We start from the raw sequence: 55,501 nt of genomic DNA, 5'->3' as shown, positions 1-55,501 counted from the left end.
CTTCAAAGACAGGCGGTCGAGAAAATTGGACATGGGATCAGCCTTTCAGTTCGGGGGCACTTGCGTCCGATGCCCCGTCATCCGTCGACAGGCTTAACCATTCCTTTCAACACCACCTCAGGTAACTCTTTGAACTTGCATATTTTATTGCAGAAACGGGGGTAAACACCCCTGAACCATGTTCGCAATCACACGATTTCACTGCCCCTGCAGGAAGATCCGCAATCAGGCAGGTTTGGGAGGTTTTAGATTATGAGCAAATGATGCGGCGGTGACGTGAACACCGCCGCATCGGGATGCTGCCGGTCTTTCGACCGCCAAGCCATGCGGGCCTTACTCGGAGGGATACAGCCGAAGGAAACCACGCATATGGCCGAATTCGTGGAGCGGCCACAGGGTCATTCAAGGCGATCCGCGGCTGCCTCGCCATGACATTGCGATCAACCACCAGCGCCCGCGACAAGTGCAGATCCTGTCGGTGAACGCCCGCCTGGGCACGATGAATGCCGGATTGCTCCAACATTCGCAGGGGGCAGACGCACGGTACGGGAATACGCTTAAGCCTTCAGAGACCGGTCAAGCCGACCCATCAGGGACGTAAGCGAAGCGAACTATCTTGAGAGAGAAAAATGGCGCACCGGGGAAGATTCGAACTCCCGACCCCCAGATTCGTAGTCTGGTGCTCTATCCAGCTGAGCTACCGGTGCAGGCCGTAGGCTTCGAGGTCTCAGCCCCGAAGAGGCGCGGAACCTAACCGCGCCTTTTGAACAAAGCAAGTGCCTGAATGCGGCAATTGCACGCCCTTGTGCAGCGCGCCGGATTTACGTGTCATCTGCCTGGCTGCGAGCCGCATGGACACCCCGCGCCACCGCACGTGCCAGCGTGTCGGCGGCTGCATTGCCCAGCTCGGCCAGCGTCCGCTCCGGCGCATCACCCAGCGGCGCTTTCGCGGTCGAGAGCGCAAAGACGACATCGCCATCGAACGGAGTGTGGATCGGGCGGATGGCCCGGGCCAGACCGTCCTGGGCCATGATGGCGAGCCGCTGGGCCTGGGCCGGCGTCAGCGTCGCATTGGTGGCGATCAGCGCGATCGTGGTATTCTCGCGAGCGCCCGGATTGATTTTGGCTGCGCCCCAATCATCCGGTTCCATGCTCCAGTCCTGCGGCGGACGGGCTCCGCCGAACTCGCCATCAATCTCCATCGGCCAGGACCAGTAGACATCATCCGCGCCGGGCAGGGTCACCGAGCCGAAAGAGTTCACGCAAACCAGCGCCGCCACGCCCAGACCATTGTTCAGGAAGAGCGAGGCCGTACCGGTCCCGCCCGGATGTGCACCGGCCCGCGCGCCATAGCCAGCGCCAGCCTTGCCGAGCGCCACGGCCTGGCTGGCCATGTCCAGCGCGTCGCGTCCCAATTGGCGATAGGGCGGCGTGTCGCCCCATTGCTTGTCACCGCCATTGGCCAGGTCATAGAGGATGGCGGACGGCACGACAGGTGATGGCGGCACGCCGGGCAGGTCCATCAGGGCGAAGCCCTGGCCGCGTGCGCCCAGCGCTGCGGCGACACCATCGGCGGCAGCAAGGCCGTAGGAGGAACCGCCCGACAGGACGACCGCATCCACGGCATCGACCAGCGTGTGGGAGGCCAGCGCATCGGTCTCCCGCGTGCCCGGCCCGCCACCGCGGACGTCAACGGCACACACAGCCCGCTCTTGCGGCAGGATGACTGTCACGCCGGTTTTCACGCGCATATCTGCTGCCTGACCGATCAACAGGCCCTCAATATCGGTCAAACTGTTGCTTTTCCCTGGCGAAGCCATGCGCGCCCCCTTACCTCTGGCCAATGTCACCTTTATCGTGACCGGAGTTTTTCGAGGGGCAAGTAACATGCTGCGTAATCTGCTGACGACCACTTTCCTGGCAGCCGGCTTCACGATGGCGGCCTGCTCGGCCCCGGTGAGCGAGGACGCGCCAGCCTCGCCTGAAGCGGCGGCAGCAATTGGCCCTGCCATGGTCTCGGCCGCGAACCCGCTGGCTGTGGAGGCCGGCCTGGACGCTCTGCGCAATGGCGGGGATGCGGTGGACGCGGCCATTGCCGTACAGGCCGTTCTCGGCCTTGTGGAGCCGCAAAGCTCCGGCCTCGGGGGCGGCGCCTTCATGCTCTATTATGATGCGCAGAGCGGAGATGTGACCGTCTATGACGGACGCGAAATGGCCCCGGCCAGTGCCAGCCCGGATCTCTTCATCGACGAAGATGGCAGTGTTCTGGGCTTTTTCGACGCGGTCTTCTCCGGCCATTCGGTCGGGGCACCCGGTGCTGTCGCCATGCTGGCCATGGCGCATGAAGACCATGGCGAACTGCCCTGGGCGGACGGTTTCACCGCGGCCACGGGTCTGGCGGAAAACGGGTTTGAGGTCTCGCCCCGCCTCGCAGCCCTGATTGCCGGCGTCGCACCGCGCACGCCACTGGATGAGTGGGAAGCGACACGCGAGTATTTCTTCACCGAGGACGGTGCGCCCCTGCCCGCCGGTCACCTCCTGCAAAACCCGGATTATGCCGCCACGACGCGGGCACTCGCAGCCGATCCGCGCGCGCTCTATGAGGGCCCGATCGCCGAAGCCATTGTGGCGGCTGTCCAGGCCGAACCGCGTCCGGGCGGGCTGACCCTTGAGGATCTGGCCAATTACCAACCGGTGCGCCGCGAAGCCCTGTGCCGCGACTATCGCGAATGGAGTGTGTGTGGCGCCCCGCCGCCGGCCTCGGGCGGTATTTCGGTCAATGAGATCCTCGGCCTGCTGGAACCCTATGACATGGCGGCCACCGGCCCGGACACGGTCGAGGGCTGGCGCCGCTTCATCGAGGCAAGCCGCCTGGCCTATGCCGACCGCGATGCCTATGTCGGCGATGCCGACCAGGTTTTCGTACCGACCGAGGGCCTGCTGGATGCGGGCTATATCGAATCCCGCTCGGCCCTGATCGACCGCGACACGGCGATCCCGACCGCCACACCCGGCACACCGCCGGGTATGGCCCAGCCTGGCCTGGATGCCACGCCGGACTCGCCCGGCACGAGCCATTTCGTGATTGTTGACAGTGATGGAGATGTCGTCTCCATGACGACGACGGTGGAGAGCGTGTTCGGCAGTCATCGCATGGCCGGCGGCTTCCTGCTCAACAACCAGCTGACGGACTTCTCGCGCACGCCGCTCGACGCGGAGGGTCATCTCGTCCCCAATGCTCCGGGAGCGTCCAAACGGCCGCGCTCCTCCATGTCACCCACCATTGTGTTCGACAGAGAGGGCGAATTCGAACTGGCCACCGGCTCGCCGGGCGGGTCCTCCATCATCGGCTATACGGCCAAGACACTGGTCGGCATGCTGGACTGGGGCCTGACCCCGCAAGAGGCCATCGAACTGCCCAATGTGGTGGCGCGCGGCGATGTGGTCCGGATCGAGAACGGGATGGATGCCGAAATCTTGGCCGAACTTACGGCCATGGGTTTCACCATCGACGCTAATCGGGGCGAGATTTCCGGCCTGCACATTGTGCGGCGCCTGGAAGATGGCAGCCTGATTGGCGGCGCGGATCCGCGCCGTGAGGGGATTGTCGGAGAACCCTAGGACAGGAATTGCCTATTCGGCAGCGTCCAGACGACCAATGGCCAGGAAACGCTCGCGGCGCTGCTGACGCAGTTCTGCGGGCGATTTTCCGTCCAGCGCAATCAGATGCTGTTCGATGGCATTGCCGACGGCGTGCATGGTCTCGGCCGGATGGCGGTGTGCGCCACCGATCGGTTCCGGGATCGTCTGGTCGACGATCTTCAGCGCCATCAGATCGGGTGCCGTAACCTTCATGGCCACAGCAGCATCGCGAGCCCGTGCCGAGTCCTTCCACAGGATGGAGGCACAGCCTTCCGGCGAGATCACCGAATAGATCGAGTGTTCCAGCATCATCACGACATTGCCGGACGCCAGCGCCACGGCACCACCGGAACCACCTTCACCTGTGATCGTGGAGATCAGCGGCGTGCCAAGCGTCAGGCAGCGTTCGGTGGAACGGGCAATGGCTTCGGACTGACCGCGCTCTTCCGCGCCCAGGCCCGGATAGGCGCCGGCGGTGTCGACGAAGGTCAGGACCGGCAGGTTGAACTTCTCGGCCATGTCCATCAGGCGGATCGCCTTGCGATAGCCTTCCGGGCGCGCCATGCCGAAATTGTGCTTGATGCGGCTTTCCGTGTCGTGACCCTTCTCATGGCCGATCACGACCACGGAACGGCCGCGGAAACGGCCCAGACCACCGACAATGGCGGCGTCTTCGGAGAATCGGCGGTCGCCGCAGAGCTCTTCGAAATCCTCGATCAGCGCCTTGCGGTAATCGCGGAAATGCGGACGTTCCGGATGCCGGGCCACCTGCGTCTTGCGCCAGGGATCCAGCTTGGAATAGAGCGCAGCGAGTTGCTCATTCGCCTTGTGACGAAGGCGCGCCGTCTCTTCCGCCGTATCCGGCGAGTCATCGCCGGATGTGCCCGCCAAGTTCTCGAGCTCTTCGATCTTGGCTTCCAATTCGGCCAGCGGCCGCTCGAAATCGAGATAGGTACGTGTGGGGTCGGACATGCCCTGCCAACGCCTGTGAACACAAAAGAGGCGGGCAAACTAGCCAGCCTGCGCCGGGGTCACAAGCCTGGAAAACTGTCCTTACGCATACGTCAACCCTGGCTACCGGTATCATTGGGCCGCGCCAGAGGGTGCGCAGTCTGTACCAGGGTGCGCAGTCTTTCCTCCAGCACATGGGTGTAGATCTGGGTTGTCGACACGTCGGCATGCCCCAGCAGGATTTGGACGCTGCGCAAATCCGCCCCTCGCGACAGGAGGTGGGTGGCGAAGGCGTGACGCAGGACGTGCGGCGATATCCGTGACGGATCCAGGCCGGCAGCAAGGGCCAGCTCGCCCAGCAATTGGGCAAAGCGTTCGCGGGTGAGATGTCCGGACCGTGCATGGCGGGACGGGAAAAGAAAACGCTCCGCCTTGCGGGCCCGGTCCGGATCGGCGGGCAGATGAGCCGCGCGAACGCTGCGATAGGCCTCCACGGCCTCCAGCGCAGAGGGTGTCAGCGGCACCAGGCGTTCGCGCCCGCCCTTGCCGGTGACGTGGATGCAGCGCTCGGCCCGCGCGAAGGCACTCAGGGGCAGGGAGACCAGTTCGGTCACGCGCAATCCGCCCGCATAGAGGATTTCCATCAACGCCCGCATCCGCACGCCGGCTTCGCCTTCCATCGCACCGGCGGCGTCGAACAGGGCGTCCACATCCGCTTCGCTGAGGATTTTCGGCAGGCTGCGACCGCGCTTGGGCGCACTCAGAGGCGATGCCGGATTGTCGGCGCGCCGTCCTTCGGACAGGAGGAATTTGTAAAAACGCTTGATGGCCGACAGGCGCCGGGCGGCTGTAGAGGCGGCCAGCCCGTCGCGGGCGAACCCAGAGAGCACACCCTCCAGATCGGCCGTCGTTGCCTTGGCCAGATCACGACCCTCGGCAGCGAGGCGCGATGCGACGTCTTCCAGGTCCCGGCGATAGGCGTCCAGCGTATTGACCGCCGCACCCCGTTCAGCCGCCATCATGTCGAGAAACAGAGCAATCTCCCGCTGCGCGGTCACATCGCCCCCAGAATGATCTGTTCCAGCAGCAGCACCCGGGCATGGCGGCGCAGCCCGACGGCATCCAGCGCGCCCAGCGTCCTGGCCAGAACATCCGGATTGTCGGCAGCTCCGTCCTGGTTGAGCAGGGAAACGGCCAGCATCGCGGCCTCGCCCCGTGCGCCCGCCCGCACGGCGGCATCCAGCGCCGCCAGTCCGGCGGGAGCCGGCATCGGGTCCGCGGCCAGCAAGGCTTCACGCAATCCCGCAGGGCTGGGAGCCCCAAGCCGTTCCAGGGCTGCCGCCTGGGCCAGTACGCTGGCGCCCCGGCCTTCCAGCCAGGCAGCCTGAACCGCTTCATAGCTTCCGCCCTGCATCTCGTCCTCGGCAACGGCCAGGGCCAGGTCCAGCGCGACCATGCGCGCCGGGCTGGGCGGAACCCAATCCTCTTCCGGCAGGGCCGACATGATGTCCGGCTCACCGGCCGGCTTGTCCTCATCACTCAGCCCCTGAGGCACCAGGACCGGCTGTTCCGGGCGCGGCGGACCATCCAGCAACGCATTACGCCAGGTCCAGGCCGATCGCAGATCACCAACAAGAAGGGCTGCCATGGCGATTTCATAGCCATGCTCCAGCGTGGCAGCGGTAACCGGAATGGTCTGGATTTCCCGGCCGTGATGCCGCGCGACATGCACAAAGCGCGCGCCACCGCCAGCATCGGCCAGCAACAAGCCCAGGGCTTGCCCGGCCAGTTCGCGGTCCCGGCCCTGCGCGAGCACGGCTTCCAGTGTGTGGTGGCGGTCCCGTCCGGACTGGTCCAGCGCGGTTTCAAAAGCGAGCTGCGGATCGGTGGCCGGCGGCTGGCTCCGCCCTTCGGCCTCATGCGCCACCTCTTTCAACCAGGACGGCGCCGTGTCAGCCATACCCACACCGGCCTCAAGCCGGTGGTCCATCGCCCATTGCAGCGCTGTCTCGGCGGCCGGTGTATTGGCCGGAAGCGGCGTGTCCAGGGTGAGCGCGAACAGGCGCGCATCAAACCCGTCATCCGCCGACTGGCTGCGTGCCAGTTCTGCGGTCAGCTCCGCGGCTGCCGACTGGCCCTGCAGCGACAGGCAGAACGCCCGCACCCGCAGCCAATAGGCGGTGTCACGTCCTTCGATCAGGGCGTCAGCTGTGCGGCAGGCACTTTCCAACTCGCCGGTCGCAAACCCCAGATCAGCATGCCAGCGCGCCAGGACGGGTTGCCGGTTCACACCGGGCGTGCGCTCCAGAAGATCGAAAGCATCGCCCGCACCGGCAGCCGCCAGGAGGCGCTCGACGCGCAGGCGGGCCAATTCGGTATCACCGCGTCCGCCGGCCGGCGGTTGTCCGCCGGAAATGAGAAGGGTCCGGGCGACAGAGGCCAGGGTCTCGCTGCGATACTCTCCGTCTTCAGGATCAGGAAGACGCGACAGGACAGCGACCGCCTGGTCGCGCCCGGTGGCCGACCAGAGACGATTGTCCAGGGCTGCGCGTGGCAATGAGACTTCCAGCGGATCCAGCGCATCCAGACGCTCGACCTCGATCCCCTCCTGCGCAAAGGCGGCACTCCCCCAGAGCGCCAGCGCAAGGCTAGCGCGGGAAATCGTCTTCCAACTCGACACTGACACTCTCCCGGCTTGGCTCGAGACCGTTGGCGATCACGACCAGGCTCCCGAATCCGACCGCAGCAAGCCCGATAATGACGGCCAGACCGAACAGGAAACCTCGCATCAATCCCACTCCATGATCGCTGGCCCGGCGCGTTGACGACTGCACCGGGCGAATATGATGAGCCTAACCGTGATTGCGGCGATTTCCAGACCGTTTATACCGCTAGGCATGACGCAAGTGATCACACCAGACCGCAGCATCGTGCTGATCGGCCTGATGGGCGTGGGGAAGACGACGGTGGGACGGCGCCTGGCCAAGGCACTGAACCTGGATTTCCGGGACGCTGATGAAGAGGTCGAACGGGCGGCCGGACGGACCGTGGCCGAAATCTTCAAGGATTTCGGAGAGGCCGCCTTTCGCGATGGCGAGCGCAAGGTGATCGCGCGCCTGCTGGACGAAAAACCCATGGTGCTGGCCCTGGGCGGCGGGGCCTTCGTCGACCCGGACACCCGGGCCCGCGTCCTCGACAAGGCAGTGTCCGTTTGGCTGAAGGCCGATGTCGATACGCTGATGAAACGCGTCACCCGCAAGGATACGCGTCCCCTGCTGCACGATCCCGACCCGCGCGGCGTGCTGGAACGCTTGCTCGAAAGCCGTACGCCCGCGTATGCAGAGGCCAATATCCATGTCGACGCCTCGGCCGGCTCGCACCAGACGACGCTCGACACCATTCTTCAGGCCCTTATGGCCCGGGAGGCCGAAGCGTGAGTGACATCCTGACCGTCCCCGTCGGACTGGGCGATCGCAGCTATGACGTGCTCGTCGGTGCCGGCGCGCTGGATTCAGCGCTCAACCGCCTGCCGGCTCTTTTCCCGCGCCGCCGTGCCATCATTGTCACCGACAAGCATGTTGCCGATCACCATCTCGGCACGGTTTCGGAAAAGCTGGCCGGCGCCGGCCTGGTGCCGCACCCGGTCATTGTCGAGCCCGGCGAGACCGCAAAAAGCTGGGATGGCCTGCGCCATGTCGTGGATGCTCTGCTTGATCTCAATATTGAGCGGTCGGAGTGCGTTATCGCTCTCGGCGGTGGCGTGGTGGGCGACCTCACCGGGTTTGCCGCCTCGATTACCAAGCGCGGTGTCGGCTTCATCCAGATCCCGACCACCCTGCTTGCCCAGGTCGACAGTTCAGTCGGCGGCAAAACCGGGATCAATACGGATCACGGCAAGAATTTCGCCGGAACCTTCCACCAGCCAAAACTGGTGATTGCCGACATGGACCTGCTGACCACCCTGCCGCGCCGCGAGCAGCTCGCCGGCTACGCCGAGATCGTCAAGGCCGCCCTGATCGGTGATGCCCCCCTGTTCGATGCGTTGGAAGCGGACGGCGCCGATGTCATGGAAGGTGAGGCGTTGAGCCGAGCCGTGGCCGCCGCAGTGGCGTTCAAGGCGCGCATTGTCGCCGAGGATGAGCGCGAGGCCGGTGTCCGGGCCCTGCTCAATCTGGGCCATACATTCGGCCATGCCTTCGAGGCGGAAGCGCCCAAGAATGCCATCCGGCACGGCGAGGCCGTTGCCGCCGGCCTGGGCCTGGCATTTGCCTATTCCGCCCATCGCGGCATCTGCCCGAAAGCGGATGCGGATCGCGTGGCGAAACACCTGGAAACCGTCGGCCTGCCCCATGGCGCGACCAGCCTGGCCTGGACGGATTGGGACGCATCCCGCTTGATCGCACGCATGCGCGATGACAAGAAGAACCAGGATGGACGGATCACCCTGATCCTGGCACGCGGGATCGGTGACGCCTACATCGACCGAGACACTGACGAAACCGACCTGACACGTTTTCTGGAGACCCAGCTCTGATGAGCCTCGACTGGACCCTGATTGGCCCGGCCCTCACCATTATCGGCCTTTTGTGCCTGTCCGCTTTCTTTTCCGGATCGGAAACCTCGCTGACAGCGACCTCCCGCGCCCGCATGCTGCAGCTGGAGCGCGACAAGGTGCCCGCCGCCGGCATCGTCAACCGCCTGATCTCGGACGGAGAAAGCCTGCTCGGCTCGATCCTGCTGGGTAATAACCTCGTCAACATCGCCGCCTCGATGATTGCCGGCCAGCTCTTCGAGCGCCTGCTTGGCGGCAATTCCGTGCTCTGGGCCACGCTGATCATGACCTTCACCGTCCTGATCTTCGCCGAAGTCCTGCCCAAGACCTATGCCCTGTCCAATCCGGACCGGTTCGCGCTGACCGTGGCGCGTCCGATCATGCTGGCCGTCAAACTCTTCGCGCCGGTGGTGCGGGCGGTTCAGTTTGTCGTGTCCGGAACATTGCGCGTGTTCGGTGCCCGAGTGGACGGCCCGGTCCTCTCAGCCCATGACGAGCTGCGCGGCGCCATCGCCCTGCACCATGAGGAAGGCGGGGTGGTGAAAGATGACCGCGACATGCTCGGCGGCGTGCTCGACCTGCGCGACCTCACGGTCGACGACATCATGGTCCACCGCAAATCCATCATCATGATCGATGCCGACAAACCGCCGGCCGAGATCGTGACCGAGGCCCTGCACAGCCCGCACACGCGCCTGCCGCTCTACAAGGATGATGCAGAGAATATTGTCGGCATTCTGCATGTCCGCGACATGGCGCGAGCGCTGCACGAGGCCGATGGTGACGCCTCCCAGGTGGATATCGACGCGCTGCGCCGCGAGCCCTGGTTCGTACCAGAAACCACGGAAGTGCTGGATCAGCTCAATGCCTTCCGCGAGAAGCGCGAACACTTCGCGCTGGTGGTCGACGAGTATGGCGCGCTGATGGGGCTGGTGACGCTGGAAGACATTCTGGAAGAGATCGTCGGCGCCATCGAAGACGAGCACGACATCACGGTGGAAGGCATCCAGCCGGAAGACAATGAGCAATGGCTGGTGGATGGCGGTGTGCCGATCCGCGACCTCAACCGGGCCCTGGACTGGGAACTCCCGGACGAGGAAGCCGTGACGATTGCCGGCCTGGTGATCCACGAAGCCCAGACCATTCCGGAACGGGGTCAGGTCTTCCAGTTCCACGGTGCCCGTTTCGAAGTCGTCGAGCGCCGCCGCAACCAGATCACCAAACTGCGCGTTTCGGTCAGCCCGGATGATGTTGAAGTCGTGAGCTAGTCCGCGTCCGCGGTCCTCAGACTGTCGACATAGGCGTCACACGTCCCAAGGGGCGTATCGCCGTCGATCGCTTCAAAATCGGCCCGGGCCTCAACCACCAGATCACCGAACGCATCGGCGAATACACTGGCCAGTTCCGTCGCATCGGCCAGATCACTGAACGCGTCGGGTCCGTCCAGCAGGGTCGTGATACCCCCGCCCGAGGCGAGATGGTTCTGCGAGGCCCATTGGATGGCGGCGATCTGCTCGCCTTCCGGTGTCAGGATTTCGCCCTCGGCCCCCAGCGCACCGATTCCGATCGGGACGCGCGGGTTGAGCGGACCGGGTACAGCCACGCCGATCGCCCGAGACAGACCGGTTGTCGCGACATTGCTCCGGCGCAGGCCGGTAATGTTCGCCTCAAGACGCGCCACAGCGTCGGCGCCTTCAGGCGCAGGCAGGATGGAAAAGCCCGCCCGCGCGAAGCGCTGGCAGATTTCCCGGGACACGACAGCGCGCAGATAATCCAGTCGGGCTTCACTCAGGGCGGCGTCGAACTCGGCTCCGTTGGATAGCTCGACCATCGGGACATGGAGCGTATCGATTGCCGCAAGGGCTTCGCCGTCCGCGAATTCCAGCACCGGCACCAGCCGACGCTCGCCACTGACCAGACGGTCTGTACTGGTCAGCTCGCTGGGCGTTTCGAACCGGGTTGAACATCCGGCCAACAGGACCAGTCCGCAAATCAGAAAAAGGCGCACGCCAAACTCCCTCAAGACATCTCTCGCGCCCGAAAGGCCGGCTGGCGAGATTACACAGTCCTGAGCTTATTCGCCTGGCGCCTTGGCCCGGATCACCAGGGCGTGGATCGGCCCCGTCAATTCTTCAGCAAGCGCGTCATTGACGAGGCGATGGCGCGCCACCCGGTTGAGACCGGCAAAACGGCTGGAAACAATCTCCACCGTGAAATGGCTTTCGCCGCCCGGTCGCGCGCCCGCGTGACCGGCGTGGAGATGACTGTCATCGGTCACGGCGAGCGCTTGCGGAGACAGGCTGTCGCGCAGCTTGGCTTCGATACGATCCTGCATACTTGTCATTTTTCAGCTTTCCACATCGGTTTCATTGCCGCTTTACGGACGCATGCCCATAATTGGGGTCATGTCGGAAGCATTCCAATACAAACCGCGGTTCAAGGACATCCGCATCAAGCCGCCGAAGGACGAACCTTCGCCGGAGGAACGCGTATGCGAATGGCCCGGCTGCCGCAAGCATGGCGACAGTCGCGCGCCAAAATCCAACGACCGGCTGAATGATTTCTACTGGTTCTGCCAGTCCCATGCCTCCGAATACAACAAGTCCTGGAATTTCTTCGAGGGGATGAGCGAAACCTCGGCCCAAGCCTTCCGGGAAAGTGCCGCCTATGGACACCGGCCGACCTGGAACTGGCGCAATACACATTCCGCCAGCGCCAAGGCCGCCAAGGCTGCGCGCGATTTCGCCGACGGGTTTGCCGATCCGTTCGGCCTGTTTGGCGACCGGCGGGATCCCCACAAGGAAGCCCCGCGTGAAAAATCCATGGGCCGTCTCCAGTCCAAGGCGCTGGAAACCATGGGTCTGGAAGCCGATGCGGACAGCGGCAAGGTCCGCCGCCGCTATGCCGAATTGGTCAAGCAATTCCACCCGGACGCCAATGGCGGCGACCGGTCCAGCGAGGAACAGCTGGGACGCGTCATCGCCGCCTACCAGATCCTCAAAAATGCCGGCATGGCCTGAGGCCTGCCTCCCCCATGCGGCACACTGTCCCGACAGATTGACTTGAAGCCCGGCTGGGCGTGCGATACGTCCGATGACGTGATTAACGCGGCTGCAGCAAACGACGGCCGCCCAGTGACCTGATACCAGGCAAAGGCCGGACGATGAGCGACAACTTCCCCCTGCAAGCCCCCGACAAGATCGCGGATACCCAGGCCCTGTTCGGGTTTGATGCCGGGTTCGAAGTGAAAATGTTCTCCCAGCCGGACGAGCACACGCCGGCGATTGATCCGACCTATGTTTTCGATCCGGCCACCACGCGCGCCATCCTTGCGGGCTTCGCCTTCAATCGCCGGGTGATGATCCAGGGCTATCACGGCACGGGTAAGTCGACCCATGTCGAGCAGGTCGCCGCCCGCCTCAACTGGCCGATGGTCCGGGTCAATCTGGACAGCCATGTTTCGCGGATCGACATGGTCGGCAAGGACGCCATCGTCGTGAAGGATGGCAAGCAGATCACCGAATTCCAGGAAGGCATCCTGCCCTGGGCGCTGCAGCGCCCGGTCGCACTCCTGTTTGATGAATATGATGCCGGCCGTCCGGACGTGATGTTCGTGATCCAGCGCGTGCTGGAAGCCTCCGGCTCCCTGACCCTGCTGGACCAGACCAAGGTGATCCGTCCGCATCCCTATTTCCGCCTCTTCTCGACGACCAACACGATCGGTCTCGGCGATACGACGGGCCTTTATCACGGCACCCAGCAGATCAACCAGGGCCAGATGGACCGCTGGTCGATCGTGTCCACGCTGAACTATCTGCCGCGCGAGACCGAGAATGCCATCGTCATGGCCAAGATGGGCCCGCTCGCCCAGACCGAAGAGGGCCAGGCGATGATCAAGGACATGGTCAAGGTCGCCGACCTGACCCGTGAGGCCTTCATCAATGGCGACATCTCCACCGTGATGAGCCCGCGGACCGTGCTGACCTGGGCCGAGAACTACGAGATCTTCAAGGATCTCGGCGCGGCCTTCCGCATGACCTTCCTGAACAAGTGCGACGAGCTGGAACGTCCAACCATCGCGGAAATGTACCAGCGCGTGTTCGGCGAGGACCTGCCGGAAGCGCCGGTGAAAGCGGCCAGCGACGCGGCCTGACGCCGAGACACCGGAGCCGGGCCGCTCGGCGCTTGCTCCCTTCAGTTAATTCAACTATCGGTGAAGTATGGAATCCGATCTGGCCGTCCGCCGCCTCGCCGCCCTGGCCCAGTCCAACCGGCTCGAAGTCTTCCGGCTTCTGGTGAAGGCCGGGCCCGATGGCATTCCCGCCGGCGAGATTTCCCGCACCCTCTCCATCGCGCCCAACACGCTCTCAGCCCAGCTGAACCTGCTGTCGTCGGCCGGCCTGGTGAAGAACCGCCGCGAAGGCCGTTCGCTCATCTACAGCGCCGAGTTTGAATCCATGGCGGACCTCCTGGTCTATCTGATGGAGGATTGCTGCCAGGGCCATCAGGATGTTTGCCAGCCGATCATCGCCGCCGTGTCGCGGGGCGATTGCTGCGAACCCACGACCTGAAATTTTCGCGCCGACCGCTTGACGGCCAACGCGTCCTTCATTATTTCAACGATTATTGAAATAATGAAAAGAAAGACCGAACGCCATGAAACGCCTGCACGTCCACATCTCGGTCGACGCCCTGGAGAAGGCCGTCGATTTCTACTCTGCCCTGTTCTCGGCTGAACCCAGCGTTCTCAAGGATGATTACGCGAAATGGATGCTGGACGACCCCCGCGTCAATTTCGCCATCAGCACGCGGACCCAGGCCTCCGGCATTGAACATCTGGGCATCCAGGTCGATGACGAGGCCGAACTGGCGGACGTCTATGCCCGGCTGGACAAGGCCGGTGGCGAGATTTTCGAGGAAGGCGAAACCACGTGCTGCTATGCCCGGTCCGAGAAAAGCTGGATCGCTGATCCGGCCGGCGTGCAGTGGGAAGTCTTCCGCACATTCGGCGACAGCACGGTCTATGGTCAGGACCTGGCCGCACCAAGCAATGCCGTGGCTGAGCGCCCGCAACACACCTGCTGTGGTGGATAGGATCTGATCGCATGTCCGTTTTCGAGCGTTACCTGTCTGTCTGGGTCGGGCTGTGCATTCTGGTCGGGATCGGACTTGGCCAGGTCCTGCCCGGCGTCTTCCAGCTGCTGGCTGGACTGGAATACGCCAATGTGAACTTCGCCGTCGCCATCCTGATCTGGGCAATGGTCTGGCCGATGATGATCTCGGTCGATTTCGCCAGCCTGAAACGCGTGGGCGACCGGCCCAAAGGCCTCATCATCACCCTCTCCGTGAACTGGCTGGTGAAACCCTTCTCCATGGCCCTGCTGGGCGTGCTCTTTTTCAAGCATGTCTTTTCCGGCCTGATCCCGCCCGCCGATGCCGAGGGCTATATCGCCGGACTGATCCTGCTGGGTGCCGCGCCCTGTACGGCGATGGTCTTCGTCTGGTCCCAGCTCACAAAGGGTGATGCCACCTACACGCTCGCCCAGGTCTCGGTGAATGATGCCATCATGGTGTTCGCCTTCGCGCCGATCGTGGCACTGCTCCTGGGTGTCACCGAAATTGCCATCCCCTGGTCCACCCTGATCCTCTCCGTCCTGCTCTATGTCGCGATCCCGCTGATTGCCGGCATTATCACCCGGCGCATACTGATGGGGGACAAGCAGGACGAGACCGCGATCGCCCGGTTCACCGACCGGCTGAAACCCTTCTCCATCCTGGGCCTGCTGGGCACGGTGGTTCTGCTGTTCGGCTTCCAGGGACAGGTCATCCTGGACCGGCCGCTGATCATTGCCCTGATCGCGGTTCCGATCCTTATCCAGTCCTACGGGATTTTCGCCATCGCCTATGGCGCAGCCTGGGCCTGGCGCGTGCCGCACAAAGTGGCCGCACCGTGCGCCCTGATCGGCACGTCAAACTTCTTCGAACTGGCCGTCGCCGTTGCAATCAGCCTGTTCGGTCTGAATTCCGGTGCCGCCCTGGCCACGGTGGTCGGCGTGCTGGTGGAAGTCCCGGTCATGCTGTCCCTGGTGGCACTCGCCAACCGGACCAGACCGCACTTCCCGGCGGACTAGCCTATTCCGCTTCCGGCTCGGCTGCGAGGATCACCAGATCCTCGCCATGCCGGGTCACGGTGATGGTCAGGGACGCGCCCGGCTGGAACAGGGTGATGTCCACATCCTCGGCAATGGCAAAGGGCATGACCATGCCCGTCATGCCCAGCTCCGGCATGGGACCATGGCGCAGGAAGGCGGTCCGCGCATCCGTATCCACCGTGCGGACATCGCCGAACGTGGTGGACTGGGCCATCTCCATTTCGCTCCCGGCGGGCATGCCGTGATGGCCATGATGCATGTCCTGGACAGACGCGACCAGCGTCAGGGCGAGCAGGATATCGATCATGTCGGAACTCCGTGTCAGGCTTGCGGGTCGATCCCGTCACGCGACAATTCCGCTGCGGTCGCCGCGCGGGCTTCGCCTTCCGGATTGTCGTACCAGCCGGGATCTTCCGTCCCGGTCAGACGGTCTCGCACTTTGAGAATGGTGAACATGCCGCCCATCGTGATGTAGTCACGCGGTCCGCGTGCACCCACCATGGGCAGGGAATTTTCAGGGATCGGCATATGGCCCATTTCCAGATGGGCCCCCATTTCGCCCATCCCGTCCTGGCCCATCGTCATATAGGTCGGCAGCAGGGCACCGACGGCCCGGTCGATCCGGCGGGCATTCACACCGGTCATGTTGGGCAGGTCATGGCCCATCTGGTTCATGACATGGTGGGTCATGTGGCAATGCATGGCCCAATCACCCGGATTGTCGGCGACGAATTCCACCGTCCGGGTAGATCCGGTCGGCACGAGAACGGTCGTATCGGGATGCTGCGCACTCTCCGGGATCAATCCGCCATCGGTCTCGGTGATCCTAAAGGCATAGCCATGCAGATGGATCGGGTGGTGGTCCATGGCGGACAGATTGCCGAAGCGGATCCGCACGCGCTCTCCCCGCTGAGCCACCAGCGGTGATGTGCCCGGATAACAGCGCGCATTCATGGTCAGGATGTTGAAATCGGCCATCGCATTGGGGTCCGGCCGCGACGCGCCGGGCTGCAGCGACCATTCCGACAGCATGATCGCATAATCCCGGTCCGGACGCGGGCCGGCCGGGCGGCGCGGATGCACCACGATCATGCCCATCAGGCCCAGCGCCATCTGGGTCATCTCGTCATGATGGGAGTGGTACATGAAGGTTCCGTGCTGCCGGAAAGTCCACTCATAGACGAAGGTTTCACCCGGATGGATCGAGCGCTGGGACAGACCGCCCACGCCATCCATGCCGGAGGGCAGGATCACGCCATGCCAGTGCACGGTCGTGGGCGCCGGCAGACGATTGGTGACATAGACGCGCACCCGGTCGCCTTCGACCGCTTCGATGGTCGGACCATGCGTGCGGCCATTATAGCCCCAAGTCCGGGCCTGCAGGCCCGGTGCAAATTCATGCTCCACCTCTTCGGAGACGAGGTGGAAGACTTTCACCCCGTCCACAACACGCCAGGGCAGGGTCGCCCCGTCAGGTGTCACAACCGGGGTGTAGTCGACATTCGGACGGCCCGGGGCCAATCCGTCATGCTGGCTGACACTGGTGGAGTGCGCCGGCGTCCGCGCCTGGGCGGCACCGGTCAGCGCGCCCGCACCGGCCAGTCCCAGCCCGCCCGCCAGAAGTGCATCGCGTCGGGAAACTGTCATCAGTGACCGCCCTCCTCGCCGGGCGCCATGGATGGCGCGGCCATTCCCATCTCCATAACGGCCGGTGATCCACCAGCCCGGATTTGTTCAAGACGGATCCCGGCCCGGCTGGCCTGCGCCAGCGCATTCACCAGGTCCTGCCCGGCCTGGGTGCGCATTTCAAACGCCGCCATCAATTCGAAAACACCGATCTGCATCGCATTATAATGACGCAGACTCTCACTCAGCATGGCTTCGGTATTCGGCAGGACGCGTGACTGCAAGGTTTCCAGCTCCGTCAGCGCACCATCGCGGGCCAGTTCGGCCTGGCGAATACTGGTCTGGATATCGATAACCATCTGGGCATGCCGGTCAGCGGCCTGCTGGGCGCGGATACGGGCCGCCGCGCGGCGCGCACCACCCCAATCGAACAGGGGAAGCGCGGTTTCCACACTCGCCCCCTCAATCCAGTCACCGTCTTCACGCTCAGCCACATAGCCCAGCTCGGCATGTTCCAGCAGGCTGGCCGCATCTTCCAACCCGGCCTCACGCGCGGCGGCATCGACTTCGGCCCGCATAGCGGCCAAGGGCAGGCTCAATTCCCGGGCCTGCGCCAGGTCCGGTGCGGAAACACGGGTGTCCGGTTCCGGCAAGCGATCCGGCAATTCCAGCTCTGTTTCGGGCGGCAGCCCCATCACACCCAGAAGGCTGAGCCGGGCCTGCTCGGCCTCGAGCTGCGCCGTCCGTGCGGCCATGGCGGCCCGTTCCGCGAAAATGGTTTCACGCACCAGATCGAGACGCGCGGAATTGCCCGCCTCGTGGATTTCCTCGGCAACCAGCCGGCTGGCCTCCGCCGCCTCGGCAATGACCGCCTGCAGCTCTGCCAACTGACGCGCGGCCACTGCGTCCACCCAGGCCAGACGCACATCGGCCGCAAAGTCGATGGCTTGCAGAACGGCCCGGTCTCGGGCCGCATCATAGCGGACACGTGCCGCCCGTGCCCGCCAGGGCGTCGCCACAATGCCGAGCACGGAGGCCATCAGGTCAACATCATAGAAGTCCGGTTCATCGGAATGCGGCTGCCACACCACACCCAGTACCGGGTTTTCCGGACGGGAGGCCTGTACCCAGTCGGCCCGGGCCAGACCGGCCTCTGCCAGGTCGGCTGCCAGGCCCCGATTATTCGCCAGGGCATAGGCCACGGCGGTTTCGCGATCGAGAACCTCACCCGGCGCCGGCAGTACGGCCGGAGACGCCGGCATGGCGTGCCGCGCGCTGATATCGGCATCCAGGGACGCCCGTTCGGCCAGCGGATCGACACTGGCACACGCCACCAGGACCAGCGGCAATGCAAGGCAGGAGAGACGGCGGATTGCAATCATGGCCCTAGCCGCTAACATACCCCCATAGGGTATACAAGGCATGAGATGACACACGATAGCGTGAACCTGTCGGAACGGCGCGAGAAGAGCCTCAACCGCCTCAAGCGGATCGAGGGTCAGGTGCGCGGTGTGGTCCGCATGATCGAGGGCGAGCGTTATTGCATCGATGTGCTGACCCAGCTGTCAGCCATCAAGTCTGCCTTGTCCGCCGTGGAGGGGGAAATCCTCAAGGATCATTCGGAACGTTGCGTGGCCTCGGCCATCCATTCCGGCGACCCGGCGGAACAGCAAGCCAAGATGAATGAACTCATCGCCTTGCTGAACAAGCACTACAAGCTCTAGCGAGCCCCAGGTCTACGAGAAGAATTGCAGAATGGTGCGCGGACGCTGATTGGCGATCTGCAGGGCCTGCATGCCCAGTTCCTCGCGGACCATCATGGCTTCCAGGCGCGCCCCTTCACGGCCCAGATCCGCGTCGATCAGATTGCCGATACCGGCCGTCGTCTCGTCGATCTGCTTGATCAGCAGGGTGCGCTGGATCTCCAGCGATTTCAGCGACACACCGAGACGCGAGACCGCGCTGTTCACGGCGCTCATGGAATCCTCGAAAGCCTGAACCATGGTGGTGTCGGGCCGGTTCGCCAGACCGGACGCATCTGTCGCCGGCAGGGTGAAACCCAGCTGGCTGTCGAAAATCCCGCCCCCGTCCGACAAATCCTCGGCCGCAATCGTCATCTGCGCGCTGGGATCGCCGGACACGATGGCGGAGATGTCGCTGGCTCCGGCTTCCAGCAGATTGAGATCGTTGAAACTGGCATTCTCGACCAAGCGCTGGGCCTGGTTTCCCAGCGTCACGAAATCATTCATCAGCGTGCGCCAGCCGGTCTCGTCCAGCGTGGTGTCGGTCGCCGCGACCATTTTTTCCTTCATCTCGACCATGAGATCGGAAATGCCCTCGGCGGCGGCCAGGGCCGTGGAGACCACACCGGTCACAAGGTCGATGGAGGTGAGAGCTTCCTCGCGCCCGGCATTGGACGCACGCATGCCCTGCGCCAAGGCCCAGATCGCGCCATTGTCGCTGGCTGTGCTCACCTCGAGCCCCGTCACAATCCGGGCCTGGATATCGACCCGTTGCTTCTCCAGCATGGTCATGTGCTGGAGCGCGGAGTTCACGGCGGACATGGAATGTACGGAATACGTCACCCGTAACTCACCACCACCACATACACACTTGGCCCATTTCTTATTCGGGCTCGAGCCTGCACCCTATCGGCAACAGGGTTATCGAAACCTTTCTGCACGGCTCATGAAATAGGAGTCCGCGGGAACCTTCACGTTCGGAAAGATTTGTCACTTCACCGTGAGTCCTCTTACGACTTCGAGCCCGCCCGCTATTAGTGACGGAAAGCATGCTCGGAGAAACCGTATGATTTCCGCACGATACATTGTCAGCCTTGTCGCTTGCCTGACCCTGGCCGGCACGCCTGCACTGGCCAGCCCGCTCAGCGAATCCAGCCAGGAGGAGGTGTGGATCGAGGCCGATGATGTCCGTCTCGGGGCGACCCTGTACCGACCTGCCGGAGCGACCGGAGACCTGCCAGCCATCGTCACCGCCCACGGCTCGGCGCCCTCTACACGTGACGGTGTCGGCTATTATACCAATCTTGCCTTGAGCATGGGGTTCGCCGTCCTGTCCTTCGACAAACGGGGGACCGGCCTGTCATCGGGGGAGTATGTCCCCTTTTCCGTAGAAACCAGTGATGCCGCGTTTCACGAATTGGCGCGTGATGTCGCTTTTGCGATGGACTGGCTGGTTGAGCAGGACGGGATTGATAACACGCGGCTCGGCCTGCTGGGTGGCAGCCAGGCCGGATGGATCATGCCGCTTGCAGACACCATGCTGCAGGAAGATTTCGACATTCAGATCCACTTCATCATCACCGGCGAAGGCGTTCCGGTCAGCGCGGGCGTGGAACAAGCGCAGGGAACAGCCCTGGTTGCCTCCGTCGGGAACCGGCAGGTTCCGACGCGTCGGGACATTCTCGCAGGCGACGCAGCGGCCTATGCGTATGACGGCCCCGATGGCTTTGATCCGTCCATGGCATTGTCCGCGTCGGATACACCCATTTTCTGGATCTTTGGCCTTTCGGACTGGGTGATCCCCGTCATGCCATCGATCGATGCGATCGGTGAGCGCATTGCGGCCGGCGAAACTCGACATCACTTGCACATCCTGCCGTTTGGCGATCACAACTTCACCAATACCAGCACGGGTGAACGCTACGACCTGGCGCGCATTTGCAGGGATTGGCTTGTCAGCCAGGGCGTCTTGGCACCCGAATAAGCTTGCGGGTGCCGGCAGCTGCGACCGATGGTCTGACCGGCAGGCTCAACACTCGCAATTTCAGGCGGATCGATTAGTTTGTTGGCCATGAGCCAGCCGCCTTCCGATCCCGATGCGTTCAAGCGCGCCCTGACCATCACCACGCGTGCCGTGGCAGGCGACAAGGAATTGGATATCCGCTTCGGCGGCGAGATTGCCGGTCTGTCCGGCGGGCGCATTGTTCTGCCCAATCCGGGCACCAGACCTTCGCCCGAAGCGGCGGCGACGGTTCGCGGCCGGGCTGATGCCCTCGCCCTGCGCCTCGCCCATCATGATGAAGCGGCCCATGTGAAGGGCCTGCCCTCCGGTGCCACCGCCCGCGCGATCTTCAATGCGGCCGAACAGGCCCGCGTTGAGGGGATCGGCGCGCGCGACATGAAGGGCATGGGCGACAATCTCGACGCGGCCCTGATCGCCCGCTGCCGCCAGAAGGGCTGGCAGGCCGTTACGGAACGCCAGGCCGCCCCCATGGAAGAGGCCATCGCCATGCTGGTCCGCGAACGCGTGACCGGCCGCGAAACGCCTCCGGAAGCCACCGGGCTGATGACGCTCTGGCGTGAGCAGATCGAGGACATGGCCGGCGATTCGCTGGACGCCCTCGCCAAGAATGCGAACGATCAGGAGGCCTTTGCCGAGCTTCTGCGGACCGTGATTCAGGATCTTGATCTGGCTGATGAACTGGGCGGCGACCCGGAAGACAGCGACAATCCCGATGATGAGGATGAGGGCGTCGACCGCGAACAGCGCACCGGCGACCAGGACGAGGAAAATCCCGGCGACCAGTCCGAACAGCCTGACACACCGGACGCGTCCGGTGAGGCGGGTGACGAGGACGAGATCAATGCGGACGGCGAGGATGCCGATACCCGGGTTGATGCCATGGATGATGAAGGCGCCGCCCAAACGGCGATGCGCCCGAACTGGCAGCCCTCCGCCGACACAAATGCCAAGGCCTACAAGGTCTTCACACGCGAGTATGACGAGGTCATCCAGGCCCCTGACCTGTGTGATGCGGAAGAGCTGGAGCGCTTGCGCAGATATCTCGACAACACACTCAAGGGCATGGACCAGGTGGTCGGCCGTCTGGCCAACCGTCTGCAACGCCGCCTGATGGCGCAGCAGGAACGCGCCTGGAAATTCGATCTGGAAGAAGGCGTGCTGGACGGGTCCCGTCTGGCCCGCGTCATCGCCGACCCGACCCTGCCGCTCTCCTACAAGCAGGAAAGCGACACCGAATTCCGCGATACGATCGTCACCCTCCTGCTGGACAATTCCGGCTCGATGCGCGGCCGTCCCATCATGGTTGCGGCCGCCTGCGCCGATATCCTGGCCCGTACGCTGGAACGCTGCGGCGTGAAGACCGAAATTCTCGGCTTCACCACCAAGGCCTGGAAAGGCGGACGGTCGAAAGAGAAGTGGCTGGCCATGGGCAAACCGCCCCAGCCGGGCCGGCTCAATGACCTTCGCCACATCATCTACAAATCGGCGGACACACCCTGGCGCCGCGCCCGGGTCAATCTCGGCCTGATGATGCGCGAGGGCCTGCTCAAGGAAAACATCGACGGCGAGGCCCTGCAATGGGCCTGGAAACGCCTCGGCGCGCGGCCTGAACAGCGCCGCATCCTGATGGTCATTTCCGATGGCGCGCCGGTGGATGACGGCACCCAGTCCGCCAATTCCGCCGGTTATCTGGAACGCCATCTGCGCGAGACCATCGCCCAGATCGAGAACCGGTCCGAGGTTGAACTCCTCGCCATCGGCATCGGCCATGACGTGACCCGCTGGTACAAGCGCGCCGTCACCATCAATGATGTCGACCAGTTGGGCGGGGCGATCACCGACCAGCTCGCCGCCCTGTTCGACGAGGATGGCGGCAAGGGCGGCGGCTTCGGCTCCGTGCAAGGCGGGCCGATGGCCGGCCTCAAACGCGCCGACTGGGCCAGCCTGTCCGGCGGCCGCTGATCACACAAAGGAACAGGGCATGCACCACACTTCCCTGATCATGGCGTGCCTGGCCTGCCTCACCCTTCCAGCCATGGCCCTTGCCCAGACCGTCACGCCGGTCGCGCTGTCGCCCGATCCGTCAGTCACCCGCGCCGGCCAGCTGGTCTATCGCGGCGGCGTGTCCATCGAGATGGATCATGAGGGCTTTGGCGGACTTTCTGCACTAGAGCTGTCGGACGACGGGTCCCGGATGCTGGCCATTTCCGACAGCGCCTGGTGGGTGAAGGCAGAGATCGTCTGGACCGAGACCAATGAACTCGCCAATGTCCGCAATATCCGGATCGACGCGATGCTCGATCCGGACGGTGAACCGCTGGAAGGCCGCATGGCCGACAGCGAGGGCCTGACCCGCGGCTATGGGCCGGACTATCTGGTCTCCTTCGAACGCGAGCACCGGATCTGGGCCTACCCGATCGGCGAGGATTGGAGCGGTACGGAAACCGCCCTTCCCCGCCCCTTCTCCACCCCGGACGCCGCACAATATCTGGGCAATAACCAGGGGCTGGAAAGCCTGGCCCGCCTGCCGGACCGCAGCATCATCGCCGGTGTGGAATACCCGTCCACCTTCCTGCCCAATCACACGATCTGGCGTCTGCCCCTGGCCGGGGAATGGGACGACAACCGGATCACGCCGACACCAACTTTCGGCCTGACCGGTCTCGCCGTGCATGACGGCGAGGTCTATGCGCTGGAACGCTTCTGGGCCCGCGACGTCGGTAACCGGATCCGCATCCGCCGTTTCGCAGCGACCGAGCTCTCACCCTGGCCTCTCCAGGCCGAGACGATCGGCGCGCTGGACCCGCCCATGATTGTCGACAATTTCGAAGGCATTGCCGTCATCGAACGCGAAGGCGAAACCCTCCTTCTCATCCTCTCTGACGACAATTTCTCCGACAACCAGCGCACGCTCCTGCTCGCCTTCGCGGTGGAGGAATAGAGGCGGGGCCTGGGGCATCCTTCTCCATTTCCCCCGGGCGCAGTCCCGGGGCCGACAGGGCGTTTCGACTTTTCACAGGATGAGGATGCGGCACCTTCGGTGGGCCCCGGAACAAGTCCGGGGAAAATGCATTTGTGTTTCACGGCTTTCAGCGCCACGGCGTTTCCGTCTGGCGGTATGAGAGGTGTGCGGGAGGCCGGCGACTGCCGTGCCGGCGTGTTTTCTAAGTGTGTGTGACAGGCGACTGCCTCCCGCACGCGGAGATTTCCCGAACGCTCTCGCCCCCGTTTCCAATCCGGCCGGTATTCGGGTCGGGCGTTTAGTGCCGTCAGACCGGGCCGGACGCCCTGCCGGTGCTTGGGATGTCACCCCCTCGCGCGGACAGGCTCCGCAAACCTCCGGGCACAAGGGACTGAGCTCATGCCTCTCTTCCCGGACGTCGAGGAGGAGTCTCTCACAGGTTTTCAGGGTGGGGATAAGTTGGGCTCGACGCCACACCCCCTCCCTTGAGGGAGAGGGTGGCGCGCATGCGCCGGGAGAGGGGGAAATCCCGGTGCTGGCCGATAATCACGAAGACCTCGCCAATCCCCCTCATCCGCCGCTACGCGGCACCTTCTCCCCGGGGAGAAGGGGGGTGTTGAGCTTGTCATGAACACCCCCGCAAGCGGGTACCCCCTACTCCTCGCCGTGATGGAAGCTGTAGGGGCTTTCCCAGACGACTTCGCCATCAACCACGGTCATCCAGGGCTCCACGGTGAGGATGTCCTCGGCTGGGATGGTCATGATGTCGGCGGAGAAAATGGTGAAGTCGGCGCGCTTGCCTTCCTCGATCGTGCCCAGCTCGTCCTCGCGGAAGGAGGCATAGGCCGGCCAGATGGTGAAGAATTTGAGCGCGTCCTCGCGGGATAGTGCCTCCTCGGCATGCCAGTTATCGCCCTGGAAACCGGACAGGTCGGCGCGGGCGACGGCGGCGTAGAATTCGATCCGCGGATCACCCTGCTCCACCGGCGCATCGGAACCGCCGGTGATGTGGGCGCCGGCATCCAGCAGGCTCTGCCAGGCATAGGCCCCGACCAGACGATCATCACCCAGACGGTCCGGGGCGAAGTGGAGATCGCCGATCGCGTGGGAGGGCTGGAAGGAGGCGATCACGCCCAATTCGGCAAAGCGCGGAATGTCCGCCGGATCGATGATCTGGCTGTGCTCGTCGCGCCAGCGATAATCCGTCACGGCGCGGTCATCCTCGGAGACCTGGCCCAGCGCCTCTTCCACCCAGTCCAGCAAATGCCGGTTCCCGCGGTCGCCAATGGCGTGGACATTGACCTGCACGCCGTCGCGCAGGGCCTGGGTCATCATGCTGATCGTCTCATCCGCTTCGGCAATTGCCAGGCCGGAGGTTTCCGGACGGTCGGCATAGGGTTCCAGCAGAGCCGCGCCCCGCGAACCCAGCGCGCCATCCATGTAGAGTTTCACGGAACGGGTGATCACCCGGCCATCATCGGCGATGCGCGGCGTCTGCGGGGCCAGCCAGGAATAGCCGTCCGGCCCGATGGAGATATAGGTGCGGATCGGAAGACGGTCATCTTCGGCGAGGCCTTCGATGATCTCGACATCCGTGTAAGGCACCGACATGTCATGGGCGCCCGTCCAGCCCAGCGACGCCAGGCGCATCGCACCCTCGGCATAGATATCGCCGCGCTCATCACCCTCCGGCTCCGTGATCAGCGCGCCCATCGGATACATGGCCGTGTCAATCAGCATGCCGGTCGGCTCGCCTTCATCGTCGAACAGGATTTCCCCGCCCGACGGTGCCACACTGTCACGCGTGATGCCGGCAGCCTCCAGGGCGGCGGAGTTGGCGACAAGGGCATGGCCGTCGGCCCGGGTCAGGATGACCGGATTGTCCGGTGAGATGGCGTCGAGATCCTGGCGGTTGGGGAAACGCCCCTCCGGCCAGTGCGTCTCGATCCAGCCACGGCCGGTCACCACACTGCCCGGCGAGGCCTGCACGACGGCAGCTTCCACGCGGGCGACCAGTTCGGCGATGGAGAGGACATCATCCAGGTTGAGATTGCGCTCGCGCTCACCCACGCCCATCACATGGATATGGCTGTCAGTGAAACCGGGATACATGGCCCCGCCATTGAGATCGACGATCCGGGTTTCCGGCCCCATCCAGACCGAGGCCCCGGCTTCGGGACCGGCAAAGACGATACGCCCGTCTGCAATGGCAACGGCGCCGACGGTCGGGCGCGCATCATTGGCCGTGTAGATCGCCCCACCCCAGAAGACCGCATCCGCCGCCGCGATGCCCGCCGGTTCGTTGGCCGGTTCGCTGGCCGGTGCTGCAGCCGGTTCGGACGCCGGTTCAGGGGGTGCCTCTTGCGGCTGTCCGCCACAGGCGGCCAGCGCCAGGACACTCAAAGATACTGCGATGGAACGAAGATGAATCATGCCGGCCTCCCCAAAACTGTGGCGAGGCTAGCGGGCAGGCGCACAAACGACAACGCCCGCTGCAAGCAGCGGGCGTTGATCATGATCGTGAAGAGCCGGTTGGCTTAGGCCGCGTTGGCCTTCTTCAGCTCGCGCTTGATCTTCAGGGCACGATCCGAGAGCTTCTCGTCACGGGCCTTCAGCAGGAAAGCGTCCAGGCCGCCGACATGGTCGACGGAACGCAGGGCTTTCGCGGCAATGCGCAGTTTGAAGCTGCGACCCAGCTTTTCAGAGGCCAGGGTCACATCGCACAGGTTCGGCAGAAAACGGCGGCGGGTTTTGTTCTGAGCGTGGGAGACATTGTTCCCCGTCATCACGCCCGTGCCGGTCAGTTCGCAGCGACGCGCCATAAGTCGCACCTTTCAAGTATAACAATCCGTGCACACCGGCCTTGCGACCAGTGCGAGAGCGGGCGAATTACCGGAGCGGAACGAGCCCGTCAAGCGCGGAGCGTTCATCTTGCAGCCGGTTTCATCCTGTTATTGCAGTTGCTATGACTTCCTACCATCTATGGGCAGGGCGCAAGCAAGGAGAGAATTTCGTGAAAAAGGCGTTGTTTGGCGTAGCCTTGGCTCTCGGTCTCAGCTCGGCAATTGCGGCTGATGACGAAGCCGCACCGGCCTCTGCAGAATCTGTCAGCGTGACCGCCCATTATTCCGGTTCGGTGATGATCTTCCAGGTCGCGGACATTTCCATCTCCGGCCAGTTCACCGATCACGACTATACCGCAGCGGCCCGATTCACCGCAGCCGGCCTCGCCGCCCTGTTCACGGACGCCGATATCGAAGCCGGCGTGTCCGGCTATCGAGAGGGCTCGGCCCTGCGTCCCTGGCGCTACAGCCACCTCAACCATGCCAGTTCGAAGAATCGCGTGGTCGGGATCGACTTCCCCGAAGGTGTCGCCATGCCCGACATCAATCCGCCCTTCGGAAACATGGGTGAGCCGCCCGCCACGGACGAGGAACGCGCTGGCGCCTCCGATCCGCTGTCCGCACTCCTGTCCATGGCGCTGGGTGCCGCATCCGGCGAAAATGGTGTTTGCGACGGCCGCCTGCCCGTCTTTGACGGTCGCGCCCGCTATAATCTGCGCTTCGAACCGGGCGGCACCGACACTATCCGCACCCGCGCCTGGCGCGGCGAGGCGGTAGTCTGCCATGCCTATTACGAGCCGATCTCCGGCTATGAAGCGGATGAATTCCCCTCCGAGGAGGATATCAGCCATCCGATCACCTTCTGGCTTGCCCCGCTGGAAGACGGACGCATCCATCTTCCGGTCCGCATCCGCACCAATGCCGGTTTTGGCGGTGTGACGGTACAGGCCCGCTCCATCGAGACGCACTAGCCCGGCCTGAAGCGCTTGCCCCGGTCCGCGAGCCGGGGCTAAGGAGAGGCGTCATGTTGGCGCGTTATGATGGCCAGGGGCAGATCACTGCTGCTCTGGGGCCCACCAATACCGGTAAGACCCATCTCGCTGTCGAGCGCATGCTGGCCCGCTCCTCCGGAATGATCGGCCTGCCGCTGCGTCTTCTGGCGCGCGAAGTCTATGATCGCGTGGTCAAGATCAAGGGCCCGGCCGCCGCGGCCCTGATCACCGGCGAGGAAAAGATTGTCCCGCCGTCCGCGCGCTATTTCATCTGTACCGCCGAAGCCATGCCGATGGACAAGCGCGTCGCCTTCATGGCGATCGACGAAGTCCAGCTGGCCGCCGATCACGAGCGCGGCCATGTCTTCACTGACCGCCTCCTGCGCGCCCGGGGCACGGAAGAAACCATGATCCTGGGCGCGGGCACCATGTCCCGCATGATCCGCGAACTGGTGCCGCGGGCCGATCTGGAATTCCGGGAGCGTTTCTCCCAGCTGAGCTATGCCGGACCGGCCAAGGTGACGCGCCTGCCCCGGCGCTCCGCTGTGGTCGCCTTCTCGGCCGAGTCCGTCTACGCCATCGCCGAGCTGTTGCGTCGCCGCCGTGGCGGGGCAGCCGTGGTGATGGGCGGATTGTCGCCGCGCACCCGCAATGCCCAGGTCGAACTCTACCAGTCCGGCGAAGTGGACTTCCTGGTCGCCACCGATGCGATCGGCATGGGGCTGAACATGGATATCGACCATGTCGCCTTTGCCGAGAGCCGCAAGTTCGACGGCCGCCGCCGGCGCCGCCTGACCGCGCCGGAACTGGCCCAGATTGCCGGACGCGCCGGCCGTTTCCGGTCCGACGGCACTTTCGGCGAGACGGCCGAATGCCGACCCTTCGATCCGGATGTGGTCGAAGCCATCGAGGCGCATGAATTCGCACCGGTGGAACGCCTGCAATGGCGCAATCCCGATCTCGACGAGACCTCTCTGGAAGCGCTGCAATACACGCTGGGCAAGCCATCACCCCATCCGGTGCTGGAACGCGTCGGCGAGGCGATCGATGAACGCGCCCTGGGCATTCTCGCCACGGACCGCGACATCCGGGACCGCGCGACCAGCCCGGCCCTGGTACGCCGCTTGTGGGATGCCTGCCGCCTGCCCGATTTCCGCAAGGCCACGCTGGACGCCCACACCCGCCTGATCAAATCCATTTTCCTGCACCTGACAGGCCCGGGCAGCGTCCTGCCCGACGCCTGGATGGAAGGGCAGCTGGAGCGGTTGAACAAGACGTCCGGCGATGTCGATGCCCTGGCAGCCCGCCTCGCCCATGTGCGCACCTGGGCCTATGCCGCCCACCGCGCCGACTGGACCCGCGACCCGCAATTCTGGCGCGGCCGCACCCGGGAAATCGAGGACGCCCTGTCCGACGCCCTGCATGAAAAACTCATGCAGCGCTTTGTCGACCGCCGCACCAGTGCACTGGCCAAAAGCCTGCGCGATGAGCGCGATTTGCTGGCCGGCGTATCACGTGACGGCGAGGTTACGGTTGAAGGTCACTTCGTCGGACGGCTTGACGGGCTGCGTTTCAAGCCCGATGCAGAGGGCCGCGAGCTTGAGGCCCGCACTTTGAAGTCCGCCGCACTGAAAGCCCTGCGGCCTGAAATCAACCGGCGCCTGCGCGCCCTGGCAAAGACTGACATGACCGAACTGACCTTTACCGATGAGGGCAAGATCGTCTGGAATGACGAGATCGTGGCCCAGCTCATTCCCGGACCGACCCCGCTGAAACCTGCCATCAAGCTGGAAGGCGGCGATCTCGGCGCGAATGAAGCCATGGTCCAGGCCCAGTCCGGGCTGGAGGCCAAGGTCCGCGAACATGTCGAGACGGTGCTCGCACCGCTCTTCAAGCTGCGCGAGGCCGGTCAGTCGGACGAACTCACCGGTCCGGCCCGCGGCGTCGCCTGGCGCCTGCACGAGGCCGGCGGCGCCCTCGTTCGCTCGCAGATTTCCGAAGAGGTCAAAGGGCTCGACCAAGAGGAACGCCGCAGTCTGCGCCAGGCCGGCGTGCGTATCGGCGAACACATGATCTATGTGCCCGAACTGGTGAAACCCGCCCCGGCCCGTCTCAACGCCCTGCTGCAATCGGTCCATGCCGGCGAGATTGATCTGGCGTGGATTCCGGCACCGGGCCTCACCTCGATCGCCAATGACCGCAGCCGTACGCGCGCCGACTATGCCATGGTCGGCTTCTATCCGTGCGGACCGCGCGCCGTGCGCTTTGACATGCTGGAACGTCTCGCCGACACGCTGCGCGAGGCGCGCAATGCCGATACCGAGCCGGGCTTCCCGCTGACCGCCGACATGACCGCCCTGCTGGGCTGTTCCGTGGAGGACATGCGCGGCGTCCTGATGACGTTGGGCTATAAGCGCATCCAGAAGGGCCCGGATCCGGAAAAGGCCGAGGGCGAACGCTGGGACCGCAAGAAGCGCCGTCCGCCCCAGCGCAATGCCGGCGGCAAGTCCGCGCCGCGCCGCCAGGGCCAGAACAAGCCGGCACCTGCCAAGCCCGTCATGGCCCCGGCCGACAGCCCGTTTGCCGCCCTGGCCGAACTGAAACTGGGTGACACCAAGACCAAGCCCTCGCGTCCGCGCAAGGCCCGCAAATCGTGACAGACACGCCGGACGGGCAACGCGTGGACATCTGGCTCTGGCGGGCCCGTCTGCTCAAGACGCGCAGCCTGGCCACACGCATTGTCCAGAACGGCCAGGTCCGGCTGAGCCAGGCCGGCCAGACCCGCCGGCTGACCAAGGCCTCGGCCCTGGTGCGTGCGGGCGACCGATTGACGCTCGTGTTGAATAAGCAGATCGTGCGTCTGGAAATCCTGGGACTTGGAGACCGGCGCGGCCCGGCCAACGAAGCCCGCGAATTGTACACCGTCCTGGATGACGCTGCGGACGGGACCGGGTCTGACACGGACTGAGACCGGACCACCGCCCGCCCCGCGCCGACCGATTTGGAGAGCCGGAATGTTTGACACGCTGAAACGCCTGTTCGGATCCGATCCTGCCGAAGCCCATCCGGAGATCGATCCCCATGTGGCGGCCACGACCCTTCTGGTCGAGGCGGCCCTGGCCGATGGCATCTATGCCGATTGCGAGCAGGACCAGATCCGCACCATCCTGTCCGGCGCCTTCAACATGGATGAGGCCCGCTGCGAGAAAGTCCTGGCCCAGGCCGAGGAAATGGCGGAAACCGCCATCGACCATCACCGTTTCACCAAGGTGGTGAAGACCTGCCTGGACAATCAGACCCGCATCGCCCTGCTGGAACAATTATGGATGGTCGTTCTGGCGGACGGGGAACGCTCCCCCTTCGAGGACGCCTTCATCCGGCGGATTGCCCCATTGCTGGCGGTGGATGATCGTGAACGGGCATTCGCCCGGTCGCGTGCAGAAGCCCGCATGCGCACGAGTTGACAATTCAGCCCGGGCAGCCCATGTCCCGCTCGCAGACCTGCCTGATCCGGATTCCAGCCTGTTATGACCTATATCGTCACCGACGCATGCGTTCGCTGCAAATACACTGACTGTGTCGAAGTCTGCCCCGTGGACTGTTTCTACGAGGGCGAGAACTTCCTGGTCATTCATCCTGACGAATGCATTGATTGCGGCGTGTGCGAGCCGGAATGCCCGGTCGAGGCCATCAAGCCGGACACGGAAGATGATCCGGACGGGAAATGGCTCGCCGTGAACTCCAAGTTTGCCGAGATCTGGCCGAATATCACCGTGCGCAAGGACCCGCCGGCCGATGCCGATGCGATGGCCGAACAGGACGGGAAGTACGAGAAGTATTTCTCGGAAAAGCCGGGCGAAGGAGACTGATCCGCGCCGGTTAACCAAACGCTACCGTTTGGATATTTGCACAATTCGTGTTATGTTCCCCGAATTGATGGGCAGTGCGTGTTGCGCTGCCCGCTTTTCTGCACGGTGATTGGAACGCAGTATTTATCGATCTCAGAGACCGGATGGGTGCCGGGAAACTTTGAGAGCGGACTGCCTCCTTTTGTGTCTCCGTGTACGGAAGGCTCAACGAGAGAGCATCCATGACGAAAAAAACCGCCAACGACAACAAGTCCTTCAAGCAAGGTGACTTTATCGTGTACCCGGCCCACGGCGTCGGCCAGGTAACAGGCGTTGAGAAAGATACCGTCGCGGGTTTCGACATCGAGGTTTATGTCGTCACGTTCGAACAGGACAAGATGACACTGCGCGTTCCCACGGCGAAGGCCGATGCGTCCGGCATGCGCCCGCTGTCTTCTGACCGGATTGTCAAAGACGCCATGAAGACGCTCAAGGGCAAGGCCAAGGTCAAGCGCACCATGTGGAGCCGCCGCGCCCAGGAATACGAAGCGAAGATCAATTCCGGTGACCTGATCATGATCGCGGAAGTCGTTCGCGACCTGCACCGCGCCGAAGATCAGCCGGAACAATCCTATTCCGAGCGCCAGCTCTATGAATCCGCTCTGGACCGCATGGTCCGTGAGCTCGCCGCCGTCGAGAATATCGAGCACGACAAGGCGCGTGAAATGCTGTCGACCTCGCTGGCCAAGAAAGCCGCCTGAGCGACACCTGTGCTTTGAGGCTGCGGCCTCTGCAAACCAGAGAAAACGCCCGGCTCCGGCCGGGCGTTTTTTTCTTGGCTGATTGTCCTGGGTGTTTGAACCGGGCGATTTCCCGGTGATCCAGTGTCCGCCTCCCTGCGTAGACCTTGCAGAAGGAGGATCGTGACATGCCAGCCAGCCAATCCGTGTCCCCGAAAGCCGCCTACCGCAGCGCCGGTGAGCAGGGCTTTGTGAAATCCGCCATGGCCCAGCCCCTGCTGGAGCGTGAGGAAGAACAGGAACTGGCGCGTCTCTGGCGAGAGGATCGCGACGAAACCGCCCTTCACCGTCTCACCGAGACCCATATCCGCCTCGTGATCGCCCTGGCGGCGCGTTACAAGCGCTATGGCCTGCCCTTCGCGGACCTGATCCAGGAAGGCAATATCGGCCTGATGAAGGCGGCCGACCGGTTCGAGCCCAGCCGCGATGTCCGCTTTGCGACCTATGCCGGCTGGTGGATCCGGTCGACCATTCAGGACTATGTCCTGCGCAATTGGTCGATCGTGCGCACCGGGACGACCTCGGCCCAGAAATCCCTCTTCTTCAATCTGCGCCGCCTGCGGGCCCGGATCGGTGATGTCGACGGAGCCCCGCTCAATCCCGAAAACCGCCGCTATATCGCCGAGGAACTCAAGGTTCGCGAAACGGATGTCGACCGGATGGCGGCCCGCCTGAGCGCCTCGGACCGCTCTCTCAACGCCCCGATGGGGGAGGAGGGCGACATGCAGTGGCAGGACTTGCTCGTCGACGAAACCGCCGCGCCCGAAGAGGAAGTCATGGACCGCCATGACAGCGAACGCCGCCAGGCCTGGATCGGGCTGGCGATCGAAACGCTGAACCCGCGCGAACGCCTCATCATCCAGGAACGCCAGCTGACCGAAGAGGTCACCACGCTGGAGCAATTGGGCGAACGCCTCGGCATTTCCAAGGAACGCGTGCGCCAGATCGAAGCCGTTGCCCTGACCAAGCTGCGCAAGGCGCTGACTGAAACGGTCGGAGACCCGGTCGAAGCCGGGCTCGTCCCGGGCTGAATCTGAACACTTCATCTGCCTGCCAACGGCAGATGCCCTCCCAGGCCGCATCCTGCCTGTCCCGCGGCCTGACGACCGGCCAGCGGACCGCCTCCCTCACTGTCCGCTGGCCGGCTTAATCCTCCAGGATTTCGATGCGCTCGGGATGGTCCACCCGGATCATCGGGCCGTTCTCGTCTTCGACCCAGCCGCGCACCCGGATGCGGTAGGTTTCAAGCGCGAGCGGATCCAGCCCCGCCGCTTCAAACCGGCCGGCATGCTCGGCATCGATCATGACGGTGAAATCGGTCCGGTAGTCCGCCCCGAAATTGAGATAGACGCGCCCGGACCGCAGCCGGGTGGCTTCAATCACCCGGCCTTCAACCAGCTGCACGGAACCGATATCCTGCGCCAGCACGTCGGGATTTGTGGGACGGACGGCCAGACGGTCTCCGGCCCAGAGACCCCGCCCGGCCGCGCGCGCTTCGGCCTCCAGGGCCAGCAAGGCCCCCGTCTCGCGCCGATTGTCCGCAAAACTGAGCACACGCACAGCGCCGGAGCGGACGAGTTCGGCCTGCAGCCAGTCCGCCTCCCCTCCACCCGGTCCTTCCAGATAGACGTGTGCGATGATCCGCCCATACCGGTCTGACCGGTCCGCCTCATGGACAAGGCCGACCGACCGCCCGTCCAGGGCCGCCGCCAGCGCCGATTGCGCCAAGGCTTCATCCGGCGCATCCAGTTCCGCCAAACGGACCTCAAGAAGCGAATCAGGCGCGCCGTCCGGCGCGGTCAGGGTGAAGGACAAAGGTCCGGAGACGGTTTCTGCAGGTCCGCTCCACTCGATTTGAGCGGGTGCCGAACCCTGCGAACAGGCTGAAACCAGCAGCCCCCATACAATCCAGGCGAGAATGCGTGCCATACCCAGCAAGCTCCTTTCTTCGCCCCGACAATTAATGCTACTTATACGTGCATATCAATTCCGGATCAACTGGTTTCGCGATGAAAGCGCCAGCTTTGGAATCCGTTTACCATCTCTGGCTAATCCTGCGCGCAGTCTTCACTGAACCGGACCCGCACGATCATGAACGCCTACGCCTATACCGACGATGGAATGACCTCCGCTGATGCTTCGGCCGCCGACCATTCGATTGCCGAAGCCGTTGGCGAAACCGCGGCCCGCGCCTCCCAGGGCGCCGAAGCCGCCCAGGTCGCCCGCGATGCGATGAACCAGGTCGAGGAATCCAGCCAGGTGCTCGAGCGCCGCGTGGAAGCCCTCACCGACGCCTCGCAGCGCATCAATGCCATTCTCTCCACGATCGAAGCGATCGCCAGCCAGACCAATCTTCTGGCCCTCAACGCCACAATCGAAGCCGCCCGCGCCGGTGAAGCCGGCCGCGGCTTTGCGGTTGTTGCCGGAGAAGTGAAAGCCCTGGCCGGCCAGACCGCCAAAGCTACCGAGGACATCGCCGCCCGCATCTCCGCCCTCGACAATGAGGTGAAGGAAATCCTCGACGGCGTGCGTGGCTCCGGCCAGTCGGTCGCCCGCGGCAAGGAAGCCGTCGACCAGATGACCCAGGCCACGCAGGAAGTGGCGCACCAGCTGAACAATCTGCGCAGCCAGGTCGGCTAGGCGCCCCGCGTCTCCACGGAATTTTGAACGGGCCGCCTCGCGCGGCCCGTTTTCTTTTGCGCGCCGTCATGGCTAGATCAGGCCATGACATATTCAGCCCAACTCTACTGGTCCTTCCGCAGCCCCTATTCCTATCTCGCCCTGCCGCGCCTGATTGCGCTGGAGGATGAGTATGACCTGAAATTCGAGGTGCGCCCCGTCCGGCCGCTCGCCTTGCGCCAGCCCGACTTCTTCCAGCGCGAACACCCCAAATGGCTGCACTATCTGCTCACCGATGTCGCCCGCCTGGCCGAGCATCTGGGCGTCCACTTCGCGGCCCCCAATCCCGACCCGGTCGTGTTTGATCACGACAAGAACCAGGCCGCCGATGACCAGCCCCATATCGACCGCCTCACCCGGATCGGCGTGCTGGCGTCGGAACAGGGCAAGGGCCTGGCCGCACTCTATGCGATCTCCAAACGGATCTGGTCCGGCACGCCCTGGACGCAAGACGGTGTGCTCGACGCCGCGCTCACCGAGGCCGGCCTGGACCCGGCCGACATCCAGGCCCGCGCCGACAGCGAGGCGGACCGGCTCGATGCCGCCATCCGCGCCAATGAGGATGCCTTGGAAGAGGCCGGTCATTGGGGTGTTCCCACCATGGTCTACAAGGGCGAACCCTTTTTCGGCCAGGACCGGATCGACCTCTTGATCTGGCGCATGGAGCGCGATGGCCTGCCGCATTTATAGGCCGGCCCGACAAAGCGGGTTCAGCCCGCCCAAAATTCCGGGTAAGAGCCCACCCAGATGGCCCCGTAGCTCAGCAGGATAGAGCAACGGATTCCTAATCCGTAGGTCGCGCGTTCGAATCGCGCCGGGGTCACCAGACTCTCTTGTCTCACGGCAGTCCGCTGTGCGGACGCCTCCGACGGGCGGCGCATCAGGCGCCGGCGCGCGGTCGCGCTTGCGGGCCTTGCCCGGTTTCTGTCTCACGGCAGTCCGCTGTGCGGAGGCCTCCGACGGGCGGCGCATCAGGCGCCGGCGCGCGGTCGCGCTTGCGGGCTTTGCCCGTGAGCATGGCGAACTGGCCTCCATCTTGCTCTCCTCTCAGGGGAAATCCTTTCGGAGCACCAAGATGACACAGAGCCCTGCTTCCAAATCCGATCGTCTCGTCCATCTGGACGTCCTGCGCGGCCTGGCTGTTCTGGGCCTGTTGTTTGCCCGTTTCCCGGCCAAGGGCGGTTCGTCCCTGGTGCTGGAACACCCGGACATTCTGGGCTGGAGCGCGGGTGAACAGGGTATCTGGCTGTTCAATTCCGTCATGGTCGACGACGCCATGCGCGGGCTCTTTGCCCTGCTCTTCGGTGTTTCACTCTGGATGATGACCGGCCCGCGCGAGGATCGCAGCCTTGTGCCGACCTGGACCGGCTATCTGGCCCGCACGGCCGGCCTGTTCGTCTTCGGCCTGGTCTTCCACGTCATCCTGTTGGCTGAAGCCTCCGACATCCTGCACGTCTACGCCCTGGCCGCCTGTGTCGCGCTGATCCTGTCGCGGCTGGATGCTCGCCTGCTCGTTCTGGGCGGGATCGGCGGATTTGTCCTTCTGGCGGCGCACGACTTCATGGGCGACATCTCCACCGCTCCGGTGACCCCCGAAGCCCTGGCACAGGCCGCCTCCGCCCACGAAGCGGGTTATTTCGCGCACATCGCCCAGTCGATCCGGGACTTCCAATCCTGGAGCCTGTCGACGGGCATTGTCTGGAAATGCCTGGAAGCGGGCAGCTATATGCTGCTGGGCCTGGGCCTGTTCCGCATCGGCTTTTTCACGAAGCTCTCCAATGAGACCCTCGCCCTGACCACGGCCGCCACCTATGGCATTGGCCTGGCCGTTTGCGGCGGTGTCGCCATCAGCCTGGCGGCCGGCGGTTTCATGGAATCGGTGAAAGCCCATTTCCTGACCACGCTGGGCAAGCCCTTCATCGTGATCGGCCATGCCGCCATCATCATGCTGCTGATGCGCGGCCGCTTCATGAATATCGTCCTGAGCGGCATTCTGGCCCCGGTCGGCCGCATGGCCCTGACCCTCTATCTGGCCGGTTCCGCCATGGCCCTGTTCGCCTTCACCGGCGCCGGTCTGGGCCTGGGTCCGTTCGACCGCTACGAGATCACCGGCCTGGCCGCGCTCGGTTCGGTCGGCCTCATCCTGGGCGCCCGCGCCTGGCTGAGCGCTTTCAACCAGGGTCCGTTCGAATGGGCGCTGCGCGTCTGGTCGCAGACCTCAGGCCGCTTCCTGGTTTCCATCCTGCCCGGCATGCGCCTGCAGAACGCCTGAGGGATGATCAGGGCTTCAGCCCGATAATCCCGGCCTGTCCGCCGAACACGCCGCTCTCCCCGCGATGGTGGGAGCGGCGGGCGGAAAAGAGACGGTCCGCCTCGGCATAGGTACACAGCTCCGAACGCCAGATCGAAGCCGCCGGCACGCCGGCGCTTTCCAGCTGCCGCCGGCAGGCTTCCGCCACATCCAGCTGCGCCCCGCCCTCTTCATCCAGGGGTGAGACAATCCCGGACGTATCCGCAAACACGGCCTCGAACTCCGCCACCACTTCCGGACCGACCCGGTAATTGGCCGGCGAGATGGACGGGCCGATCGCGGCCAGGACATGGCCCGCCTGCGTGCCATAGGCCGTCTGCATCGCCTCCAGCGTCGCCGTGACAATATCCTGCACCGTGCCGCGCCAGCCGGAATGGATGGCCGCAATCGCGCGCTGCTGCGGATCAAACAGGAGGATGGGCGTGCAATCCGCCGTCTGGCAGACCAGACCGATCCCCGTCTGATTGGTGATCAGGGCATCGCCCTCGCCAGCGGCCTGGTCGCCGCGCGGCGGTGTGGCCACCTCTATCACGGCGCGGCCATGCACCTGGGTGGCAAAGACGAGATAGTCCAGCCCCAGCGCCGTGCGGGCCCGTTCGCGATTGGTCGCGATATGCGCCGGGTTGTCGCCGCGCGACCGGGTCAGGTTGAGGCTGGCATAAGGACCCTCGCTCACCCCGCCCGTGCGCGTGGTGAATGCGTGGACAAGTCCGTTCCTGTCCAGAATATCGGCGCGAAGAAAATCCGGCACTGGCCCTCTATTCCCGTTTGATTTCAGCCAGATTGGCCCGCACCCGCCTGCCCGGTCAATCGGCTTTGCCTTGGCCATACCCTGGGTTGTCTATACTCTTGCTCTCAGCCTTGAGAGGGGAAAGCCATGAAGATCGACCAACACCGTCTCGTGCTCGACGATGACACGCCCGCGCCCTTCCGCCAGACGCCCAATATTTCCCGGGGCCGGACCATCACACCGCAATACCTGGTGATCCACTACACGGCCGGCTCATCCTTTGATTCCTCGGTGGACTGGTTGACCAATCCGGACGCCCAGGCGTCCGCCCATCTCGTGATCGGCCGCGATGGCGAGATCATGCAGCTGGCCGACTTCAATGCCCGGACCTGGCATGCCGGCAAGTCCAGCTGGCGCGGATTGAGCGGTCTCAACTCCCATTCCATCGGCATCGAGCTGGACAATGCCGGCATCCTGACCAAGACCCCCGATGGCTGGCGCTCTGCCTTCCAGAAAACCTATCCGGAAGCCGACGGAATGGAGGCGGCCCACAAGAATGGTGGCGGGATGCGCGGCTGGCACCGCTATACGCTCAACCAGATCGAGGCCCTGGTCGCGATCGGCAGCGCGCTGGTGCGCGAATACGGACTCAAGGATGTCATCGGCCATGATGACATCGCCCCCAATCGCAAATCCGATCCCGGCCCGGCCTTTCCCATGGAGATGGTCCGCTCCCGCATCATGGGCCGTGAAGACGAAACCGAAGAACGGGTGGAATGCACGGCCGCGCTGAATATCCGCTCCGGCCCCGGAACCGGGTTCGACAAGATCCGCGACGCCCTGCCCAAGGGCACGCAGATGATCGTCACCGGTGAAAGCGGTGTCTGGATCGCAGTCACCGTGCTGGACGGCGATGACCCCACCGATACCGGCTGGGTGCATTCGCACTTTGTGAAAGCGGTTTAGTCCGGCTGATCGTCTGACAGGAAACCCGCACGCCCGTGGCCCAGACCATAGGCATCGCCCATGCCGCGGATATCGGCGATCACGGTCTCCAGGGCGGACCAGTCATCCTCTTCGGCGATGCGGTCCCAGATCGCCTCGACGGCTTCGATCACCAGATCGACCGGTTCCTCGCGGGTGAAGGCCGGATGCGCCAGCCTTTCCGGACGCTCGGGCGTATGCGCTGAAAGGACCGCCTGCCAGGCGTCGAAGGCTTCACCGGCATAGTGTTCGCGCCGCGGCCCGGCCATCGCCCGCTCTCGGGAGGTTTCGCCGCCAAACCAGTCGAAGATCACGCCTTCCCAGCTGACCGGTGCCGCTTCCATGAAGGCGAGGAAGGCGCGGACCAGAGCTTCATCGAGTTCTTGCCCGGCCGGGGCCACGCCGAAACGCGCCATGAAGGCATCCAGCAGGGCCAGGCGATAGACGGCGGGGAATGTCCCCAGCGCGGCTTCCAGGGAAAGCCTGTCCCCTGACACAGCGAGCGCGCCGGCCAATTGCTGCAGGTTCCAGAACACCGCTTCGGGCTGCCGGGCAAAACAGTAGAGACCGGAATGGTCGAAATAGGCGGCCGTGAAACCGGGCTGATACCGGTCCATGAAGCGCCAGGGCCCATAATCGAAGCTCTCGCCGGTGATGTTGAGATTGTCCGTATTGAGGACGCCATGGACAAAGCCGGCCGCCATCCAGCCCGCCGCCATGCGCGCACTCGCACCGATCACCGCGTCCAGCAAAGCCGCCGGACGATCCTCGGCCCCTGTCAGGGACGGGTAGTAATTCGCGATGGCATGATCGACCAGCGCATCGATCCGTTCCGGCGCGCCTTCATAGGCATGGCGCTGGAAAGTGCCGAAGCGGACATGGGAATGCCCCAGCCGTGTCAGAACGGCCGAGCGTGTCGGAGAAGGTTCGTCATTGCGCGCCAATGCCTCACCGGTCTCATAGACGGCAAAGGCCTTGGACGTGTAGACGCCGCGCGCTTCCAGCATTTCCGCCGCCAGGATTTCCCGCACCGCCCCCTTCAGGGTCAGACGGCCATCCCCGCCGCGCGACCAGGGCGTCTGGCCGGAGCCCTTGGTCGCCAGATCAAGCAGGCGGCCGGACCGGTCCCGCTGCTGGGCGAACAGGAAACCGCGTCCATCCCCCAATTCAGGATTATAGGTGCGGAATTGATGGCCGTGATAGCGCATCGCCCGGGGTTGGGCCTGATTGTCCGGCAAGGGCTGGAAGCGGCAGAAATGCGCCTCGCGCTGGGCTGCATCCAACTCCCCCAGACCGATCTCGTCCGCCCAGCGCTCATTCCAGAAGCGTGGCGTGGCCGCGGGGAAATCCGCCGGATCGACCGGGTCCGAGAAATCGGCGCCGAGGGTTTCAAACTGCGGATCGGGACGGTAGTGCGAAGAAATACTCATCCTGCGGAGCTAGGCGTTTCGCAGGTGGATTGCAAACCCTCAGCCGCGCAGCCCGTCACCCAGCGCAATTGCCATCTGGTCGATCAGGGTTTTCGTCCCCGGCAGGATGGCGGTCAGATTCGCATAGCCGTGCGGCAGCGCCTTGCCCAGCGTGTAGCCGACGGGAATGCCATGCGCGTGAAGGCGGTCGCGATAGGCCTGGCCCTCATCCAGCAGCGGATCCAGTTCAGCGGCGAAGATATGGGCCGGCGGCAGACCGGCCAGATCATTCTCCAGCAGCGGCGAGACACGCGTATCATGCGCCTGGTCCAGATCGGTGAGATAGGCGCGCGCCACCTGGTCCAGCGTGAAATTCGCCAGGATATGGCCCTCGAGCACTTTCGGCTTCGGCTTGCGGCGCTCCACCAATTGCAGGAGCGGATAGATCAGCAGCTGGAATTTGATCGCGGCGCGGCGCGTCTGGCCCAGCATGGCGGCCAGCCCGCCACCGGCACTGTCACCCGCCACAGCGATGCGCGCCGGATCGGCACCGATCCGTTCCAGTCCCGCCTCACTGACCAGCCAGTCGAACACGGCCTGGCAATCATCGGTCGCGGCCGGAAAAGCATGTTCCGGAGCCAGGCGGTAATCGATTGCCAGCACACGCACGCCGCCATGCGCCGCCAGGCGCTGGCACAGCCGGTCATGCGTTTCGATATCCCCGACCACATAGCCACCACCATGCATGAAAAGACAGGTCGGGGCCGGTGTCACCGAGCCGAAGGGCACATAGAGCCGGGCCGGAATGTCGCCCGCCGCGCCCGGCACGGTCAGGTCCTCGATCCGCTCCAGCGCCGGCGGCTTCACATCCATGAAGGGCGTCGCATCGCGCAGCGCCTTGCGCATGCGCGGCGCCGCCCGCGCCGGTTCGAACGGGTCATCCAGACCGAATTTGGAGAGTGTGGTGGGCCAGGTTTCCATGACGGCGAGCGTTAGCACAGCCTCTGCCGGGCGCAATGGAAATGGTGTCGCAGTGCAGCGTGATCAGTGCACCGTGATCGAGCCTTCGCGCTCGAGGCGACCGGCAAGGGCGTCTTCCATGACGGCGCGGAGGGCGCGCCAGGCATCGGCGCTTTCCGGTTGGCCCTGATTGTCCAGATCAGTGACGGCTTCATCGGCATAGCCGATGGCCTGAGCCCCGTGCAGGTCCACCATGGTCCAGGCGATCTGGCGGATGTCTTCAACGGTGATGTGGACGCGAGGGGTCATGAAATTCGGGCTCCGGTGGTGTCGTGTCCCATCAGGAGCAAGGCGCAGGCCAGATGGTCACGCCATTTCATTTCGCTATTTCAATGGTTTGAATTTATCCACAGCCTGCGACCACCGAGTCATTCCTGCCATCAGGACGATTTTGCCGACTCGATTTGACCGGGTGCATACCCGCCGCTTTCCAGATAGACGCGCTCGCCCTCCGTGCTCTCACGCCCCAGCGCCTGGTTGCGGTATGGGAAGCGCCCGAAGCGCACGATTACGTCGCGGTGCAGCCGGGCATGGCGCGCTGTCGACGGATCGCTGAGACGTTCTTCCGCATAGGTGACACAGAGCTCCTGGTCGGTCAGGTCTTCGGAATGCATGAAGGGCATGTAGACGAAGGCCCGGTGTTCGTCCGGGATCGCCCAGTCCAGCCCGCGCTCGATCAAGGTGCGGGCCACGTCCAACGCCAGCGGATCGCATGAAAAGGCGACATTCGAGCCGCGCCAGACATTGCGCGAGAACTGGTCGAAAAGCAGGATCAGGGCCAAGGACCCCTGCGCTGTTGCCAGCCAGGGATGGTCGCCTTCCTTGTAGCGCCGCGCCTCGGCCTCGATCGTCTTGCCAAAGCGCCGCCGCACCATGGCATCGAATTCGTGCGAGGCCTGGTACCAGTGTTTCGGTTCGATCTCGTCAAACCAGAAGGCGAGAATGTCGTCTGCGGTAATCGGGGTTGGGGTCATACCCTAAGTTCGCCCGAGAGGATCGCCGCGTAAAGCTCTGGCGTGAGCGGAACATAGGCGTTCTCGGTCGGATGATCGAACAGGATGCGGTCGCTGATCTTCGCCGGATCAAAGCCTTCCTTCACCAAATCGACCTTGCGGAACTTGAAGGTTCCCGTCGTATCCGTCTGCTCCTGCAGGCGCAGGAAGAGCGGGCGGGCATAGGCGGGCAGATTGGCATGAACATGGGCGTGCAGAGCCGCCAGGTCGAGCGGCTGGTCGCCGGTGACCAAGGCTGCCATGCCGGCACGGCCGGAATGCCCCTTCACCTCGACGCCATAGACATTGGCCTGTTCGATCCCGTCAAAGGTGAAGGCCTCGGCCACCTCACCCGTGGCGACATTCTCCGACTTCCAGCGATACGTGTCGCCGACCCGGTCGATGAAATAATAATAGCCCAGCTTGTCGCGCGACATGAGATCGCCGGTACGGAACCAGGCATCGCCCTTTTCATAGACGTCGCGCAGGATCTTCTTTTCCGTGTCTTCCTTGGAGCCATAGCCGTCAAAGCGGAAACGGGCATCCTCCGGATCGATCCGGCCGATCGCCTCACCCACCTCGCCCGGCTGGCACGCCACGCAGAACCCGTCCGCCCCGCGCAGCGGCATTTCGGCGTCCATGTCGAACTTCACGAGGTCGATATTGAACCGGTTCTTGAGATAGCCCGGCACACGACCGACAGCACCCGGCATGTTTGCCGTATTGACCAGGCCGACATTGCCTTCGGTGGAGCCATAGAATTCGACGATCTGCGGCAGGTGGAAACGCGCCTGGAAGGCCTCCCAGACATCGCGGCGCATGCCATTGCCGATGGCACAGCGCACGGTGTGGTTCTGCTCGGCCGCACTCGGCTCGGAATTGACCAGGAAGCGGCACAGCTCGCCGACATACATGAACATGGTCGCCTTGAAGCGCTGCACGTCCGGCCAGAAACTGGACGCGGAGAAACGCGGCCGGATGATCAGCGCGCCGCCAAAGGAGATCGCGCAGCCCACCCCGCACAGACCGCCGGTCGCATGATAGAGCGGCAGCACCATCAGCATGCGGTCACTGGGTTGGCACTTCGCAACGAGGGCGAAGATGTTGAGATAATAGAGCGTGCGGATATGCGTCATGACCGCCGCCTTGGGCAGGCCGGTCGTGCCGGAGGTGAACATTTTCAGTGCCGGATCCTCCGGCTTCACCTCGGCCCGCACCGACCGGTCCGGCCGCGCGTCGGACTGGGCCGCCAGCGCCGCGCCGAAATCCTCCGCGCCGTCCAGTTCGCCATCCAGCACCCAGGCGCCCATCGGATTGAGCTCACAGGCCCGGGCACTGTCGAAAGCCTCGCCCAACACACCTTCCAGGATGATGTGCTTGGCCTCGCCGATATTGAGACAATGCGTCAGGGAATGGCCGGAGAGCTGATTGTTCAGCAGGGCCGTCACCACGCCGATCTTGGACAGGCCGAACCAGATCGCGATGTATTCCCAGCGATTTCCCATGAAGAGCGCGACCGTATCGCCGCGCGTCAGCCCTTGCGCCAGCGCCCAATGGGCCACCCGGTTCGCATAGGCCTCGAACTCCCGGTAGGAAATCTCGCCCTCATCCAGCAGGGCCATTGGATTGTCGGGGAAACGGTCAATCGTGGTCTCGATATGGTCCGGCACACGGACACCGGAGCCGGCGCCCACCTTCTTCACAGCGCTGAACACGCGCAGCATGCCGCTCACATAGTCAAACTCGCGCTGAAGCGCGGTGAACAGACCCATCAATGACCTCCCGATTTTGGCGGGAACTGTAGGTAGACGCCCTGTCTGGTCAAGCGAATGCGGTCGGGTTCACGGGAAGTGTTATGAGTGTTTCAGAACATGTCCGGCATTTTGCGCGTCAACGTCCGCGCCGCGTGCCCTCCGGACCGGTCTCCGCCCACAGGGCCAGAACCACCGCCAGGAGCGGCAAATCCTTGAGCAGGAAATGCCCGCTGCGGCCCAGGGCCGGGAAACCGCCCAGATCCGCCGACCAGCTGCCGGAAAAACTGACCAGGAAGCTCAGCGTCAGGACGAAGGTGATCGCGGACAGGAAAAGCCCGGCCCGATAGGCCCCGCGATGGAACCAGAATCCAGTCAGCGCCAGGGCCGTGACCAGTTCGATCACGCCGATCACATAGGAGGTGTTCTGCAGCCCCATCAGCGGCGTCATCCAGGAGAAGATGAGATGGGTCGTCACCAGCGGTTCGATCCCGGCGGCTTCGGACGCGGTGAACTTCATCCCGCCAATCCACAACAGGACCAGGAACAGCCCGGCCCACATGACCGGCTGGCTCCATAGGCGCATGTCCGAATAGCGGCTGGAGAACATGCGGGAATTCTCGAAACTCCCGGCCCACAGGGCCAGGCCCAGCATGGCGATGTATTTCAGGATGCCCTGGCCCGATCCGATGGCCGGGAAACCGCCCTCGGCTTCCAGCCAGACCGGATTGGTCAGCATCAGGGTCAGGGCGATCGCGGCGTAGAGCCCGAACATGCCGAAACCGATCCGGCGCAAACCCGCGCCCGGCAGGGGCGCGGCGATCAGGGCGGCGGCGACGAGCTGGTAGATACCCAGCGCCCGCGCGGCAGAAGCGGACTGGTTCGCCACACCGGACAGAAAGGCGTGATTACTCAGCCAGGATTCGGTGATGCCCGTCCCGACCGGCGTGAAATTCATCACGCCGAACCAGGCGAACATGACTGCCATTGCAAACCGCGCAAATACGAGCGCACTACCGGGTGTCAGCAAGACCGGCCTCCCTTGACGCCCCACACGTCAGCCAGGCCGGAGGCTAACACTCCATCATGGCGCTGACGAGGCCGCGAGACGGCAAAAAATCGTGACGGCTTTGAGAGTTGATCACCCACTCCACCGCTGCTGGCGCAGCGGTCCCCCTCGCCCATCAAGGGCGAGGATGATCCCAGCCCTGTGATCTCCAACTCACACCGGGCCACAGGCCCGCAAGCACGACCGTGCGCCGGCGCCCATGCGCCGCCCCATCGGAGGCGTTCGCGCAGCGAACTGCCGTGAGATCAAAAATGGTGCCCCTGGTCAGACTCGAACTGACACTCCTTGCGGAAACGGATTTTGAATCCGTCGCGTCTACCAATTCCGCCACAGGGGCCAACAGTGAGGATTGCACCTCCGCCGGCGTGGGTATGTCAAACCTGAAAGGTCGTCAACACTAGCTCGCCCCTCTTTGAAACTGGCAATCACAGAGCGCAAGCTATGCTGAAACTTTGTATTCTTGATAGGTCGCCAAATGAACCGGAACTGGCTTGCCAGACTTCGCTGAGCCCCACCACTCCCTTTCGCATTAATGAAGCGTAGCCGTATAAACTTCAAAATTCGACAATACGTCCCCCTGCTCAGCCGCAAGGCGAATTCTAAGCTGAGGATACCCCAAAGAACGCGGCAAAAGGAGACGGATATCATTATGACCACTCGCCGCCTCAACCTCGAAGTACCGACCAATTTCAAATCGAGGAACGTTCGACTGGCCTTGCAACGGAGGCAAGATAAATCGAATGCGGAATGCTGACGGAGCGTTGAAGTCTAACCGCAAACAAACCGGTTGGTCCGAAACAGGAAGGTTAAGACGCAGCTCTCCATCGCTTCTTGAGACCACCAAATCTCGCTCATCCAATGTCACCCCACTACTTAAGGCGCTCATTGGCACCCTAGTGGGGGCATCAAATGCACAATCGCTGCGAGCGCGTTCTTGGACACGCCCTAGTACAGGCCCAAAGAAGTCTCCATGGGCGCCCCAGTCTCCAGAAAAACGCCGTATCATGGAGCGTTCTACGGAATTAAAAACCACCAGATTTGGGGAACGGGAAAGAGCAGGAATTATTCGGCTTCGTTGTGATGGGACATTCTGGAATACAATGTCAGCTTGATCTCCAAAGACAGTGCCAGTGAATGGGTAAAATGCATAAAACGAGTCATGCACAACTAGCGCTGATCCTTCATACGCAATCGGCCATCGGCTTTCATCGTCAAAGAATGGGTCGGACGCGGGCACAGGACCACGCTCGTAGTGAGAAATAGAAAGCATGCTCTGAGTAGTACTCATAAGCCGGTTTTCATCAAAACTATCCGATAACAATATATTGCCATTTACAATCGGATCACCACCCTCCTCAATTACACTCTTCATTTGAATCATTGCTAGAGTGTAGCCCAAAAGATTCCAATGGGTATTGTTACGAAAATAGAATTGCTCGCCGCTACCATCGCCCCCCAGCATCACTCGCCCATGATCAATCAACGAAGGCAGCCTATCTTCGAATACACCCTGTAGCACTTCTACATTTTGGAAATGGCACCCAGCATAATAATTGACGCGACGATCCACCCCCTCACTCTGAACGCGACTTTTATTAGGCGAAACCGAATAGTAGACACTCATATCCACCGTATCTGCCATGGCTTCATAAACGGCAGCAGCATTCGCAGCTATAATGAATGAGCGGTCATAACTTCCAGCTTCACAATTAGGGAATGTAAACTGTGGCTTATAGTAGAGCCATCCGTCTGAGCCGGATATCAAATCGGGCGTATCGACATGCCTAAGCAAATAGAACGAGATCGAATTGCGCACCGTAATAGCGCGAGAAGTAACAATAGAACGGTCTAACACAGCATCAGAAAGTCGTGAAAAGGCGGACAGTTCAAACGATTGAAATTCGCCCAACGCATTTTCAATTGAAGGAACCGCCCTATTGCCCAAATATTCGTTTCGATCAAATACAAATAGCGCTGCAACTGGCGCGACTAGCCACATTACAAAAAGGCTTATTAGAATTGTGCGCGGCATCATGGGTCAGAACTGGAAATAGAGAAAAGGAGAAAAGTTTGAACTCAATGCTATGATAGACACCACCGCCATTCCTAACGCGGAGTACGCAAAAACGAGCCAAAAACCCAAGGACGACTTAAGCACACCTTCAAGAAAGACCCCAACTGGCCGATCGGTTTTTTTGAACAAGACCGTACAGCCGATAAGCAGCATCAGAATGGAGCCTGGCGTTGCCGCCACCCAAACGGCATCCGGCATAGTCCACGCCTCGCTCGAAAACGGAACAAGCATTGCGACGATAAACTCCCCCGCCTGCCTTAGAGAGTCTGCCCTGAATATCACCCACCCCACCATTACGACAGGGAGAAGGTAGGCAAACCGCACCCATTCGGACGAAAAGCGGCGCGCAGAGCTGCCGAACAGAAAGCGCTCCATAAGAATGAAAGCGCCGTGATAAAGCCCCCAGATTACAAACGTCCAAGCGGCACCATGCCAGATCCCAGTAGCGGCAAACACAAGCATGAGATTTACGTAAACGCGCATCTGCGTCGACCTGTTCCCCCCCAAAGGAATGTACAGGTAGTCGCGAAACCAATTAGACAGACTAATATGCCAGCGCCGCCAGAATTCTGTAATCGATCGGCTTTCGTATGGGGCACGGAAGTTCTCTGGAAACTTGATTCCGAACATTTTTCCTAAGCCGATCGCCATGTCAGAATAGCCTGAAAAATCAAAATAGATTTGGATTGTATAAGCGAGCGCACCGGCCCAAGCTGCCGCAAATGTGACGTCGTCGCCCGCAAGCCCAAAACAAGCGTCAGCAATGCGCCCCGCGCTGTCAGCTATCAGAAGCTTCTTCAGCAGCCCGTGGATAAATCGTACAACTCCCTCAGTGAAGCGATCAACACTTTCGTGGTTGGCTTCAAAGTCTTCGTGTACATCCTTGTATCTTACAATCGGCCCAGCGATCAGTTGCGGGAAAAACGACAGATAGGCGCCATAGCGCAACAAGCTCCTGTCCGCCCGAAGCTCTCCACGATACACATCGACCAGATAAGCAACTGCTTGAAAAGTAAAAAACGATATTCCGGCAGGCAAAACCACGCGGAGCAAAGAGCCAATTTGCGAGTCGGACGGCACACCAAACGACTGAGCAACAAAGAATGCGTATTTGAAATACAAAAGTGGGAGAAAAATCAGAATCAAGAATAATGACAAAACCCACTTTCTTTTATCAAACTCAACGACAATCCCCCCAACAAAAGATACAATAAGGCAAAAAATCAAAGTTAAAATTAGTAGGCCTGATGAATAAAAATAGAATCCTAAACTTAACAACGTTATAGAAATCAAGCGCAACCGGACTCGAGAAAGCGCTAGAATAGTCAATATAGCTACAGGAAGAAACAAGAACAAAAAAGCTCTGTCAGAGAAAACCATAGCTTAAACCATTCAACTGTCGGGACATTAGGCACCCAAGATAACCAAGCACCTTCTGCACCAGGTCCGTTAAACTCCGGTGATAGCGTGCCGCGCGCGATAAACAAGACCAATTATGATAGTTCTTCGGAAGTTCCCGCGCCGCAGCGGCAAGCCTGATAAGCACTTACGCATTGAAGCAAAACAAAATCTCTTGGCAGTGCTGATCGATGCGTTCGCCTGCCGCGAAGCGCTACACGATGCCCCCCACTCGCCCTGCCAAGTCAACAACCCATTCCGCTCGACGGGGCGGTGTGCCATGGCTAGGCTCGACGCGGTGCCGGGGCGTAGCGAGGAAATGTGTGCGCATGAGCGATAATGCGGAACAGCGAGGGCTGATCAGCGCCCTTGAAGCCATCGCCAACGACGCGCCGGATGACGGGCTCAGCCTGGGAAAATTCGTGGATGCGCTGGGCGAACGCGCCTTCGGCGTCATTCTCTTTGCCATGGCTTTGCCGGTCTCGATCCCCTTTCTCTATGGCGTACCGCAGATCATGTCCCTGCCCATGATGGCGCTGGCCGCCCAAATGGTGATGGGGCGCGAAGAGCCCTGGCTGCCGGGCCAGTTCAAGACCCGCACCCTGTCCAAGGCCTCGCTGACCGGTATGGCGCGCGGCGGCCGCAAATGGTTCGGCTGGCTGGAAGCCCTGGCGCGACCGCGTCTCCTCTTCCTCTCCGGCCCGACGGTCGAGCGGGTCATCGGCGTCATTTTCCTGATTTTCTGCGCCTCGATCATGCTGCCACTCCCGCTGACGAATTCCGTGCCGGGCATTGCCCTGGCCATCGCCGCGCTGGGCCTGCTCACGCGGGACGGTCTTCTCATCCTACTCGGGATTCTGCTGGGCACGGTGTGGATTACACTTTTGTTGTTTTTGGGTTCGACCCTGGTTGATGTAATCAAGGCCTTCCTGGCATCCCTGGCCTGATACCGTGCGCGAATTGGACGCAGTGCCGCCGCGCACGGGTTTCGGCAAAAAGAGAGTTCACGCGTAATCCATGACCGGTTTGATGACCCCGACCCTGACCCAGTTTCCGATCACCCGCTGGCCGCTTCTGATGGCCGGTGTCTCGCTGGCCCTTCTGCTGGGAGCCTGGAGCTTCGAGTATATCGGTCACTATGATCCCTGCGCCCTGTGCTACGACCAGCGCCATATCCACATGGCCGTCATCGCGCTGGGCCTGGTCAGCGGCGTCGTGCTGGGTCTGCGCCCGGAGCTGGCCCGTTTCGCGCCCTGGATCATCCTCGCCATCGCCGCCGTACTGATCTACTCGGCCGGTTTTGCCTTCTGGCATGCCGGGATCGAGTATGACTGGTGGGCTGGCCCCGCCACCTGCACGACAGGCGGCAATGCATCCGTCTCCGTGACCGATGTCCTGGCCGCCCTCGACGGGTCCCGCCCGGTCGTGTTGTGCGATGAAGCCGCCTGGACCCTGCTGGGCATTTCCATGGCCGGCTATAATGGGCTGATCTCCGCAGCCATGGCGGTCGTCTCGGTCTGCGTCGGCGTTCAGGGACTGCGCAAATGAGCCTGACCGGAAACACACGCGACACCCGCACGCGCCCGCCGCTTCCCGGCAAGCGCCGCAATGCGCGCCGGGTGGAGGAGATGGTCCGCGTCGACCATGCCGGTGAATATGGTGCTGTCGCCATCTATCAGGGCCAGCGCGCCGTGTTTGCCGCTCTGCCCCACAAGGCCCGCATCGCCGCTCAGCTGGAAGAGATGGAAGCGGATGAACAGCACCATCTCGATGCCTTCGACCGGCTGATCTTCGAGAAGCATACGCGCCCCACCGCCCTGGCCCCCTTCTGGAATATTGCCGGGCACGCACTGGGCACCGCGACAGCCCTGATGGGCGAGAAGGCCGCCCATGCCTGCACCGAGGCCGTCGAGACCGTGATCGAACGCCATTATGCCGGCCAGATCGAAGAGCTGCGTGCCATGGGTGAGGATGAACTGGCCGACCAGTTCGACATCTTCCGCGAAGAAGAAGTCGCCCACCGTGATCTCGCCGTCGAGGAAGGCGCCAAGGAAACGCCGGGCTATTCCCTGCTCTCAGCCGCCATCAAGACAGGCTGCCGGATCGCCATCAAAGTGTCCGAGCGGATCTAGCTGGCCGCGACCGGCAGCCTGACCGCGAAGACGGTGCCGTCCTCGCCCGTGCGCACCAGCTCCACATCACCCTCATGGCCCCGCGCCAGTTCGCGGGCGATGGACAGGCCCAGACCGGTGCCGCCGCGACGGGTGGAGCCGGTGAAAGCCTTGAAGAGATTGTCCCGGGCCTTGGCGGGCAGGCCGGGTCCGGTATCGATGATCTCGATCACCGCATACCCGTCCTCGCTGCGGCCACACACGGCAAGACGCTTTTCGCCCTCATGCTCATCCAAGGCCTGAACGGCATTGCGGAAGAGATTGAGGAAGATCCGGTGCACCTGGTCGGGGTCCGCATCCAGGACCAGATCCTCCGGCAGATCATTGGACCAGGACAGCGTGTCATTGCGGCCGGCATAGAGCGAGACCTCATCCGCCAGGGCCCGCGCCGGAACCGGCTGGCGTGACGGCGGCGTTTCCTCGGCGCGGCCGAATTCCAGCGTCGCCTCGCACAGGCGGATGCCCCGGTCGATGGCGCGCACCAGACGTTCACCCATGCGGCGCACGCGCTCATCACTGTCCATGGCCAACCGGTCGGAAACCAGATGCGTGGATGCCAGCACATTGCGCAGGTCATGATTGATCTTGGCGACAGCCCCGCCCAGCGCGGCCAGGCGCTCTCGCTGGCTCAGCGCCGTGCGGATATCGGACTGCATGCGGGCCAGCTCGGCCTCGGCCTGGCCGATCTCATTGCGCGCGCCGGACGGCCGGATCATCCGGGCCGGGTCGGACGGATCGGCACTGAAACGTGTCATCGCCCCGGCCAAACGCCGCATGGGACGGACAAAGAGATGGAACAGGGCCGCATAGATCGCCGCTCCCGCAAGGACCGCTCCGATACCCGCATAGAGCAGGAGACGGCGTGAGAAATCGTGCAACTCGTCCTGCAGCTGCGTCTCTCGCACGATCACATCGATCACTTCGCCCGGTGCGCCCATGGGCTCGGCGCGGATGCGCAGGAGACGGCCCGACGGCGCGAACAGAACGTCCACCGTATCGCGGACATGGCCCCAGGGCCCGGTCGTGCGCAGATCGCTCTCCACGAAACCGGCCTCGATCGGGCCGGAATAGAGCACCAGCTCATTCATGCCATTGCGCACGCGCGAGACGGCGACGGCATCCGCCCCCATCAACAGGGCGCGCACCTCATTCTCGCCCAGGGCCCCGCCCGGCGCGACATCGGCCGCCAGCGCCGCCAGATGCGCCGCCTCGGCCCGGTCGCTCATCCACTGGACCCGGAAACTGGCAGCCGCGGGAAAGAAGACCAGGGCGACACCGGCAAAGACCAGACCGACGGTGACCATGAAAAGCTGCCCGGGCAGGCTGTCGATCAGACGCCCGATGCCCGGCCGCGGCGCGGCACCGTCCTGCGTGTCATCACGGGAATTATCTGGTATCGGATCTGTGACCATGGACCTGTCCGCCAATAGCCCAGCCCATCAGGGGCGGCAAGCGGGCACGGCGCAAGGTTGGGTGGCCGGCTGGCCGACCTGTCATTGCCTGCGCAAAACCGGTCGCGGGCCTTGACGCGGAAGGTACAGCCGCGTATTAGCCGCCGCTCTCGAATTGAACGCCGATGGAGCGCGACCGTGAAACGCACATTTCAACCGTCCAACCTCGTCCGCAAGCGTCGGCACGGGTTCCGTGCGCGCATGGCGACGAAAAACGGCCGTCAGGTTCTGGCTCGCCGCCGGGCCAAAGGCCGCAAGCGCCTGTCCGCCTAATCACGATGGACACGCAGCCGCTAGCCGTTAAACGGCTGACAAAGCGGCGCGAATTTTTGTTCGTCGCCAAGGGCAAGAAAGCCGTCCGGTCGAGCGTCGTTATTCAGGCGCGAAGACGGGACGGCTCTTCTCATATGGGCCCCTGGATCGGTGCCGGGTTCACCGCTACCCGTAAAATTGGCGGTGCCGTGGTCAGAAATCGTAGCAAACGGCGTTTGCGCGAGGCCGCCCGGCTGCTACTCCCCCTCCACGGACAGTCCGGGTTTGACTATGTATTCATCGCGCGTGCGTCCACGCCGGAGAAGGAATGGTCGCGCCTCATCGGGGATGTCAAAAGCGCTCTTGTGAGTCTCGGGCCCGCCGAGACCGTGAGTGAAGGGACAAAACAAGCCTGAAAGGCCGTGTTTTCATGGGCGAAGATCAACGCAATCTGTTTATCGCACTGGGCCTGATCATTGTGATCATGCTGGGCTACGACTTCTTCTTCGTACGCCCGGAACAAGCGGCCCGAGAAGCGGAACAAGCCGCACTCGAGGCTGCCGGCGAGCTGGCCGACCCGGATCTGCCGGTGGACGCGGCTGAACCCGCCGCGCCAACCTTCGCCAGCCGCGAAGACGCGCTGTCCGAAAACACGCGCATTGCGATTGATGGCCCGTCCGTGATCGGCTCCTTCTCGCTGACCGGCGCCCGTTTCGACGATATCCGTCTGGTGCGCCAGACCACCACCGTCGATGACGACACCCCGGTTGCCCTGCTCAACCCGATCGGCGCCGAACATGTCTTCTATGCCCGCGATGGCTGGCAGTCGGCCACGCCGGGCTTCAATGATCTGCCGGGCGGTTCCACCGAATGGACGCTGGTCTCCGGCGACACACTGACGCCGGAGACGCCGGTCGTTCTGGCCTATGACAGCCCGTCGGGCCTGCACTTTGAACGGACCATCTCCGTCGATGAGAATTATCTCTTCACCCTGGAAGACACCGTCACCAATAATGCCGGTTCCGAGGTCGAGCTGTCCCGCTATGGCCTGGTGCGCCATGAAGGCATGCCGGAAGACCTCGTCCGCAATATCGCCGTGTTCGAGGGCGCGCTGGCCGTCGTCGACGGCACGCTGATCCAGAGCAAGTTCACCAAGCTGGAAGATGGCGATGGTGCCGAGGAAGAAAGCGGCACGGGCGGTTGGGTCGGCATCACCCAGCGCTATTGGATGGCCGCAGCCATTCCCGATCAGGATCGCAGCTTCACGGCCCGTTTCCGGACCATCGACCGCGCCGGCACGGACGCGTTCGAGGCCTCCTATGTGGAACAGGCCCAGGCCCTGGCACCGGGCGAGAGCCTGACCTCCACCACCCGCATCTTCGCGGGTGCCAAGGAGCTCGACGTTCTCCAGGCCGTTCAGAATGAGGTCGGCATCGAGAAATTCGACATGGCGATCAATTGGGGCTGGCTCTGGTTCCTCGCTCGTCCCTTCGTCTGGCTGCTGCACGTGCTGGAAGGCTTCACCGGCCATTTCGGCCTCGCCATCCTGGCCCTGACCCTGATCATCAAACTCCTGATGTTCCCGCTGGCCAACCGCGCCTACGCCTCCATGGCGAAGATGAAGGCGGTGCAGCCGAAAATGACTGAGATCCGGGAGCGCTATGCGGCTGACCAGCAAAAGCAGCAACAAGCGCTGATGGAGCTCTACAAGAAGGAGAAGATCAATCCGCTGGCCGGCTGTCTGCCGATCCTGCCGCAGATCCCGATCTTCTTCGCGCTTTACCAGACCCTGTTCAACGCCATTGAGATGCGCCACGCGCCTTTCTTCGGCTGGATCCGTGACCTGTCCGCGCCGGACCCGACCAATGTCTGGAACCTGTTCGGCCTGATCCCCTACGACCCGTCCGGCCTGTTCCTGATCGGCGGTGTCCTGGGCATTGGCGCCTGGCCGATCATCATGGGTATCACCATGGCTGCGCAGCAGGCGCTGAACCCGCCGCCGCCGGATCCGATGCAGGCGCGCATCTTCGCCTTCCTGCCGATCGTCTTCACCTTCGTCCTGGCCCCGTTCGCGGCCGGTCTGGTGATCTACTGGGCCTGGAACAACTTCCTGTCCGTGCTGCAGCAATACATCATCATGCGGCGCCACGGGAATGAGACCCAGTTCGACAAGCTGATCGCCCATCTCCGCGGCAAGATCACGGGAGGCAAGTCCTGACCGACGGGTCTGACGAGCTCGACCTTGGCAAGGGCCGGCGATTGTTTTCCCGGCCCTGCACCTTCCTCATGGGTGCGGTCGACCTTGATCACCTTCCCCCGCCGGACCGGATCGAAGTGGCCTTTGCCGGCCGCTCCAATGTCGGCAAATCCTCGCTGATCAATGCGCTGACCCGGCAGAACGGCCTCGCCCGCGCCTCGGGTGAGCCGGGCCGCACGCGTGAGCTGAACTTCTTCAATGTCGACGATACCGGTCTGCGCATCGTCGACCTGCCGGGCTATGGCTATGCCAAGGCGCCCAAGGATGTGGTCGAGAAATGGACCCGCCTCACCCGCGCCTTCCTGCGCGGCCGGGTCAATCTGAAACGCGTCTATCTCCTGATCGACAGCCGGCATGGTCTCAAGACCGTCGACGAGAAGATCATGGACGTGTTCGACGAGGCTGCTGTCAGCTACCAGATCGTGCTGACCAAGACCGACAAGATCAAACCGCCGGCCGTCAAACGGGTCAGCGAGGAGATCCGCACCGCGATCCTGAAACGCCCCGCCGCTTTCCCCCGGGTGTCCGCGACCTCTTCCTCCAAGACCGACGGTATCGACCTCTTGCGCGCGGAGATCGCCGAACTCCTGCCGGACTTTGGCTGATGGTGGCGCGTTTCATTAAAATAAGCGGTCTTTGCGCCCTTCTCGCGCTCGGTTTCACCGCGCGCTCCGAGGCCGCTGAAATCTGCAATGAAACCAGTTTCATCGCCGAGGTCGCGACCGGCTGGACGGTCGATGGCGGCGTTGCCATTGAAGGCTGGACCCGGATCCGCCCTGGCGAATGCGAGACCGTCGCCGAGGAAGTCGACCTGTCTGTC

The 55,501-nt window shown here is 63.2% G+C and carries 57 protein-coding genes and 3 tRNA genes (2 of these 60 only partly in view); 33 read left to right on the top strand and 27 right to left on the bottom strand.

Translation table 11 applies throughout. The features are described 5' to 3' along the window. The 3 genes from I0K07_RS05185 to I0K07_RS05175 form a co-directional block, all read right to left on the bottom strand. Positions 1 to 33, bottom strand: the beginning of a protein-coding gene (locus I0K07_RS05185) for a methyl-accepting chemotaxis protein (RefSeq protein ID WP_203291757.1). Its footprint begins 1,641 nt before the window's first position; only the first 33 of its 1,674 coding nucleotides appear in the window; its start codon is at positions 31 to 33; its stop codon lies beyond the left edge, outside the window. Between the two features lie 597 nt (positions 34 to 630). Continuing rightward, positions 631 to 707: transfer RNA gene (locus I0K07_RS05180), tRNA-Arg, on the bottom strand. Between the two features lie 114 nt (positions 708 to 821). Further along, positions 822 to 1,820, bottom strand: coding sequence for a P1 family peptidase (locus I0K07_RS05175; RefSeq protein WP_203291756.1), 999 nt, complete (start codon positions 1,818 to 1,820; stop codon positions 822 to 824). A 67-nt stretch (positions 1,821 to 1,887) separates the two neighbouring features. Here I0K07_RS05175 and ggt point away from each other — a divergent pair, with 67 nt between their 5' ends. Continuing rightward, positions 1,888 to 3,621, top strand: a complete 1,734-nt coding sequence (gene ggt, locus I0K07_RS05170) for a gamma-glutamyltransferase (RefSeq protein ID WP_203291755.1) — start codon at positions 1,888 to 1,890, stop codon at positions 3,619 to 3,621. Between the two features lie 12 nt (positions 3,622 to 3,633). On the opposite strand, the gene I0K07_RS05165 is transcribed toward ggt, so the two are convergent. The 4 genes from I0K07_RS05165 to I0K07_RS05150 form a co-directional block, all read right to left on the bottom strand. Then, positions 3,634 to 4,614, bottom strand: coding sequence for an acetyl-CoA carboxylase carboxyltransferase subunit alpha (locus tag I0K07_RS05165; protein ID WP_203291754.1), 981 nt, complete (start codon positions 4,612 to 4,614; stop codon positions 3,634 to 3,636). A 92-nt stretch (positions 4,615 to 4,706) separates the two neighbouring features. After that, on the bottom strand, positions 4,707 to 5,651 hold the full coding sequence (locus tag I0K07_RS05160) for a site-specific tyrosine recombinase XerD (RefSeq protein WP_338041023.1): 945 nt from the start codon (positions 5,649 to 5,651) through the stop codon (positions 4,707 to 4,709). Beyond that, positions 5,648 to 7,273 carry a hypothetical protein gene (locus I0K07_RS05155; protein ID WP_203291753.1) on the bottom strand — a complete coding sequence of 542 codons (1,626 nt, stop codon included), beginning with the start codon at positions 7,271 to 7,273 and terminating at the stop codon, positions 5,648 to 5,650. Before I0K07_RS05155 ends, I0K07_RS05160 begins: the two co-directional genes overlap by 4 nt. Next, entirely contained in the window at positions 7,242 to 7,382 is a 141-nt protein-coding gene (locus I0K07_RS05150) for a hypothetical protein (RefSeq protein WP_203291752.1), read from the bottom strand. The genes I0K07_RS05155 and I0K07_RS05150 overlap by 32 nt, the downstream gene beginning before the upstream one ends. A gap of 117 nt (positions 7,383 to 7,499) precedes the next feature. Between I0K07_RS05150 and I0K07_RS05145 the strand changes: the two genes are divergently transcribed. Genes I0K07_RS05145 through I0K07_RS05135 form a run of 3 tightly spaced genes read left to right on the top strand, consistent with a single transcriptional unit; the run spans position 7,500 to position 10,413 of the window. Next, positions 7,500 to 8,030 carry a shikimate kinase gene (locus I0K07_RS05145; protein ID WP_420828477.1) on the top strand — a complete coding sequence of 177 codons (531 nt, stop codon included), beginning with the start codon at positions 7,500 to 7,502 and terminating at the stop codon, positions 8,028 to 8,030. After that, a complete protein-coding gene (gene aroB, locus I0K07_RS05140; RefSeq protein WP_203291750.1) occupies positions 8,027 to 9,127 on the top strand; it encodes a 3-dehydroquinate synthase in 1,101 nt (366 codons plus the stop codon). Before I0K07_RS05145 ends, aroB begins: the two co-directional genes overlap by 4 nt. Continuing rightward, positions 9,127 to 10,413 (top strand): HlyC/CorC family transporter, encoded by a 1,287-nt coding sequence (locus I0K07_RS05135; RefSeq protein WP_203291749.1) that lies wholly within the window; start codon positions 9,127 to 9,129, stop codon positions 10,411 to 10,413. Before aroB ends, I0K07_RS05135 begins: the two co-directional genes overlap by 1 nt. Here the strand turns inward: I0K07_RS05135 and I0K07_RS05130 are convergent. After that, positions 10,410 to 11,153, bottom strand: a complete 744-nt coding sequence (locus I0K07_RS05130) for a DUF3313 domain-containing protein (protein ID WP_203291748.1) — start codon at positions 11,151 to 11,153, stop codon at positions 10,410 to 10,412. The two genes, I0K07_RS05135 and I0K07_RS05130, sit on opposite strands and share 4 nt — an antisense overlap. Before the next feature lie 66 nt (positions 11,154 to 11,219). Beyond that, on the bottom strand, positions 11,220 to 11,489 hold the full coding sequence (locus I0K07_RS05125; protein ID WP_203291747.1) for a BolA family protein: 270 nt from the start codon (positions 11,487 to 11,489) through the stop codon (positions 11,220 to 11,222). Positions 11,490 to 11,550: 61 nt separating this feature from the next. Between I0K07_RS05125 and I0K07_RS05120 the strand changes: the two genes are divergently transcribed. The 5 genes from I0K07_RS05120 (at position 11,551) to arsB (ending at position 15,276) form a co-directional block, all read left to right on the top strand. Then, entirely contained in the window at positions 11,551 to 12,165 is a 615-nt protein-coding gene (locus I0K07_RS05120) for a J domain-containing protein (protein ID WP_203291746.1), read from the top strand. A gap of 143 nt (positions 12,166 to 12,308) precedes the next feature. Then, the gene (cobS, locus tag I0K07_RS05115; protein WP_203291745.1) at positions 12,309 to 13,298 is read left to right on the top strand and encodes a cobaltochelatase subunit CobS; all 990 of its coding nucleotides are present in this window, start codon (positions 12,309 to 12,311) and stop codon (positions 13,296 to 13,298) included. A 67-nt stretch (positions 13,299 to 13,365) separates the two neighbouring features. Beyond that, positions 13,366 to 13,716, top strand: coding sequence for an ArsR/SmtB family transcription factor (locus I0K07_RS05110; RefSeq protein ID WP_203291744.1), 351 nt, complete (start codon positions 13,366 to 13,368; stop codon positions 13,714 to 13,716). 85 nt (positions 13,717 to 13,801) lie between these two features. Beyond that, entirely contained in the window at positions 13,802 to 14,239 is a 438-nt protein-coding gene (locus I0K07_RS05105) for an ArsI/CadI family heavy metal resistance metalloenzyme (RefSeq protein WP_203291743.1), read from the top strand. A gap of 11 nt (positions 14,240 to 14,250) precedes the next feature. Then, entirely contained in the window at positions 14,251 to 15,276 is a 1,026-nt protein-coding gene (arsB, locus tag I0K07_RS05100; protein WP_203291742.1) for an ACR3 family arsenite efflux transporter, read from the top strand. Between the two features lies 1 nt (position 15,277). On the opposite strand, the gene I0K07_RS05095 is transcribed toward arsB, so the two are convergent. From I0K07_RS05095 to I0K07_RS05085, 3 genes are read right to left on the bottom strand one after another with little or no spacing between them, the layout of a single operon-like run. After that, positions 15,278 to 15,604 (bottom strand): copper-binding protein, encoded by a 327-nt coding sequence (locus I0K07_RS05095; RefSeq protein ID WP_203291741.1) that lies wholly within the window; start codon positions 15,602 to 15,604, stop codon positions 15,278 to 15,280. Positions 15,605 to 15,618: 14 nt separating this feature from the next. Beyond that, positions 15,619 to 16,944 (bottom strand): multicopper oxidase family protein, encoded by a 1,326-nt coding sequence (locus tag I0K07_RS05090; RefSeq protein ID WP_203291740.1) that lies wholly within the window; start codon positions 16,942 to 16,944, stop codon positions 15,619 to 15,621. After that, the gene (locus I0K07_RS05085) at positions 16,944 to 18,305 is read right to left on the bottom strand and encodes a TolC family protein (RefSeq protein ID WP_203291739.1); all 1,362 of its coding nucleotides are present in this window, start codon (positions 18,303 to 18,305) and stop codon (positions 16,944 to 16,946) included. The genes I0K07_RS05090 and I0K07_RS05085 overlap by 1 nt, the downstream gene beginning before the upstream one ends. 45 nt (positions 18,306 to 18,350) lie before the next feature. Here I0K07_RS05085 and I0K07_RS05080 point away from each other — a divergent pair, with 45 nt between their 5' ends. After that, on the top strand, positions 18,351 to 18,647 hold the full coding sequence (locus tag I0K07_RS05080; RefSeq protein ID WP_203291738.1) for a metal-sensitive transcriptional regulator: 297 nt from the start codon (positions 18,351 to 18,353) through the stop codon (positions 18,645 to 18,647). 12 nt (positions 18,648 to 18,659) lie between these two features. Here the strand turns inward: I0K07_RS05080 and I0K07_RS05075 are convergent, their stop codons facing one another. Beyond that, positions 18,660 to 19,508 carry a flagellin N-terminal helical domain-containing protein gene (locus I0K07_RS05075; protein WP_203291737.1) on the bottom strand — a complete coding sequence of 283 codons (849 nt, stop codon included), beginning with the start codon at positions 19,506 to 19,508 and terminating at the stop codon, positions 18,660 to 18,662. 223 nt (positions 19,509 to 19,731) lie between these two features. On the opposite strand from I0K07_RS05075, the gene I0K07_RS05070 reads away from it, so the two are divergent. The 3 genes from I0K07_RS05070 to I0K07_RS05060 all read left to right on the top strand — a co-directional run bounded on the left by I0K07_RS05070 (position 19,732) and on the right by I0K07_RS05060 (position 23,629). Next, the gene (locus I0K07_RS05070) at positions 19,732 to 20,649 is read left to right on the top strand and encodes an alpha/beta hydrolase family protein (protein ID WP_203291736.1); all 918 of its coding nucleotides are present in this window, start codon (positions 19,732 to 19,734) and stop codon (positions 20,647 to 20,649) included. An 87-nt stretch (positions 20,650 to 20,736) separates the two neighbouring features. Then, positions 20,737 to 22,650: a cobaltochelatase subunit CobT gene (gene cobT, locus I0K07_RS05065; protein ID WP_203291735.1), complete on the top strand. Its 1,914-nt coding sequence runs from the start codon at positions 20,737 to 20,739 to the stop codon at positions 22,648 to 22,650. A gap of 19 nt (positions 22,651 to 22,669) precedes the next feature. Further along, entirely contained in the window at positions 22,670 to 23,629 is a 960-nt protein-coding gene (locus tag I0K07_RS05060; protein WP_203291734.1) for an esterase-like activity of phytase family protein, read from the top strand. A 675-nt stretch (positions 23,630 to 24,304) separates the two neighbouring features. On the opposite strand, the gene I0K07_RS05055 is transcribed toward I0K07_RS05060, so the two are convergent. Together I0K07_RS05055 and rpmB are read right to left on the bottom strand one after the other, a co-directional pair. After that, positions 24,305 to 26,083 (bottom strand): amidohydrolase, encoded by a 1,779-nt coding sequence (locus I0K07_RS05055; protein WP_238934557.1) that lies wholly within the window; start codon positions 26,081 to 26,083, stop codon positions 24,305 to 24,307. Positions 26,084 to 26,187: 104 nt separating this feature from the next. Further along, positions 26,188 to 26,472, bottom strand: coding sequence for a 50S ribosomal protein L28 (rpmB, locus tag I0K07_RS05050; RefSeq protein ID WP_138514036.1), 285 nt, complete (start codon positions 26,470 to 26,472; stop codon positions 26,188 to 26,190). A gap of 191 nt (positions 26,473 to 26,663) precedes the next feature. Here rpmB and I0K07_RS05045 point away from each other — a divergent pair, with 191 nt between their 5' ends. The 7 genes from I0K07_RS05045 (at position 26,664) to I0K07_RS05015 (ending at position 33,164) form a co-directional block, all read left to right on the top strand. Then, entirely contained in the window at positions 26,664 to 27,464 is an 801-nt protein-coding gene (locus tag I0K07_RS05045; protein ID WP_338041022.1) for a DUF3108 domain-containing protein, read from the top strand. 53 nt (positions 27,465 to 27,517) lie between these two features. Further along, a complete protein-coding gene (locus I0K07_RS05040) occupies positions 27,518 to 30,142 on the top strand; it encodes a helicase-related protein (protein ID WP_203291732.1) in 2,625 nt (874 codons plus the stop codon). After that, entirely contained in the window at positions 30,139 to 30,453 is a 315-nt protein-coding gene (locus tag I0K07_RS05035) for a S4 domain-containing protein (protein WP_203291731.1), read from the top strand. The genes I0K07_RS05040 and I0K07_RS05035 overlap by 4 nt, the downstream gene beginning before the upstream one ends. Positions 30,454 to 30,499: 46 nt before the next feature. Then, positions 30,500 to 30,949 carry a tellurite resistance TerB family protein gene (locus I0K07_RS05030; protein WP_203291730.1) on the top strand — a complete coding sequence of 150 codons (450 nt, stop codon included), beginning with the start codon at positions 30,500 to 30,502 and terminating at the stop codon, positions 30,947 to 30,949. A gap of 63 nt (positions 30,950 to 31,012) precedes the next feature. Further along, positions 31,013 to 31,354: a ferredoxin FdxA gene (gene fdxA / locus I0K07_RS05025; protein WP_203291729.1), complete on the top strand. Its 342-nt coding sequence runs from the start codon at positions 31,013 to 31,015 to the stop codon at positions 31,352 to 31,354. Between the two features lie 221 nt (positions 31,355 to 31,575). Beyond that, positions 31,576 to 32,094, top strand: coding sequence for a CarD family transcriptional regulator (locus I0K07_RS05020; protein ID WP_203291728.1), 519 nt, complete (start codon positions 31,576 to 31,578; stop codon positions 32,092 to 32,094). A 167-nt stretch (positions 32,095 to 32,261) separates the two neighbouring features. Next, complete coding sequence (locus tag I0K07_RS05015; protein ID WP_203291727.1) at positions 32,262 to 33,164, top strand: RNA polymerase factor sigma-32; 903 nt, start codon at positions 32,262 to 32,264, stop codon at positions 33,162 to 33,164. Positions 33,165 to 33,279: 115 nt separating this feature from the next. Here I0K07_RS05015 and I0K07_RS05010 read toward each other — a convergent pair whose 3' ends face one another. Next, positions 33,280 to 34,062, bottom strand: a complete 783-nt coding sequence (locus I0K07_RS05010; protein ID WP_203291726.1) for a thermonuclease family protein — start codon at positions 34,060 to 34,062, stop codon at positions 33,280 to 33,282. A 162-nt stretch (positions 34,063 to 34,224) separates the two neighbouring features. On the opposite strand from I0K07_RS05010, the gene I0K07_RS15825 reads away from it, so the two are divergent. From I0K07_RS15825 to I0K07_RS04990, 4 genes are all read left to right on the top strand, one after another. Then, complete coding sequence (locus tag I0K07_RS15825) at positions 34,225 to 34,773, top strand: methyl-accepting chemotaxis protein (RefSeq protein ID WP_275297440.1); 549 nt, start codon at positions 34,225 to 34,227, stop codon at positions 34,771 to 34,773. Positions 34,774 to 34,857: 84 nt separating this feature from the next. After that, positions 34,858 to 35,502 (top strand): 2-hydroxychromene-2-carboxylate isomerase, encoded by a 645-nt coding sequence (locus tag I0K07_RS05000; RefSeq protein WP_203291725.1) that lies wholly within the window; start codon positions 34,858 to 34,860, stop codon positions 35,500 to 35,502. Between the two features lie 59 nt (positions 35,503 to 35,561). Beyond that, positions 35,562 to 35,638 (top strand) — tRNA-Arg (locus tag I0K07_RS04995). Between the two features lie 249 nt (positions 35,639 to 35,887). Beyond that, the gene (locus tag I0K07_RS04990) at positions 35,888 to 37,084 is read left to right on the top strand and encodes a DUF418 domain-containing protein (protein ID WP_203291724.1); all 1,197 of its coding nucleotides are present in this window, start codon (positions 35,888 to 35,890) and stop codon (positions 37,082 to 37,084) included. Between the two features lie 7 nt (positions 37,085 to 37,091). Here I0K07_RS04990 and pgeF read toward each other — a convergent pair whose 3' ends face one another. Continuing rightward, entirely contained in the window at positions 37,092 to 37,874 is a 783-nt protein-coding gene (gene pgeF / locus I0K07_RS04985) for a peptidoglycan editing factor PgeF (protein WP_338041020.1), read from the bottom strand. A gap of 126 nt (positions 37,875 to 38,000) precedes the next feature. Here pgeF and I0K07_RS04980 point away from each other — a divergent pair, with 126 nt between their 5' ends. Further along, positions 38,001 to 38,819, top strand: coding sequence for an N-acetylmuramoyl-L-alanine amidase (locus I0K07_RS04980; RefSeq protein ID WP_203291722.1), 819 nt, complete (start codon positions 38,001 to 38,003; stop codon positions 38,817 to 38,819). On the opposite strand, the gene I0K07_RS04975 is transcribed toward I0K07_RS04980, so the two are convergent. The 9 genes from I0K07_RS04975 to I0K07_RS04935 all read right to left on the bottom strand — a co-directional run bounded on the left by I0K07_RS04975 (position 38,816) and on the right by I0K07_RS04935 (position 48,532). Next, a complete protein-coding gene (locus I0K07_RS04975) occupies positions 38,816 to 40,267 on the bottom strand; it encodes a protein adenylyltransferase SelO (protein WP_203291721.1) in 1,452 nt (483 codons plus the stop codon). The two genes, I0K07_RS04980 and I0K07_RS04975, sit on opposite strands and share 4 nt — an antisense overlap. Positions 40,268 to 40,306: 39 nt before the next feature. Beyond that, on the bottom strand, positions 40,307 to 41,227 hold the full coding sequence (locus I0K07_RS04970) for an alpha/beta hydrolase (RefSeq protein ID WP_203291720.1): 921 nt from the start codon (positions 41,225 to 41,227) through the stop codon (positions 40,307 to 40,309). A 63-nt stretch (positions 41,228 to 41,290) separates the two neighbouring features. Further along, positions 41,291 to 41,515 carry a hypothetical protein gene (locus I0K07_RS04965; RefSeq protein ID WP_203291719.1) on the bottom strand — a complete coding sequence of 75 codons (225 nt, stop codon included), beginning with the start codon at positions 41,513 to 41,515 and terminating at the stop codon, positions 41,291 to 41,293. Between the two features lie 131 nt (positions 41,516 to 41,646). Further along, positions 41,647 to 42,240 (bottom strand): DUF924 family protein, encoded by a 594-nt coding sequence (locus I0K07_RS04960; RefSeq protein ID WP_203291718.1) that lies wholly within the window; start codon positions 42,238 to 42,240, stop codon positions 41,647 to 41,649. After that, entirely contained in the window at positions 42,237 to 44,030 is a 1,794-nt protein-coding gene (locus tag I0K07_RS04955; protein WP_203291717.1) for a long-chain-acyl-CoA synthetase, read from the bottom strand. The genes I0K07_RS04960 and I0K07_RS04955 overlap by 4 nt, the downstream gene beginning before the upstream one ends. Positions 44,031 to 44,148: 118 nt before the next feature. After that, positions 44,149 to 44,997 carry a DUF417 family protein gene (locus I0K07_RS04950; RefSeq protein WP_203291716.1) on the bottom strand — a complete coding sequence of 283 codons (849 nt, stop codon included), beginning with the start codon at positions 44,995 to 44,997 and terminating at the stop codon, positions 44,149 to 44,151. Between the two features lie 333 nt (positions 44,998 to 45,330). Beyond that, a tRNA-Leu gene (locus I0K07_RS04945) sits at positions 45,331 to 45,415 on the bottom strand. A 192-nt stretch (positions 45,416 to 45,607) separates the two neighbouring features. Beyond that, entirely contained in the window at positions 45,608 to 47,113 is a 1,506-nt protein-coding gene (locus tag I0K07_RS04940; RefSeq protein ID WP_203291715.1) for a hypothetical protein, read from the bottom strand. Between the two features lie 3 nt (positions 47,114 to 47,116). After that, positions 47,117 to 48,532 (bottom strand): MBOAT family O-acyltransferase, encoded by a 1,416-nt coding sequence (locus I0K07_RS04935; RefSeq protein WP_203291714.1) that lies wholly within the window; start codon positions 48,530 to 48,532, stop codon positions 47,117 to 47,119. Positions 48,533 to 48,879: 347 nt separating this feature from the next. Between I0K07_RS04935 and I0K07_RS04930 the strand changes: the two genes are divergently transcribed. From I0K07_RS04930 to I0K07_RS04920, 3 genes are all read left to right on the top strand, one after another. After that, positions 48,880 to 49,497, top strand: coding sequence for an exopolysaccharide biosynthesis protein (locus I0K07_RS04930; protein ID WP_203291713.1), 618 nt, complete (start codon positions 48,880 to 48,882; stop codon positions 49,495 to 49,497). 70 nt (positions 49,498 to 49,567) lie between these two features. Further along, the gene (locus I0K07_RS04925; RefSeq protein ID WP_203291712.1) at positions 49,568 to 50,098 is read left to right on the top strand and encodes a disulfide bond formation protein B; all 531 of its coding nucleotides are present in this window, start codon (positions 49,568 to 49,570) and stop codon (positions 50,096 to 50,098) included. Continuing rightward, positions 50,095 to 50,682 (top strand): demethoxyubiquinone hydroxylase family protein, encoded by a 588-nt coding sequence (locus tag I0K07_RS04920; RefSeq protein ID WP_203291711.1) that lies wholly within the window; start codon positions 50,095 to 50,097, stop codon positions 50,680 to 50,682. The genes I0K07_RS04925 and I0K07_RS04920 overlap by 4 nt, the downstream gene beginning before the upstream one ends. On the opposite strand, the gene I0K07_RS04915 is transcribed toward I0K07_RS04920, so the two are convergent. Further along, on the bottom strand, positions 50,679 to 52,133 hold the full coding sequence (locus I0K07_RS04915; RefSeq protein ID WP_203291710.1) for a sensor histidine kinase: 1,455 nt from the start codon (positions 52,131 to 52,133) through the stop codon (positions 50,679 to 50,681). The genes I0K07_RS04920 and I0K07_RS04915 overlap by 4 nt on opposite strands. Positions 52,134 to 52,310: 177 nt before the next feature. On the opposite strand from I0K07_RS04915, the gene rpmH reads away from it, so the two are divergent. From rpmH to I0K07_RS04890, 5 genes are all read left to right on the top strand, one after another. Continuing rightward, entirely contained in the window at positions 52,311 to 52,445 is a 135-nt protein-coding gene (rpmH, locus tag I0K07_RS04910; protein WP_014283918.1) for a 50S ribosomal protein L34, read from the top strand. A gap of 5 nt (positions 52,446 to 52,450) precedes the next feature. Next, positions 52,451 to 52,840 (top strand): ribonuclease P protein component, encoded by a 390-nt coding sequence (locus I0K07_RS04905; RefSeq protein ID WP_203291709.1) that lies wholly within the window; start codon positions 52,451 to 52,453, stop codon positions 52,838 to 52,840. Between the two features lie 14 nt (positions 52,841 to 52,854). Continuing rightward, the gene (gene yidC, locus I0K07_RS04900) at positions 52,855 to 54,642 is read left to right on the top strand and encodes a membrane protein insertase YidC (RefSeq protein WP_203291708.1); all 1,788 of its coding nucleotides are present in this window, start codon (positions 52,855 to 52,857) and stop codon (positions 54,640 to 54,642) included. 68 nt (positions 54,643 to 54,710) lie between these two features. After that, positions 54,711 to 55,286, top strand: coding sequence for a ribosome biogenesis GTP-binding protein YihA/YsxC (gene yihA, locus I0K07_RS04895; protein ID WP_420828478.1), 576 nt, complete (start codon positions 54,711 to 54,713; stop codon positions 55,284 to 55,286). Beyond that, on the top strand, positions 55,286 to 55,501 hold the beginning of the coding sequence (locus I0K07_RS04890) for a DUF1036 domain-containing protein (protein WP_203291707.1). Its footprint extends 795 nt past the window's final position; only the first 216 of its 1,011 coding nucleotides appear in the window; the start codon lies at positions 55,286 to 55,288; its stop codon lies off the right edge, out of view. Before yihA ends, I0K07_RS04890 begins: the two co-directional genes overlap by 1 nt.

The organism is Maricaulis parjimensis, assembly GCF_016817355.1.
Classification (GTDB): Bacteria; Pseudomonadota; Alphaproteobacteria; order Caulobacterales; family Maricaulaceae; genus Maricaulis; species Maricaulis parjimensis.
The sequence above is the reverse complement of the archived record's forward strand: the minus strand, read 5'-3'. Positions and strand labels throughout refer to the sequence as shown.

Excerpts from the sequence above, each read along its gene's own strand:
- I0K07_RS04935 (WP_203291714.1), bottom strand. The coding sequence starts at position 48,532 with ATGGTTTTCTCTGACAGAGCTTTTTTGTTCTTGTTTCTTCCTGTAGCT.
- I0K07_RS04975 (WP_203291721.1), bottom strand. The coding sequence starts at position 40,267 with ATGAGTATTTCTTCGCACTACCGTCCCGATCCGCAGTTTGAAACCCTC.
- I0K07_RS04920 (WP_203291711.1), top strand. The coding sequence starts at position 50,095 with ATGAGCCTGACCGGAAACACACGCGACACCCGCACGCGCCCGCCGCTT.
- I0K07_RS05095 (WP_203291741.1), bottom strand. The coding sequence starts at position 15,604 with ATGATCGATATCCTGCTCGCCCTGACGCTGGTCGCGTCTGTCCAGGAC.
- I0K07_RS04990 (WP_203291724.1), top strand. The coding sequence starts at position 35,888 with ATGACACAGAGCCCTGCTTCCAAATCCGATCGTCTCGTCCATCTGGAC.
- I0K07_RS04905 (WP_203291709.1), top strand. The coding sequence starts at position 52,451 with ATGGACACGCAGCCGCTAGCCGTTAAACGGCTGACAAAGCGGCGCGAA.
- I0K07_RS05175 (WP_203291756.1), bottom strand. The coding sequence starts at position 1,820 with ATGGCTTCGCCAGGGAAAAGCAACAGTTTGACCGATATTGAGGGCCTG.
- rpmB (WP_138514036.1), bottom strand. The coding sequence starts at position 26,472 with ATGGCGCGTCGCTGCGAACTGACCGGCACGGGCGTGATGACGGGGAAC.
- I0K07_RS05060 (WP_203291734.1), top strand. The coding sequence starts at position 22,670 with ATGCACCACACTTCCCTGATCATGGCGTGCCTGGCCTGCCTCACCCTT.
- I0K07_RS05080 (WP_203291738.1), top strand. The coding sequence starts at position 18,351 with ATGACACACGATAGCGTGAACCTGTCGGAACGGCGCGAGAAGAGCCTC.
- I0K07_RS04980 (WP_203291722.1), top strand. The coding sequence starts at position 38,001 with ATGAAGATCGACCAACACCGTCTCGTGCTCGACGATGACACGCCCGCG.
- I0K07_RS04915 (WP_203291710.1), bottom strand. The coding sequence starts at position 52,133 with ATGGTCACAGATCCGATACCAGATAATTCCCGTGATGACACGCAGGAC.
- I0K07_RS05000 (WP_203291725.1), top strand. The coding sequence starts at position 34,858 with ATGACATATTCAGCCCAACTCTACTGGTCCTTCCGCAGCCCCTATTCC.
- I0K07_RS04950 (WP_203291716.1), bottom strand. The coding sequence starts at position 44,997 with ATGGCAGTCATGTTCGCCTGGTTCGGCGTGATGAATTTCACGCCGGTC.
- I0K07_RS04970 (WP_203291720.1), bottom strand. The coding sequence starts at position 41,227 with ATGGAAACCTGGCCCACCACACTCTCCAAATTCGGTCTGGATGACCCG.
- I0K07_RS05150 (WP_203291752.1), bottom strand. The coding sequence starts at position 7,382 with ATGCGAGGTTTCCTGTTCGGTCTGGCCGTCATTATCGGGCTTGCTGCG.
- I0K07_RS05015 (WP_203291727.1), top strand. The coding sequence starts at position 32,262 with ATGCCAGCCAGCCAATCCGTGTCCCCGAAAGCCGCCTACCGCAGCGCC.
- I0K07_RS04960 (WP_203291718.1), bottom strand. The coding sequence starts at position 42,240 with ATGACCCCAACCCCGATTACCGCAGACGACATTCTCGCCTTCTGGTTT.
- yidC (WP_203291708.1), top strand. The coding sequence starts at position 52,855 with ATGGGCGAAGATCAACGCAATCTGTTTATCGCACTGGGCCTGATCATT.
- I0K07_RS05105 (WP_203291743.1), top strand. The coding sequence starts at position 13,802 with ATGAAACGCCTGCACGTCCACATCTCGGTCGACGCCCTGGAGAAGGCC.
- I0K07_RS05125 (WP_203291747.1), bottom strand. The coding sequence starts at position 11,489 with ATGACAAGTATGCAGGATCGTATCGAAGCCAAGCTGCGCGACAGCCTG.
- I0K07_RS15825 (WP_275297440.1), top strand. The coding sequence starts at position 34,225 with ATGAACGCCTACGCCTATACCGACGATGGAATGACCTCCGCTGATGCT.
- cobT (WP_203291735.1), top strand. The coding sequence starts at position 20,737 with ATGAGCCAGCCGCCTTCCGATCCCGATGCGTTCAAGCGCGCCCTGACC.
- ggt (WP_203291755.1), top strand. The coding sequence starts at position 1,888 with ATGCTGCGTAATCTGCTGACGACCACTTTCCTGGCAGCCGGCTTCACG.
- I0K07_RS05030 (WP_203291730.1), top strand. The coding sequence starts at position 30,500 with ATGTTTGACACGCTGAAACGCCTGTTCGGATCCGATCCTGCCGAAGCC.
- I0K07_RS05020 (WP_203291728.1), top strand. The coding sequence starts at position 31,576 with ATGACGAAAAAAACCGCCAACGACAACAAGTCCTTCAAGCAAGGTGAC.
- I0K07_RS05110 (WP_203291744.1), top strand. The coding sequence starts at position 13,366 with ATGGAATCCGATCTGGCCGTCCGCCGCCTCGCCGCCCTGGCCCAGTCC.
- I0K07_RS05040 (WP_203291732.1), top strand. The coding sequence starts at position 27,518 with ATGTTGGCGCGTTATGATGGCCAGGGGCAGATCACTGCTGCTCTGGGG.
- I0K07_RS05090 (WP_203291740.1), bottom strand. The coding sequence starts at position 16,944 with ATGACAGTTTCCCGACGCGATGCACTTCTGGCGGGCGGGCTGGGACTG.
- I0K07_RS04925 (WP_203291712.1), top strand. The coding sequence starts at position 49,568 with ATGACCGGTTTGATGACCCCGACCCTGACCCAGTTTCCGATCACCCGC.
- I0K07_RS04930 (WP_203291713.1), top strand. The coding sequence starts at position 48,880 with ATGAGCGATAATGCGGAACAGCGAGGGCTGATCAGCGCCCTTGAAGCC.
- I0K07_RS05135 (WP_203291749.1), top strand. The coding sequence starts at position 9,127 with ATGAGCCTCGACTGGACCCTGATTGGCCCGGCCCTCACCATTATCGGC.
- I0K07_RS04965 (WP_203291719.1), bottom strand. The coding sequence starts at position 41,515 with ATGACCCCTCGCGTCCACATCACCGTTGAAGACATCCGCCAGATCGCC.
- I0K07_RS05085 (WP_203291739.1), bottom strand. The coding sequence starts at position 18,305 with ATGATTGCAATCCGCCGTCTCTCCTGCCTTGCATTGCCGCTGGTCCTG.
- fdxA (WP_203291729.1), top strand. The coding sequence starts at position 31,013 with ATGACCTATATCGTCACCGACGCATGCGTTCGCTGCAAATACACTGAC.
- I0K07_RS05120 (WP_203291746.1), top strand. The coding sequence starts at position 11,551 with ATGTCGGAAGCATTCCAATACAAACCGCGGTTCAAGGACATCCGCATC.
- I0K07_RS05010 (WP_203291726.1), bottom strand. The coding sequence starts at position 34,062 with ATGGCACGCATTCTCGCCTGGATTGTATGGGGGCTGCTGGTTTCAGCC.
- I0K07_RS05055 (WP_238934557.1), bottom strand. The coding sequence starts at position 26,083 with ATGATTCATCTTCGTTCCATCGCAGTATCTTTGAGTGTCCTGGCGCTG.
- arsB (WP_203291742.1), top strand. The coding sequence starts at position 14,251 with ATGTCCGTTTTCGAGCGTTACCTGTCTGTCTGGGTCGGGCTGTGCATT.
- I0K07_RS04940 (WP_203291715.1), bottom strand. The coding sequence starts at position 47,113 with ATGATGCCGCGCACAATTCTAATAAGCCTTTTTGTAATGTGGCTAGTC.
- I0K07_RS05165 (WP_203291754.1), bottom strand. The coding sequence starts at position 4,614 with ATGTCCGACCCCACACGTACCTATCTCGATTTCGAGCGGCCGCTGGCC.
- yihA (WP_420828478.1), top strand. The coding sequence starts at position 54,711 with ATGGGTGCGGTCGACCTTGATCACCTTCCCCCGCCGGACCGGATCGAA.
- cobS (WP_203291745.1), top strand. The coding sequence starts at position 12,309 with ATGAGCGACAACTTCCCCCTGCAAGCCCCCGACAAGATCGCGGATACC.
- I0K07_RS04955 (WP_203291717.1), bottom strand. The coding sequence starts at position 44,030 with ATGGGTCTGTTCACCGCGCTTCAGCGCGAGTTTGACTATGTGAGCGGC.
- I0K07_RS05070 (WP_203291736.1), top strand. The coding sequence starts at position 19,732 with ATGATTTCCGCACGATACATTGTCAGCCTTGTCGCTTGCCTGACCCTG.